The 56302-nt window shown below is 71.6% G+C and carries 53 protein-coding genes and 2 pseudogenes (2 of these 55 running past the window's edge); 30 read left to right on the forward strand and 25 right to left on the reverse strand.

Annotated features, from left to right (window positions below):
* A protein-coding gene (locus LWP59_RS20605) for an NAD-dependent epimerase/dehydratase family protein (protein WP_222425659.1) crosses the window boundary here: on the forward strand, nucleotides 1-567 show its final stretch. It extends 783 nt beyond the left edge of the window; 567 of the gene's 1350 nt are visible here — the last part of the coding sequence; its start codon lies off the left edge, out of view; its stop codon occupies nucleotides 565-567.
* On the opposite strand, the gene LWP59_RS20610 is transcribed toward LWP59_RS20605, so the two are convergent.
* Nucleotides 557-1180: a winged helix-turn-helix transcriptional regulator gene (locus tag LWP59_RS20610; RefSeq protein ID WP_144642743.1), complete on the reverse strand. Its 624-nt coding sequence runs from the start codon at nucleotides 1178-1180 to the stop codon at nucleotides 557-559. The genes LWP59_RS20605 and LWP59_RS20610 overlap by 11 nt on opposite strands.
* A gap of 76 nt (nucleotides 1181-1256) precedes the next feature.
* Between LWP59_RS20610 and LWP59_RS20615 the strand changes: the two genes are divergently transcribed.
* Nucleotides 1257-1628 carry a VOC family protein gene (locus LWP59_RS20615; protein ID WP_144642744.1) on the forward strand — a complete coding sequence of 124 codons (372 nt, stop codon included), beginning with the start codon at nucleotides 1257-1259 and terminating at the stop codon, nucleotides 1626-1628.
* Between the two features lie 30 nt (nucleotides 1629-1658).
* Here LWP59_RS20615 and LWP59_RS20620 read toward each other — a convergent pair whose 3' ends face one another.
* Nucleotides 1659-2792, reverse strand: a complete 1134-nt coding sequence (locus tag LWP59_RS20620; RefSeq protein WP_144642745.1) for a PucR family transcriptional regulator — start codon at nucleotides 2790-2792, stop codon at nucleotides 1659-1661.
* A 211-nt stretch (nucleotides 2793-3003) separates the two neighbouring features.
* On the opposite strand from LWP59_RS20620, the gene LWP59_RS20625 reads away from it, so the two are divergent.
* From LWP59_RS20625 to LWP59_RS20635, 3 genes are all read left to right on the forward strand, one after another.
* Nucleotides 3004-3435, forward strand: coding sequence for an NfeD family protein (locus tag LWP59_RS20625; protein ID WP_144642746.1), 432 nt, complete (start codon nucleotides 3004-3006; stop codon nucleotides 3433-3435).
* Nucleotides 3436-3437: 2 nt separating this feature from the next.
* Nucleotides 3438-4475 carry an SPFH domain-containing protein gene (locus LWP59_RS20630; RefSeq protein ID WP_144642747.1) on the forward strand — a complete coding sequence of 346 codons (1038 nt, stop codon included), beginning with the start codon at nucleotides 3438-3440 and terminating at the stop codon, nucleotides 4473-4475.
* A gap of 82 nt (nucleotides 4476-4557) precedes the next feature.
* Complete coding sequence (locus tag LWP59_RS20635; RefSeq protein ID WP_144642748.1) at nucleotides 4558-5115, forward strand: dihydrofolate reductase family protein; 558 nt, start codon at nucleotides 4558-4560, stop codon at nucleotides 5113-5115.
* 10 nt (nucleotides 5116-5125) lie between these two features.
* On the opposite strand, the gene LWP59_RS20640 is transcribed toward LWP59_RS20635, so the two are convergent.
* From LWP59_RS20640 to LWP59_RS20665, 6 genes are all read right to left on the reverse strand, one after another.
* A complete protein-coding gene (locus LWP59_RS20640; RefSeq protein ID WP_144642749.1) occupies nucleotides 5126-6331 on the reverse strand; it encodes a xanthine dehydrogenase family Fe-S subunit in 1206 nt (401 codons plus the stop codon).
* The gene (locus tag LWP59_RS20645) at nucleotides 6328-7212 is read right to left on the reverse strand and encodes an FAD binding domain-containing protein (RefSeq protein WP_144642750.1); all 885 of its coding nucleotides are present in this window, start codon (nucleotides 7210-7212) and stop codon (nucleotides 6328-6330) included. The genes LWP59_RS20640 and LWP59_RS20645 overlap by 4 nt, the downstream gene beginning before the upstream one ends.
* A 9-nt stretch (nucleotides 7213-7221) precedes the next feature.
* Entirely contained in the window at nucleotides 7222-8001 is a 780-nt protein-coding gene (locus LWP59_RS20650; protein WP_144642751.1) for an enoyl-CoA hydratase/isomerase family protein, read from the reverse strand.
* 3 nt (nucleotides 8002-8004) lie between these two features.
* Entirely contained in the window at nucleotides 8005-10437 is a 2433-nt protein-coding gene (locus LWP59_RS20655; protein ID WP_144642752.1) for a xanthine dehydrogenase family protein molybdopterin-binding subunit, read from the reverse strand.
* A 5-nt stretch (nucleotides 10438-10442) separates the two neighbouring features.
* Nucleotides 10443-11993, reverse strand: a complete 1551-nt coding sequence (locus tag LWP59_RS20660) for a class I adenylate-forming enzyme family protein (protein WP_144642753.1) — start codon at nucleotides 11991-11993, stop codon at nucleotides 10443-10445.
* A gap of 155 nt (nucleotides 11994-12148) precedes the next feature.
* Nucleotides 12149-12679 (reverse strand): PadR family transcriptional regulator, encoded by a 531-nt coding sequence (locus LWP59_RS20665; RefSeq protein ID WP_144642754.1) that lies wholly within the window; start codon nucleotides 12677-12679, stop codon nucleotides 12149-12151.
* A 176-nt stretch (nucleotides 12680-12855) separates the two neighbouring features.
* On the opposite strand from LWP59_RS20665, the gene LWP59_RS20670 reads away from it, so the two are divergent.
* Nucleotides 12856-13236, forward strand: coding sequence for a hypothetical protein (locus LWP59_RS20670; protein WP_144642755.1), 381 nt, complete (start codon nucleotides 12856-12858; stop codon nucleotides 13234-13236).
* 26 nt (nucleotides 13237-13262) lie between these two features.
* On the opposite strand, the gene LWP59_RS20675 is transcribed toward LWP59_RS20670, so the two are convergent.
* Complete coding sequence (locus tag LWP59_RS20675; RefSeq protein ID WP_144642756.1) at nucleotides 13263-14006, reverse strand: GAF and ANTAR domain-containing protein; 744 nt, start codon at nucleotides 14004-14006, stop codon at nucleotides 13263-13265.
* A gap of 382 nt (nucleotides 14007-14388) precedes the next feature.
* On the opposite strand from LWP59_RS20675, the gene LWP59_RS20680 reads away from it, so the two are divergent.
* Both LWP59_RS20680 and LWP59_RS20685 read left to right on the forward strand, forming a co-directional pair.
* Nucleotides 14389-14991, forward strand: a complete 603-nt coding sequence (locus tag LWP59_RS20680) for a hypothetical protein (protein ID WP_144642757.1) — start codon at nucleotides 14389-14391, stop codon at nucleotides 14989-14991.
* A gap of 300 nt (nucleotides 14992-15291) precedes the next feature.
* Nucleotides 15292-15453 (forward strand): annotated as a pseudogene (locus LWP59_RS20685) (CPBP family glutamic-type intramembrane protease); the annotation flags it as partial.
* 135 nt (nucleotides 15454-15588) lie between these two features.
* On the opposite strand, the gene LWP59_RS20690 reads toward LWP59_RS20685, so the two are convergent.
* Nucleotides 15589-15981 (reverse strand): DUF5313 family protein, encoded by a 393-nt coding sequence (locus LWP59_RS20690; protein ID WP_144642758.1) that lies wholly within the window; start codon nucleotides 15979-15981, stop codon nucleotides 15589-15591.
* 53 nt (nucleotides 15982-16034) lie between these two features.
* On the opposite strand from LWP59_RS20690, the gene LWP59_RS20695 reads away from it, so the two are divergent.
* Complete coding sequence (locus LWP59_RS20695; RefSeq protein WP_144642771.1) at nucleotides 16035-16487, forward strand: MarR family winged helix-turn-helix transcriptional regulator; 453 nt, start codon at nucleotides 16035-16037, stop codon at nucleotides 16485-16487.
* A 3-nt stretch (nucleotides 16488-16490) separates the two neighbouring features.
* Here the strand turns inward: LWP59_RS20695 and LWP59_RS20700 are convergent, their stop codons facing one another.
* Nucleotides 16491-17474 carry an aldo/keto reductase gene (locus LWP59_RS20700; RefSeq protein WP_144642759.1) on the reverse strand — a complete coding sequence of 328 codons (984 nt, stop codon included), beginning with the start codon at nucleotides 17472-17474 and terminating at the stop codon, nucleotides 16491-16493.
* A gap of 37 nt (nucleotides 17475-17511) precedes the next feature.
* Here LWP59_RS20700 and LWP59_RS20705 point away from each other — a divergent pair, with 37 nt between their 5' ends.
* From LWP59_RS20705 to LWP59_RS20735, 7 genes are all read left to right on the forward strand, one after another.
* Nucleotides 17512-18162: a DUF998 domain-containing protein gene (locus tag LWP59_RS20705; protein ID WP_144642760.1), complete on the forward strand. Its 651-nt coding sequence runs from the start codon at nucleotides 17512-17514 to the stop codon at nucleotides 18160-18162.
* A 93-nt stretch (nucleotides 18163-18255) separates the two neighbouring features.
* Complete coding sequence (gene fabG / locus LWP59_RS20710) at nucleotides 18256-19017, forward strand: 3-oxoacyl-ACP reductase FabG (protein ID WP_144642761.1); 762 nt, start codon at nucleotides 18256-18258, stop codon at nucleotides 19015-19017.
* 2 nt (nucleotides 19018-19019) lie between these two features.
* Nucleotides 19020-19472 carry a MaoC family dehydratase gene (locus LWP59_RS20715; protein WP_144642762.1) on the forward strand — a complete coding sequence of 151 codons (453 nt, stop codon included), beginning with the start codon at nucleotides 19020-19022 and terminating at the stop codon, nucleotides 19470-19472.
* Nucleotides 19473-19551: 79 nt separating this feature from the next.
* Nucleotides 19552-20571, forward strand: coding sequence for a phosphotransferase family protein (locus tag LWP59_RS20720; protein ID WP_144642763.1), 1020 nt, complete (start codon nucleotides 19552-19554; stop codon nucleotides 20569-20571).
* 2 nt (nucleotides 20572-20573) lie between these two features.
* A complete protein-coding gene (locus tag LWP59_RS20725; RefSeq protein ID WP_144642764.1) occupies nucleotides 20574-21821 on the forward strand; it encodes an acyl-CoA dehydrogenase family protein in 1248 nt (415 codons plus the stop codon).
* The gene (locus LWP59_RS20730) at nucleotides 21818-23011 is read left to right on the forward strand and encodes an acyl-CoA dehydrogenase family protein (RefSeq protein ID WP_186383417.1); all 1194 of its coding nucleotides are present in this window, start codon (nucleotides 21818-21820) and stop codon (nucleotides 23009-23011) included. The genes LWP59_RS20725 and LWP59_RS20730 overlap by 4 nt, the downstream gene beginning before the upstream one ends.
* A complete protein-coding gene (locus LWP59_RS20735) occupies nucleotides 23008-24105 on the forward strand; it encodes an acyl-CoA dehydrogenase family protein (protein ID WP_144642765.1) in 1098 nt (365 codons plus the stop codon). Before LWP59_RS20730 ends, LWP59_RS20735 begins: the two co-directional genes overlap by 4 nt.
* A gap of 5 nt (nucleotides 24106-24110) precedes the next feature.
* Here the strand turns inward: LWP59_RS20735 and LWP59_RS20740 are convergent, their stop codons facing one another.
* The 3 genes from LWP59_RS20740 to acs form a co-directional block, all read right to left on the reverse strand.
* Nucleotides 24111-24686 (reverse strand): TetR/AcrR family transcriptional regulator, encoded by a 576-nt coding sequence (locus LWP59_RS20740; RefSeq protein ID WP_144642766.1) that lies wholly within the window; start codon nucleotides 24684-24686, stop codon nucleotides 24111-24113.
* Between the two features lie 98 nt (nucleotides 24687-24784).
* Nucleotides 24785-25417, reverse strand: coding sequence for an acetate uptake transporter (locus LWP59_RS20745; protein WP_144642767.1), 633 nt, complete (start codon nucleotides 25415-25417; stop codon nucleotides 24785-24787).
* Between the two features lie 16 nt (nucleotides 25418-25433).
* Nucleotides 25434-27398: an acetate--CoA ligase gene (gene acs, locus LWP59_RS20750; RefSeq protein ID WP_233921919.1), complete on the reverse strand. Its 1965-nt coding sequence runs from the start codon at nucleotides 27396-27398 to the stop codon at nucleotides 25434-25436.
* Between the two features lie 163 nt (nucleotides 27399-27561).
* On the opposite strand from acs, the gene LWP59_RS20755 reads away from it, so the two are divergent.
* Genes LWP59_RS20755 through LWP59_RS20770 form a run of 4 tightly spaced genes read left to right on the forward strand, consistent with a single transcriptional unit; the run spans nucleotide 27562 to nucleotide 31506 of the window.
* Nucleotides 27562-28590: a sensor histidine kinase gene (locus LWP59_RS20755; RefSeq protein ID WP_144643107.1), complete on the forward strand. Its 1029-nt coding sequence runs from the start codon at nucleotides 27562-27564 to the stop codon at nucleotides 28588-28590.
* On the forward strand, nucleotides 28587-29342 hold the full coding sequence (locus LWP59_RS20760; protein WP_144643108.1) for a LytR/AlgR family response regulator transcription factor: 756 nt from the start codon (nucleotides 28587-28589) through the stop codon (nucleotides 29340-29342). The genes LWP59_RS20755 and LWP59_RS20760 overlap by 4 nt, the downstream gene beginning before the upstream one ends.
* Nucleotides 29339-29689, forward strand: a complete 351-nt coding sequence (locus tag LWP59_RS20765) for a hypothetical protein (protein WP_144643109.1) — start codon at nucleotides 29339-29341, stop codon at nucleotides 29687-29689. Before LWP59_RS20760 ends, LWP59_RS20765 begins: the two co-directional genes overlap by 4 nt.
* Nucleotides 29686-31506 (forward strand): sodium/solute symporter, encoded by a 1821-nt coding sequence (locus LWP59_RS20770; protein WP_229857240.1) that lies wholly within the window; start codon nucleotides 29686-29688, stop codon nucleotides 31504-31506. Before LWP59_RS20765 ends, LWP59_RS20770 begins: the two co-directional genes overlap by 4 nt.
* Nucleotides 31507-31537: 31 nt before the next feature.
* Here the strand turns inward: LWP59_RS20770 and LWP59_RS20775 are convergent.
* Nucleotides 31538-32143 (reverse strand): annotated as a pseudogene (locus tag LWP59_RS20775) (SDR family oxidoreductase); the annotation flags it as partial.
* A complete protein-coding gene (locus tag LWP59_RS20780) occupies nucleotides 32140-32892 on the reverse strand; it encodes an SDR family oxidoreductase (RefSeq protein ID WP_144643111.1) in 753 nt (250 codons plus the stop codon). The gene LWP59_RS20780 and the pseudogene LWP59_RS20775, both read right to left, overlap by 4 nt.
* A 101-nt stretch (nucleotides 32893-32993) precedes the next feature.
* On the opposite strand from LWP59_RS20780, the gene LWP59_RS20785 reads away from it, so the two are divergent.
* The 5 genes from LWP59_RS20785 to LWP59_RS20805 all read left to right on the forward strand — a co-directional run bounded on the left by LWP59_RS20785 (nucleotide 32994) and on the right by LWP59_RS20805 (nucleotide 37645).
* Nucleotides 32994-33605, forward strand: coding sequence for a TetR/AcrR family transcriptional regulator (locus LWP59_RS20785; protein WP_144643112.1), 612 nt, complete (start codon nucleotides 32994-32996; stop codon nucleotides 33603-33605).
* Nucleotides 33606-33704: 99 nt separating this feature from the next.
* On the forward strand, nucleotides 33705-34787 hold the full coding sequence (locus LWP59_RS20790) for an epoxide hydrolase family protein (protein ID WP_144643113.1): 1083 nt from the start codon (nucleotides 33705-33707) through the stop codon (nucleotides 34785-34787).
* Nucleotides 34788-34796: 9 nt separating this feature from the next.
* Nucleotides 34797-35249 (forward strand): nucleoside deaminase, encoded by a 453-nt coding sequence (locus tag LWP59_RS20795; protein ID WP_144643114.1) that lies wholly within the window; start codon nucleotides 34797-34799, stop codon nucleotides 35247-35249.
* A 10-nt stretch (nucleotides 35250-35259) separates the two neighbouring features.
* Nucleotides 35260-36219: an isopenicillin N synthase family dioxygenase gene (locus LWP59_RS20800; protein ID WP_144643115.1), complete on the forward strand. Its 960-nt coding sequence runs from the start codon at nucleotides 35260-35262 to the stop codon at nucleotides 36217-36219.
* Between the two features lie 40 nt (nucleotides 36220-36259).
* Nucleotides 36260-37645, forward strand: coding sequence for a purine-cytosine permease family protein (locus LWP59_RS20805; protein WP_144643116.1), 1386 nt, complete (start codon nucleotides 36260-36262; stop codon nucleotides 37643-37645).
* Here the strand turns inward: LWP59_RS20805 and LWP59_RS20810 are convergent.
* The 9 genes from LWP59_RS20810 to LWP59_RS20850 all read right to left on the reverse strand — a co-directional run bounded on the left by LWP59_RS20810 (nucleotide 37629) and on the right by LWP59_RS20850 (nucleotide 47649).
* On the reverse strand, nucleotides 37629-37838 hold the full coding sequence (locus tag LWP59_RS20810; protein ID WP_144643117.1) for a hypothetical protein: 210 nt from the start codon (nucleotides 37836-37838) through the stop codon (nucleotides 37629-37631). The two genes, LWP59_RS20805 and LWP59_RS20810, sit on opposite strands and share 17 nt — an antisense overlap.
* Before the next feature lie 89 nt (nucleotides 37839-37927).
* On the reverse strand, nucleotides 37928-38584 hold the full coding sequence (locus LWP59_RS20815; protein WP_144643135.1) for a TetR/AcrR family transcriptional regulator: 657 nt from the start codon (nucleotides 38582-38584) through the stop codon (nucleotides 37928-37930).
* Nucleotides 38581-39411 carry an SDR family oxidoreductase gene (locus tag LWP59_RS20820; protein ID WP_144643118.1) on the reverse strand — a complete coding sequence of 277 codons (831 nt, stop codon included), beginning with the start codon at nucleotides 39409-39411 and terminating at the stop codon, nucleotides 38581-38583. The genes LWP59_RS20815 and LWP59_RS20820 overlap by 4 nt, the downstream gene beginning before the upstream one ends.
* 11 nt (nucleotides 39412-39422) lie before the next feature.
* The gene (locus tag LWP59_RS20825; RefSeq protein ID WP_144643119.1) at nucleotides 39423-40580 is read right to left on the reverse strand and encodes an acyl-CoA dehydrogenase family protein; all 1158 of its coding nucleotides are present in this window, start codon (nucleotides 40578-40580) and stop codon (nucleotides 39423-39425) included.
* Complete coding sequence (locus tag LWP59_RS20830) at nucleotides 40577-42457, reverse strand: acetyl/propionyl/methylcrotonyl-CoA carboxylase subunit alpha (protein WP_144643120.1); 1881 nt, start codon at nucleotides 42455-42457, stop codon at nucleotides 40577-40579. The genes LWP59_RS20825 and LWP59_RS20830 overlap by 4 nt, the downstream gene beginning before the upstream one ends.
* 8 nt (nucleotides 42458-42465) lie before the next feature.
* Nucleotides 42466-44064, reverse strand: a complete 1599-nt coding sequence (locus LWP59_RS20835; protein WP_186383450.1) for an acyl-CoA carboxylase subunit beta — start codon at nucleotides 44062-44064, stop codon at nucleotides 42466-42468.
* Nucleotides 44061-45182, reverse strand: coding sequence for an acyl-CoA dehydrogenase family protein (locus LWP59_RS20840; RefSeq protein ID WP_144643121.1), 1122 nt, complete (start codon nucleotides 45180-45182; stop codon nucleotides 44061-44063). The genes LWP59_RS20835 and LWP59_RS20840 overlap by 4 nt, the downstream gene beginning before the upstream one ends.
* Nucleotides 45179-46864, reverse strand: coding sequence for an acyclic terpene utilization AtuA family protein (locus tag LWP59_RS20845; protein WP_144643122.1), 1686 nt, complete (start codon nucleotides 46862-46864; stop codon nucleotides 45179-45181). The genes LWP59_RS20840 and LWP59_RS20845 overlap by 4 nt, the downstream gene beginning before the upstream one ends.
* Nucleotides 46861-47649, reverse strand: a complete 789-nt coding sequence (locus LWP59_RS20850) for a TIGR03084 family metal-binding protein (RefSeq protein WP_144643123.1) — start codon at nucleotides 47647-47649, stop codon at nucleotides 46861-46863. Before LWP59_RS20850 ends, LWP59_RS20845 begins: the two co-directional genes overlap by 4 nt.
* Nucleotides 47650-47743: 94 nt before the next feature.
* Between LWP59_RS20850 and LWP59_RS20855 the strand changes: the two genes are divergently transcribed.
* The 5 genes from LWP59_RS20855 to LWP59_RS20875 all read left to right on the forward strand — a co-directional run.
* Nucleotides 47744-48568 (forward strand): enoyl-CoA hydratase-related protein, encoded by an 825-nt coding sequence (locus LWP59_RS20855; RefSeq protein ID WP_144643124.1) that lies wholly within the window; start codon nucleotides 47744-47746, stop codon nucleotides 48566-48568.
* 181 nt (nucleotides 48569-48749) lie between these two features.
* On the forward strand, nucleotides 48750-52646 hold the full coding sequence (locus tag LWP59_RS20860) for a ribonucleoside-diphosphate reductase subunit alpha (RefSeq protein WP_144643125.1): 3897 nt from the start codon (nucleotides 48750-48752) through the stop codon (nucleotides 52644-52646).
* On the forward strand, nucleotides 52643-53671 hold the full coding sequence (locus LWP59_RS20865; RefSeq protein ID WP_267903813.1) for a ribonucleotide-diphosphate reductase subunit beta: 1029 nt from the start codon (nucleotides 52643-52645) through the stop codon (nucleotides 53669-53671). The genes LWP59_RS20860 and LWP59_RS20865 overlap by 4 nt, the downstream gene beginning before the upstream one ends.
* 161 nt (nucleotides 53672-53832) lie before the next feature.
* Nucleotides 53833-55263 (forward strand): cytochrome P450, encoded by a 1431-nt coding sequence (locus tag LWP59_RS20870; RefSeq protein WP_144643126.1) that lies wholly within the window; start codon nucleotides 53833-53835, stop codon nucleotides 55261-55263.
* A 218-nt stretch (nucleotides 55264-55481) separates the two neighbouring features.
* On the forward strand, nucleotides 55482-56302 hold the 5' portion of the coding sequence (locus LWP59_RS20875) for a diguanylate cyclase domain-containing protein (RefSeq protein WP_229857239.1). The gene runs 1033 nt beyond the window's last position; only the first 821 of its 1854 coding nucleotides appear in the window; its start codon is at nucleotides 55482-55484; its stop codon lies beyond the right edge, outside the window.

Consider the following 56302-nt stretch of genomic DNA (forward strand, 5'->3'; position numbering starts at 1 on the left):
CGGCGGGACACCTTCGACGGCGCCCTCGCCCGGGCCGTCCGCGGCGCGCCCCCGTCGGTCCGGCTGGCGGGCAGGGTCCCGCCGTGGCTGGTCAAGCACCTCGTGGTCAAGCCGCTCACCCGCCACCCGCGCGGCACGATGGCGTGGCTGCGCGACAACGACGAGGAGCGCATCCGCGCCTACTTCGGCTCCCGCGAGGAGTGGGCGCGCATCGGCACCTGGGCGGACTTCGAGGAACCACGGCCCGCACGCACCCCCACCTTCCTCGACCACGGCTACGACGAGGACCGGGACCCGGCGCGGTGGACGGCGCGGGACCTCGCCGGGGCCGCCGCCTTCCGCGGCGGCGAGCTGCTGTCGGAGCCGGTCACCGGCCGGCCCCGCAGGCCCCTGCGGTGGCGGTGCGGCCTCGGGCACGTCTTCACCGGCAGCCCGTACCTGATCCTCGCGGCCGGGCACTGGTGCCCGGAGTGCGTCCGCGACACCGCCGGGTACCGGCGTCAGGCCGGGCACAACCGCTTCCTCGCCCAGCTGCTCGACGACGAGTCCAGCTCGGTCAGGGCGTGACCGCGGACCGTACGAGGCGACGGAAGGCCGGCAGGCTGCCGGTGACGACCACGCGCCCGTCCGACACCGCGGTGTCGAGGGTCGCGGCGTCGGAGAGCAGCTCGTTCAAGGTCGCCGGATCGGTGCGGATCGAGGCGTCGGCCTCGGCCGGTTCGCCGGCCGCCACGGACACTTCGCCGCCGCCGGTGCGGACCGTCCACACGCGACCGTCGAGCTCGATGCGGTAGGACGCCTCAGGCCCCGGGCGCACGACGCCCCGCAGGAAGATCATGACCGAGGTGGCGTTGAGCGCCGGCCCGGGCGGCAGCGGGACGCGCAGGCCCCAGCCGCCGAGCGCCAGCAGGATCGGCTCCAGCCGCCGTCCCCATTCGGTCAGCTCGTAGACCCAGGCACCGTCCACGCGGCGCCGGTGCAGCACCCCGTTGCCCTCGAGCTCGCGCAGCCGGTCGGTCAGCAGGTTCGTGCTCGCGGCCGGAAGCGCCTTGCGCAGCACCGAAAACCGCTGCGGCCCGAACAGCAGCTCGCGCACGACGAGCAGCGCCCAGCGCTCCCCCACGACGTCGAGGGCGCGCGCGATTCCGCACGCCTCCTGGTAGCTCCGGCTCGTCGGCATGCCCGCATCCTAGAGATAAGCGATTGTTTTTAACAAGTCACGCTGCTAGCGTGAGCCACCCCGAAGGGAGCACGTCATGCCACAACCCGTTGTCCACTTCGAGATCATCGGTACCGACCCGGCCGCTCTGCGCGGCTACTACGGCCGGCTGTTCGGGTGGGAGTTCGACACGTCCGGGCAGGTCGCCGAGGAGGTGTCCGAGGCCGGGAACTACGGGTTCACCGAGACCGGCGAAGGCATCGCTGGCGGGGTCGGCGGTGGCGCCGGGCGCGAGCGCCGCGTCCTGTTCTACGTCGGCGTCCCGGACGTGGAGGCCGCGCTGCACAAGGCCGAAAACCTCGGCGGGACACGGAAGATGGGGCCGTCGCGGGCGCCGGGCCGCGATCTCGTCGTCGGACACTTCACCGATCCCGAAGGCCACCTGATCGGCCTCGCCGGCCCGGCCTGACGCCACGCCGCTCGGCACGATCAGCGGAACTCAGGGACCCGCCGGCCAGCCGAGCAGCCGCGCGCCCAGCACGGCGGCCTCCAGCGTGAAGCGCTGCGACGGCTCGCGCGGGTCGTAGCCCGTGAGGTGGCGGACGCGGTCGAGCCGGTAGGTCACGGCCCGCACGCTGAGGAACAGCTGCCGCGCCGTCTCCGCCGCCACCCCGCCGGTCGCGAAGTACGCCGAGAGGGTGTCGAGCAGTGGACGGGCACCGCCGCGGGTGCCCTCCAGCGGGCTGAGCACCGTCTCGACCAGGTCGACGATCGCGGCCCGGTCGCGGTAGAGCACCTGGAAGACCAGCAGCTCGGCGGCGTCGAGCACGTGGGCGGTGAGGCCGAGTGAACCCGCGAGCTCCAGCGCGGTGCGGGCCTCCTCGTAGGACCGCAGGATGCCGCCCGGGCCGGGGTGCGGTCGCCCGACGCCGATCTGCCAGTCCCGCTCGCCGGTCAGCAGCAGCTCGACCTGGCGGGCGAACTCGGCGGGCACGTCGGCCGCCGTGCCCGGGGCGATGCACAGCAGCAGCCCGTCCTTGGCGGTGATCAGCACGTCGCGGATGTCGAACCGGCCGAGCAGGGCGGACTCGACCCGCCGGGTGGTGGCGTCGCCGTCGGTGAACGGGTTGCCGGCGCGGGCCGCCGCAACGAGGTAGCTGCCCGCGAGGCGCAGCCCGAAATGCTCGGCGCGCTCGGCGAGGCGCCCCAGGTCGCCACGCCCGTAGAGCAGGTCGTCGATGAACTCGCGCCGTTCGGCCTCCTCCTGGCGCACCTGCAGGCGCTGCGCCTGGTCGTAGCCGTCGGCGAGCGCGACGACGACGTCGTCGGTGGCCCGCAGCACCGCTTCGGCCACCCCGCGCAGCTGCTCCGCCCCGGCCGCGATCGCCACCGCCGGCAACGCGCCCCAGCACAGCCAGTTCGCGCTCAGGTACAGGTCGACGAGCGCGCGCAGCGGCACGCCCTGCTCCGCGGCGGCGGCGCCGAGGGCGCGGCGGGAGTCCAGCTCGTCGCGGGCGACGCGCCGGCCGGTCCTGCTCACCCGGTCGAGCATCTCCAGGTATCCCTCCAGCAGGGCCGGGGAGACTCCGCCCGCGTCCCGGCTGGCTCGCGCCGCCACCTCGGCGATGTTCATGATCCCTCCATCCCCGGTTGCCGGAGCCCGGCAGCTCCTGATGACGAGCCTAGCCGCAAGCGCCCGGTCAGCTCGGAAGTCTCGTTGCCGGGCGCCGGCAACAAAGAGACCGTCAGCGTGGCCGGTCGCCCGCCTTGTCGGTGATGTGCCGGGGCGAACACGATGGGTTGTACGGGAAAGGTCCGCACTGCTCGACAGGCAGGGGGTCGCCATGCAGCTCTGGGTCATCTGGCTGATCGCGGCGGTCGTGCTGGGCGGTGTCGAGATCTTCACCCTGACCGCCGCGCTGGGCATGCTCGGCGCGGCGGCGCTGATCACGGCCGGGTTCGCCGCCGCCGGGATCCCGCCGCTCGCACAGGCGCTCGTCTTCGCCGCCGGTGCGGCCGCCGGGCTCGTCCTGGTCCGGCCGGTCGCGCTGCGCCACCTGGCGGTCCCGCCCCGCGAACGCTTCGGCGTGGACGCGCTGATCGGCAAACGCGCGTACGTCCTGCAGCAGGTCGACGGGTTCGGCGGGCGGGTCCGGATCGACGGCGAGGAATGGACCGCCCGCGCCTACGACGAGACCCTGGTGATCCCCGCCGGGGCGGCCGTCGACGTGATGGAGATCAGTGGCAGCACCGCGCTCGTCTACCCGAGGGAGTAGTCATGGAAGTGTCCATCCTGTTGGTCGTCGGGATACTCGTCGCCCTGTTCGTCGTCATCACCGTGCTGCGCGCCCTGCGCGTCGTGCCGCAGGCCCGTGCGCGCAACGTCGAACGGCTCGGCCGGTACCACCGGACCCTGCAACCCGGGCTCAACTTCGTCATCCCCTACATCGACCGCGTCTACGCGCCGCTGGACCTGCGCGAGCAGGTGGTGTCGTTCCGGCCGCAGCCGGTCATCACCGAGGACAACCTGGTGGTGGAGATCGACACGGTGCTCTACTTCCAGATCACCGACCCGCGTGCCGCCGCCTACGAGATCGCCAGCTACCTGCAGGCGGTCGAACAGCTGACCGTCACGACCCTGCGCAACGTCGTCGGTTCGATGGACCTCGAGAGCACGCTGACCTCCCGCGACACCATCAACAGCCAGCTGCGCGGGGTGCTCGACGAGGCCACCGGCAAATGGGGCATCCGGGTCAACCGGGTGGAGATCAAGGCGATCGACCCGCCGCAGACCATCAAGCAGGCCATGGAGAAGCAGATGCGCGCCGAGCGGGACAAGCGCGCGGCGATCCTCGGCGCCGAGGGGCAGCGCCAGTCCCAGATCCTGACCGCCGAAGGCGACAAGCAGGCCGCGGTGCTGCGGGCGGAGGGCAACCGGGCGGCGGAGATCCTCAAGGCGGAGGGCCAGGCGCGCGCGATCGACCAGGTCTTCCAGGCCGTGCACCGCAACGACCCCGACCCGAAGCTGCTGGCCTACCAGTACCTGCAGGTGCTGCCGCAGCTCGCGCAGGGCGAGGGCAACACGTTCTGGGTCATTCCGAGCGAGGTCACCTCCGCGCTGCAGGGCGTCTCCCGCGCGTTCACCGAGGCCCTGCCCGCGACCCCGGCCGCCCGGGAGGCGACCGCGACGGACAGCGTCGCGGCGCGGGCCGCCGACGAGGCCGCGCACGCCGCGGAAGCGGCGGCGGACGCGGTCGCCGACGCCGCGCAGGTCAACGGGCTCGCCCCGGCCGCCGCTCAGGGCGACCAGGGCTGACGAAGGAAGCGGCTTCGCCCCGGATCGGGGGGCCGGGGCGAGGCCGCGATTCCTTTCGGCCCGCGCGCGAGTCGGAACCCGTATGACGCAACAGAACTCCCGCCGGCTGGTGCAGGCGGTGCTGGTTTCGCTGAACGGTGTGACGAGCGAGCCGCTGCGGTGGGCCGGCCCCTACTTCGGCGAGGGCAGCGCGGCACGCTCCCGCACGGTGCTCGAGGACAGCGGGGCGATGCTGATGGGCAGGCACACGTACGAGGTCTTCTCCCGCCAGTGGCCGTCGGTTCCGGGCCCGTACGCCGACCGGCTCAACGCGATGCCCAAGTACGTGTTCTCCGCGACCCTCGACCGTCCCGAGTGGACGAACACCACCGTGGTGCGCGGTGCCGTCGTCGAGGCGGTCTCGGCGCTGAAACACCAGCACGGCAAGGATCTCGTCGTGTACGGGCACGGCCGGTTCGGCCAGACCCTGTGCGACGCGGGCCTGGTGGACGAGCTGACGCTCACCGTCGTGCCGGTGTTCGTCGCGGACGGCGAGACGCTCTACCGGCCGGGCGGATCCGCGCGGACGTGGGAGCTCGTCGGCGCCGGGCCGGGCAGCGATCCCGGCCTCGCCTCGCTCACCTACCGGCCGCGGGCCTGACGGGATCGGCTCACCGGGAGCGGCGCCGGAGCCTGCCGAGCAGGGACCGCAGCAGCAGCCGGAAGGCGCCGGGCGCCTTGACCCTGCCCTGCGGCGCGTCGCCGGTCGTCGCGGTCTCGCTCACGGCGGCGGCGAACTGCTCGAACATGTGCCGGCTCACGTCTCCCGCCAGTGCCCGGCCGAACTGCGCGATCCGGCCGGTCAGGTACACCTTCGCCTCGGCGTGCAGGCGGGTGCCGCCCTCGGCGGCGGGTTCGGTGCGCAGCAGGATGTCCGCCTGTGTCTGGGCGCCGCCGGTGTCCCGGCCCTGGGCGAGCACCCGCATCCGCCGCGCCGCCCGGTCGTGCTCGGCGATGTGCGCGACGCCCTTGAAGGCCAGCTTGATCGGACCGACGGAGACCCGCGCGCGCCCGGCGTAGTAGTCCTCGCCCAGCTCCTCGGTGAGCTCGGCGCCGGGCAGGCAGCGCGCGAGCCGGTGCACGTCGTCGAAGACCGCCCACACCTGGTCCTGCCCGACGCCGACCTCGGTCGCGACGTCCACGGCGATGGTGGGTTCCCCTTCGGGGAGCACGATCTCCGCCTTCGCGGCGCTCTGTTCGGCGGGGGCGCCGGTCGGTTCCTCATCCACAACGGACCGGCCGGTGCCGCGGCCCGCGAGTGCCCGCCGCGCGCAGTTCCCCGGGGCGGGGATGCCGCCGGGATGGGCCTGCTGGGCCTCGCGCACCGCGGTCACGATGTTGCGGTAGCCGGTGCAGCGGCAGATCACCCCGGACAGCTCCTGCGGCAGGTCCTGCTCGCGCACGCCGGGCTGGTGGGTCAGCAGGTCGTAGGAGCTCATCAGGAACCCCGGGGTGCAGAACCCGCACTGCAGCGCGTGGTTGCGGCCGAACGACTCCTGCAGCGGGTGCAGCTCGTCCGGGCGGCCCAGCCCCTCGACGGTGACGACCTCGGCCTGGTCGAGCTGCACGGCGAACAGCAGGCAAGCCCGGGCGGCCTCGCCGTCGACCAGCACGGTGCACATCCCGCACACCCCGTGCTCGCAGCCCACGTGCGTGCCGGTGAGACCCAGCTGGTCCCGCAGCACGTCCGCGAGCGTGACGCGGGCCGGCACGTGCACCGTCACCGGCGTGCCGTTCACCGTCATCCGCACCTCGACCGGTTCCCCGGCGCCCGCCCGCACCGGCCTCGGCCGGTTCGGCGCTTCGCTGCTCGTCATGCCTTCTCCTCGTGTGCACGGTGGTACGCCTTGGCGAGCTCGCGGCCCGCCAGCACCCGGAACAGCCGGCGGCGGTAGTCGCCCGACGCGTGCGCGTCGCCCTCGGTGTCCACCAGCTCGTCGGCCACGGGCGCGAGCCGCTCGCCCAGCTCCTCGGCGAGGCGGCCGCGGTCACCGCACGCCGCCCGCACCGCCTCGTCCAGCACGCCGGAGACGTCCGTGGTCACCGGGCGGTCCGACACCCCGAAGCCGGTGAGCACGGCTTCGCCGCCGACCCGCACGGCCACGACCACGCCGGCGAGCGCGAAGTCGCCGTGGCGGCGTGCGATCTCGGCGAAGCCGAAGCCCTCGCCGGCACGCGCGACCGGCAGCCGGACCGCGGTGAGGATCTCGTCGGGCTCGAGCGCTGTGGTCATCGCGCCGGAGAAGAACTCCCGCGCCGGGATCCGTCGCTGCCCGCCCGGCCCGGTCGCCACGATCTCCGCGGCCAGGCAGCACGCCACGGCCGGGAGCTCGGCAGCCGGGTCGGCGTGGGCGAGGCTGCCGCAGACGGTGCCGCGGCTACGCAGCTCCCGGTGCCCGACCCACGGCAGGGCCATCCCGAGCAACGGGACCGCGGCGCTCGCCGGGTCGTGCTCGACGCGGCGCTGCCGCACGGTGGCGCCGATCTCGAGGAAGCCGTCACGACGGGCGAACCGGTCGAGCCCGTCGACCGCGTTGATGTCGATCAGGGTGTCGGGCCGGGCGAGACGCATGGCCAGCACGGGGGTCAGCGACTGCCCGCCCGCGATGACCTTGCCGCCCCCGCCCGTGCCGCCGAGCTCGGCCACCGCCTCGGGCAGCGACGACGGCCGGACGTAGGCGAAGGGTGCGGCTTTCATGGCTTCGGCTCACCGCCCCTGGAACTTCGGGGCCCGCTTCTCGCCGAACGCGGCGACGCCTTCGGCGAAGTCCTTGCTCGACCGCAGCATCGCGTAGGCCTTGCGCTCCAGCTCGATGCCCGAGTACAGCGGCGCGTCGACGCCCTTGTCGAGCACCTCCTTCGCGGTGCGGGCGGCCAGCGGCGAGTAGCCGAGCAGCACGCCCACGATGCGTTCGACCTCGGCCTCCAGGGCGGCCCGGTCCGGCACCACGTTGGCCACGAGGCCCCAGTCCCCGGCCTGCCGAGCCTTGATCCGGGACGCGGTCATGATGTGGTACTTGGCGCGGGAGAGCCCGATGAGCCGGGCGAGCCGCTGCGTGCCGCCCGAGCCCGGGATCATGCCCAGGCGCATCTCCGGCAGCGCGAACTCGCTGCGCTCGGTGCAGACCCGGATGTCGGTGGACAGCGCCAGTTCCAGCCCGACGCCGAAGCAGTAGCCGTCCACGGCCGCGATCACCGGCTTCGGGCTGCGGGCCGCTGCGGTCACGTTGTGGCCGAGGTCGGTGAAGTCGACCGGATCGACCTCCATGAAGCCCGCGATGTCCCCGCCCGAGGAGAAGTGCTCCCCCTCGGCCCGCACGACCACCACCTGGATGTCGTCGTCCGCGTCGATCTCGGCGAACCGGTCGGCCATCACCTGCCGGGTCTCCCAGGTGATGATGTTGTACCTGCCGTGGCTCAGGGTCAGGTAGGCGACACGGCCGTCGTGCCCGCGGTCCAGCTTGATCTCGCCTCCGGTGAGTGGCATCGCTCAGCGTTTCCTTTCGTGGTCGCTGCCAGCGGGGCCGCTGAGCAGCTCGTGGAGCACGTTCCCGTGCAGGGGCAGGCTGGTGATCCGCACGCCGGCGGGCGAGAGCGCGTCGGCGACCGCGTTCGCGATCGCGACGGGCAGGCTCATGCTGCTGCCCTCGCCGCAGCCCTTCGCGCCCAGCCGGGTCAGCGGCGACGGGGTGACCAGGTGGTCGCTGTCGAGCTCGTAGGTCGTCTCGGCGCTCGTCGGGCAGAGGTAGTCCATGAACGTGGCGGTGGGCTGGCCCGCGTCGGTGTAGCGCATCTCCTCGTACATCGCGCCGCCGAGGGCCTGCGCGAGCGCGCCGTGCACCTGCCCTTCCAGCAGCGTCGGGTTGAGGATCGTGCCGGCGTCGTGCACGGTCACGACCTTCTCGAGGGTGAGCTGCCGGGTGGCGGGCTCGATCCGCACGACGGCCAGTTCCGCGACGAACCCGTAGCAGAGGCTGGAGTTGATCTGGTCGCTGCGGCTCGCGGCCTTGGACTGCGGTGGCGTGAACGCCGCTTCCTCGTACAGCCGCGCGGAAACGCCCTCGGGCAGCGAGCCCGGGTCCCAGTGGACCAGACCGGCAGCGTGCCGGAAGGCCACCGACCGGGTGGGGTCCGCGACGACGCGCACCGTTCCGTCGGCGAGCTCGACCTCGGCGGGATCGGCCTGCAACAGTGTGGCGCCCGCGACCCTGATCGTCGCGGCCAGCTTCTCGCTCGCCTCGACCAGCGCGCTTGTCAGCAACGGTGCGAAGCGCGAGGAGTAGCTGCCGGTGCTGATCGTCCACGGGGTGGTCGCGGTGTCCATCTGCACCACCGGGCGCACCTGGTCCAGCGGCAGGCCCAGCTGACCGGCGACGACCTCCTGTGCGACCGTCGCGTGGCCCTGTCCCTGCGGCACGGTGCCCAGCAGGACCGACACGATCCCGCCCGGGTCCACGCTGATCCGCACGTGCTCGGTGGAGCCGGACTTCCCCCGCCCCGGCGCCCGCTGCTCGGCGGGGGTGGCGAGGCCGACGTAGCCGATGTTCGTCGCCGAGGGGTCCACGATCGTCGCGACCCCGATGCCGAAGTACTCCCCGCGTTCGCGCGCCTGCCGCTGTCGCTCGCGCAACGCCTGGTAGTCGGCGTTCTTCACGAGCAGGTCCAGCGCGCGGGGGTAGTCGCCCGAGTCGTAGACGCCGCCGGTCGGGGTGGGGTACGGGAAGTCCTCCGGCTGCACGAAGTTGCGCCGCCGCAGCTCGACCGGGTCCAGGCCGCACACCCCGGCGACCTCGTCCATCAGCCGTTCCAGTCCGAAGTAGAGCTGCTGGCCGCCGAAGCCGCGGTTGAGCCCGGTCGGGGTCTTGTTGGTGACCACGGCACGCGAGCGCAGCGCGACCGCGTCGATCCGGTAGGCGCCGGTGATGTTGCCGAAGCAGCGGTAGAGGGTGCTCGGCTCGGGCGGGCGCAGGTAGGCGCCGACGTTGTCGACCAGGTCCGCGCGCAGCCCCCGGACCCGGCCGTCGGCGGACACCGCGGCCTCGAACCACATCGTGCGGTCCGAACCGGCGGAACTGGCCAGCAGGTGCTCGATCCGGTCCTCGGTCCAGCGCACCGGCCGCTCCGCGTGCTTGCTGGCCAGCGCCATCAGCGCCACGTAGGGGTACACGGCGGCCTTGATGCCGAAGCTGCCGCCGTTGTCGGCCGGGACCATCAGCCGGATCCGCGAGGCGGGCACGCCGAAGGCGCCGGCGAGCACCGCGAGCATCGAGAACGGGCCGTGGAAGTTCGTCCACGCCTGGATGGCGGGCCCGTCGGCCTCGTCCTGCCAGTCGGCGATCACCGAGTAGCACTCCATCGGCGTGGAGGAGTAGCGCGGGAACGCGTACTTGCCCCGCACGACGTGGTCGGCGGCGGCGAACACCTCGTCCACGTCGCCGAAGGCGAAGGTCCGGTCGGTCGCGACGTTGCCCCCGGCCTCCTCGTGCAGCACCGGCGCGGCCGGCAGGAGCGCCTTCTCGACGTCGACCACCGGCGCCAGCGGTTCGTAGTCCACCTGCACCAGCTCGGCCGCGTCCTCGGCGACGTAGCGGTCCTCGGCCACCACGACCGCCACGGGCTCCCCGACGAACCGGACCTTGTCCACGGCCGTCGGGTAGTAGGGCATCGGCGTCTTCAGCGCGAGCGGGAACGGCCGCAGCCCGGCGGCGACCTCCTCGGGCCCGATCACCGCGGCGACGCCGGGATGCCGGCGCGCGGCCGCCAGGTCGACCCCCCGGATGCGGGCGTGCGCGTGCGGGCTGCGCACGATCGCCGCGGTGAGCGTCCCGGGCAGCGGGTCGATGTCGTCCATGAACCGGCCGCGGCCGGTGAGCAGCGGCGGATCCTCGATCCGCGCGGTGGTGCGCGATGCGGCGGCGGTCATGCGGTTCACCTGTCTGCTTTCGTGGTGCTGTCGGCCAGTGCCCGGTAGTGACCCGAGGTGAGCTCGCGCCGGAGGATCTTGCCGACGGCCGACTGGGGAAGGGCGTCCACGGCGATCAGCCGTTTCGGCCGTTTGAGCGAGGGCAGCCCGGACTGTTCCCGGGCGAAGAGCTCGAGCACCGCCATCGCGTGCTCGGCGGTCGTGCCCTCCTCGGGCACGAAGAACGCCGTCGCCGCCTGGCCCCACCGGTCGTCGGGCAGCCCCACGACGACGACCGCGCGGACGACCGGACAGCGGATCAGGGCGTCCTCGATCTCGTCCGGATAGATGTTCTCGCCGCCGGAGTTGATCATGTCGTCGACCCGGCCCGCCACCCACAGGTCGCCGTCCTCGTCCTCGACCGCGAGATCGCCGGGGAAGTACCAGCCGCCACGGATCGACCTGCCGTTCGCGTCGGGACGGCGCCAGTACCCACCGAACGCCTCGGGACTGCCCATGGAGACCGCGAGCTGCCCCTGCTGCCCCGGCACCACCACGTCGTCCGGGCCCGCGGCGGGGTCGGGGTCGATCAGCCGGACGCGGGAGAACAGCCCGGCGCGGCCGGCCGACCCCGGTTTGGCCGCGACGTCCGGGCCGATGGTGAAGGTGTAGATCTCGGTGCTGCCGAAGTGGTTCACGAACGACTCCGGCTCCAGCGCGTCGCACAGCTGCTCGGCGAGCGCCGGGGTCATCGAGGCGCCCGCGTAGGCCAGCTTGCGCACCGACTTCGCCTCCGCGAGGCGGCCGGTCCGCACCAGGGACCAGTAGATGGTCGGCACCAGGTAGAGCGACCGGACCCGCTCGGCGACGATCAGCTCCAGCGCCTCCTCGGCGTCGAACCGGACCTGCGGCACCCAGGTGCCGGCGGCGGCGACCGTGGCCACGAGGGTGCGCAGGCCCATGGTGTGGAACATCGGCATGACGCCGAGCGCCGCACCGGCCAGCGGCTGCCCGGTCTGCACCAGGTGGGCGATCGCGGCGGCGTGCTCGGCGCGGTGCGACCGCGGCACGCCCTTGGGCTTCCCGGTCGTGCCCGAGGTGTAGAGCAACACGCTGATGTCCTCTTCGGACACCGTCGCGTCCGGCGCGGTGTCGGGCTCGGCCGGCGCCAGGCGCTCGATGGTGCCCGCCGCCGCGCCCGAGCGGACCCGGGTGAGCGGCGGCAGGTCCGCGAGCGCCTCGTCGGCGACGGCTTCGGTCGACTCGTCCGTGACGAGCATGACCGGGGCGGCGTCGGCGACGCAGTAGGCCAGCTCCGCCGCGCCGAAGCGGAAGGACAGCGGCACCGAGACCGCGCCGAGCTTCTGCAGCGCGAAGTGCAGGCTGGCCAAGGGTTCGCCGCCGGCGAGCGACAGCACGACCCGGTCGCCGCGGCGGACACCGAGCCGCGCCAGCGCCCGCGCCAGGCGGTTGGTGTGGGCGTCCCACTCCGCGTACGACATCGGGTGCGGTCCGCCCACAGCCCGGCGCGCCGGATAGCGCTCGGCGGTCCAGCGCAGCACGGTGCCCAGATCCATGACCGTCCCTCCGTCGCGACAGCAGCTTACGATCTGTTTCAGATGGTCCGTTTCAGACTATTGGAGAGTACGAGAAGGCCCGAGGCCCGTCAAGGCCGGTGGTGTGACGAAGACTCGCCTGGCAGCTCGAAGGCCAGGTCAGCCAGGAAGGACGATCAGTACTCTTCCGCGACGGACTTCCAGAAGCGCAGCGCCGCGTGCTCCATCTCCAGCCCGAGCCGCAGCGTGATCATCCGGCGGGCGACGCGGTCGTCGCCGCCGAAGCGGCGCTGCATCTGCTCGTACACCGAGATCCGCTCTTCGTGCTGCTTGATCTGCTCGCGTGCGAGGCTCGCCACGTTGCCGGGATCGCCCAGCTCGTTGAAGAACAGCTTCAGCTCGGCGATGTCACGCATCTCGAAGTGCTCGTTCGTGGGCGAGCCCAGCCAGTCGCGCAGCGCCTGCCTGCCCTCGGCGGTGATGCGGTAGGTCTTGCGCCGGCGCCCGGTCTCCTCGGTCTCGACCTCGAGCAGGCCCATCTTCTCCAGCCGCTCGGGCTCGGAGTACAGCTGCGCGTGCGGGAAGGACCAGAAGTAGCCCACGGAGTGGCCGACGGCGCGCTTGAGGTCGTACGGCGTCGACGGCCCGCGCAGCCCGATCGTCCCCAGCACGACGTAGGAGGTCGTGCTCAACCGTCGGCTCGACATGGCTTCGCACCCTATCCTACCGTTCCGATGATCTGAACCGGACGATCCCGAACGGATGGTGGCGCTCGCGGTCCCCTCACTCCCGCGTGACGGGGCGAGGGACTAAGTTCCTCGGCCATGGGATGGCCCCATCGCATTGACTATCCTTTATGGACATCAGACCGACGAGGAGTGGTGTGCCGGCGAAAACCCTGTCGCACGTCGAATGCGTGAAGCTGATCCGCTCCCCCGAGCGCTACCGCCCGGTGCTGGTGTCGATCGACGGGCAGCAGCCGGTGACCCTGACGTGCTTCGTCCTCGACGACGGCGACCTGCTCGTGCCGGCGGGCCGCGACCGTGCGCTGGTCCGCCGCGCGGCCGGCCGGACCGCGTCGGTCAACATCACCCAGCGGAGCCTGCACCCGCCCGGCGGCTGGACGGTCACCGGGATCGGGCTGGCGCGCCCGCTCGTCGCCGCCGACCGGCCCGATTCGCTGCCCCGCAACCTCGCTCCCGGCGCCTTCGACGCCGGCATCCGTATCGCGATGGCCCGCCTGACCGGGTGCCGCGAACACTGACCATTCTAGTCCACAATGCACAGTTCTCAGGGTGCGCCGTCCGGCGGGCGGAACCCTTTTCCGTTGTCCGGCAGCCGCAGCCGCCGTTCGACGACCGCGCGGGCCACGTCCGTCAGGGGCCGGTCCTGGCGGTAGGCGTGGGCCCGCAGGCGCACCAGGGCGTCGAGCACCGGCACGCCCAGCTGCACCGAGACCATGCCCGCCGCCTGGTGCACCTCCGCGTTCCAGAGCGCGGGCCGCTGGTCGTCGATGCCGGGCGGGGTCGCGATGCCGCCGCGGTCGTCGAGCACCAGCAGGAGCGCGGTGTCCGCGTACACGACCGCGTCCAGCAGCTCCTCGGTGTCCGGCTCGCCCGGCTCCGCGCGATACAGGTCGAGCACGCCGACCCGCAGCGCCCCCAGCGCGAGCGGGACGCTGTACATGCTCCGCATCCCGCGCTGCACCGCCTCCGCCGCGAACACCGGCCACCGGCGTGCCCCCTCGGGCGCGGCCAGGTCACCGGCCACGACCGGACGGCCCGATTCCACCGCTTCGACCCCCGGCCCCTCCCCCAGGGTCAGCTGCAGCTCGGTCAGCCCGTCCACCCCCGGGCCGGTCACGTACGTGGGCTCCATCGTGCCCACGCCGCTCGCGACGATCAGGCCGGCTCCGTTCAGGGCAAGCGCTTCCACGCAGGCCAGGCACGCGTGGCTGGGGGCCAGCGCCTCGTCCCGCCGCCTGGCGCGGAGCGACACCGCGGCCCAGACCCGCGTCGCGCGATCACGATCCACTCGATCTCCCATTCCGGGTCGCAGCCCGGCGGTGCCGGAGTGCTCTCGGACGGGCGTCCCCCTCGGCCCACACGTCCAGTCCATCCTTCCCGCAATTGGCGACCTGCCGATAGGGGAGAAAGACCCTAGCGGCCGGACACCGGTCCTGTCGAAGTCCATAGTGGACGAGTCGGCGCCCTGGGCCTCGTCGACCGGCTGGGCGCCACTCGCCGACGCCGACCGCGCCCGGGCCGGTCTCGCCGCCGCGACATCCACATCGTCCACAATGGACCCGGCAGGGCACGGTCGAAGTCCCACCGTTCCGGGGACCTTCGACCCTGTCGCCTCTCGCGCGGGGTTCGCCAGGCTCGGTGGCACCGAGATGGAGACGAGGTGGCTTCGAGTGCCCTCCGACGACGTTGCAGGCGGCCGAGAACCGAGCCTGCTGGCGGAGTTCGCCCCCTGCCGCGACTTCGCCCTGACCGAGCACCTGGTGGTCGCGGCCTCGCCAGGGGAGACCTACGCCGTGGTGGCGCAGCTGCGGGGCGCGGACCTGCGCTCCCCCGTGCTGCGGGTGCTCACCTGGGCGCGCGGGCTGCCGGTCCGGTTGCGCCCGGACGAAACGGCCCCGGCGTTCGAGGAGATCCTGCTCGGCGCGCGGTGGGTGCTGCTCGGCGAACGGCCCTGCCAGGAGATCGTGCTCGGCGCGGCGGGCCGGTTCTGGACGCCGCGCATGCGGTGGGACGTCGTCGTGCCGCACGAGTTCGCGCGCTACGACCGCCCCCGGTCCGGCACGATCGCGCTGGCGCTCTCGATCCTGCCGTTCGACCGGGAGCAGACCCTGCTGACCCTCGACACCCGGGTCACGGTGCACGACCCGGTCGCCCGGCGCTGGGCGGAGCTGTACTGGCAGGCCATCAAGCCCACGGCGCGGCTCGTCGCCCGGCAGGTGCTGCACGCGGTCAACGACGAGGCCACCGGCAGGCACCGCTCCGCCCGCAACTGACTGCGCGTTCCCTTCCCGGGACGCACAACCCAAGCACGATGAGCACTGTGACCACCCACGCGCGACGGCCGGGAGCCCGCACGTCACGCCGTCGTCACGCTGCCGTGGCCTGCGCGGTGCCGATCCTCGCCGAACCGGGTGCTGCCCGGCCGGGCGTATCCGGTGTGCGGGGCACTCACCGCGCTCGTGCTGGTCCTGCCCGGCCGCCTCGCCGGGCTGTCGTTCGCCGAGCTCGGGCTGGCCGGCTTCGGGCAGCTGCTCCTGCTGGCCCTGGTGCGCATCCCGCTGGGCACGGTGCTGGTGGAGGAGGTCGCCTTCCGCGGCGTGCTGCCGGCGTTGCTGGGCGCCGGGGACCGCTGGCGCTGGGACCCGGTGCTCGGGGCCGCGGCGCTGTTCGGGCTCTGGCACCTGCTGCCGTCGCCGGCGCTGGAGCAGAACGCGGCGGCCGGGGTGTTCCTCTACTGGTGGCACACCGGTCGCGGCCTGCTCGCGTACGGGCTGGTGCACTTCGCGACCAACTCGGGCGGCCTCGCGCTGGCCTGGCTCGTGGCGGTGCGCCAGCGGGTCACGCTCCGGCGACCACCGTCGGAAACAGCCCTACTCATGAGGTGTCCGGTACCGGGCGATGTAGCGCTGCCGGGCCTCCTCGTCCTCCTCGGCGTGCGCCTCCGCGCGGACGCGCTTGCCGGTGCCGCGCGGGTAGCCGTGCTTGGCCAGCCGGTTCTCGGCCGCTTCCTCCATGTAGACGAAGGAGTAGAAGTAGCCGACCAGCGCGGCCATCAGCACCAGTGCCAGCCGCAGCCCGATCGGCGCCGGCAGCAGCAGCCACACCAGCATCAGCGGTCCGACCAGCACGGTGCTGCGCGCGGCGTGGCGCCAGACCCAGGTGCTCGACGTCGTGTCGTGCAGAACCCATTCGCGGCACCGGTCGGGCAGCCGGCCGCCGAGGGCGTACCAGGTCCATTGCAGCGGGTTCGGTCGTTGTCTCACACCTACAGAGTAGACTAATAATTAGCGTACTAATCAATGGAGCGGGAGTGACGATGGCGACGGTCGACCTGGGCGCGGACCCCCTTGCGCTGGACCGGCAGGTCTGCTTCGCGCTGTCGGTGGCCTCGCGCAGCGTCATCGCGATCTACCGGCCGCTGCTCAAGCCGTACGGGCTGACGCATCCGCAGTACCTGGTGCTGCTGGCGTTGTGGGACAAGGCGCCGCGCACGGTGAAGGACCTGTGCGACACGCTGCGCGCCGAGCCCGCGACCCTCTCACCGCTGCTCAAACGCCTCGAAGCGCTCGGCTACGTGACGCGTGAACGCAACCGCTCCGACGAGCGCGCGCTGACGGTCGAGCTGACCGGCGCGGGCCGCGCCTTCCGCAAGGATGCCGAGAAGATCCCGTACCAGGTGGTGCAGGAGCTGGGCATGGACCTCGCCGAGCTCGAACAGCTGCACGCCGCCCTGGGCCGCGTCCTCGCCGCCACCGACCCCCGCGCCTGAGCCCTACCAGCGGTCGTGCACCTGCGCGCGGATGCGGCGGTCGTACAGCGAGCGCACCGCGTCGAGGGTCTCCGGCGGCAACGGCGCCAGGCCGGCCGCCGCCGCGTTGGCCTGCGCCTGCCGCGGCGACCGCGCACCGGGGATCACCGAGGTCACGCCCGGCTGCTGGATGATCCACCGCAGCGCCGTCTGCGCCGGGGTGGCGCCCTCGGGCGCGAGCTCGCCGAACTCGGCCGCCGCCTCGACGCCGGTCGCGAAGTCGACGCCCGAGAAGGTCTCGCCCTGGTCGAACGCCTCGCCGTGCCGGTTGAACGTGCGGTGGTCGTCCGGCGCGAACACGGTCTCCTTCGTGTACCGCCCGGACAACAGGCCCGACGCCAGCGGCACCCGCGCGATGATCCCGACCCCGGCTTCGGCCGCCGCGGGCAGCACCCGCTCGAGCGGCTTGAGCCGGAACGGGTTCAGGATGATCTGCACGCTCGCGGTGCCCGGCCGCGCGATCGCGGTCAGCGCCTCGTCGCAGGTCTCCACGCTCACGCCGTAAGCGGCGATCCGCTTCTGCGCCACGAGGGTGTCGAGCGCGTCGTACACCGCGTCGGCGGAGTAGACCGGCGTGGGCGGGCAGTGCAGCTGGACGAGGTCGAGGGTGTCCACCCCTAGGTTCGCCCGCGACCGGTCGGTCCACGCGCGGAAGTTCTCCAGCGTGTAGTTCGCCGGGTCGAGGCTCGCGCGCCGCCCCATCTTCGTGGCGACGAAGACGTCCGCGCCGCCCCGGCCACGCAGGTACTCGCCGATGACCTGCTCGCTGCGGCCGTCGCCGTAGACGTCGGCGGTGTCGAAGAAGGTCACGCCCGCTGCCACGGCCGCGTCGAGCACCGCCTTGGCGTCCCCGGCGCTCACCTCGCCCCAGTCCGCGCCCAGCTGCCACGTCCCCAGCCCGACCACCGACACGCTCCGGCCGGTCCGCCCCAGCACCCGCTGCTCCATACGGGAATCCTATCGCCGGCGTTCGTACCATCGGATCATGAGCGTGCCGACGGTCCAGCCCAGCCGCGTCCCCGGGCTCATCGGCGCCGGCGGGGTGATCGCGATCGCCGCCGGCGCACTGCTCGTACTGCTGCTGCAGTTCCTGCCCCCCACGAACACGATCAGCCCGCTGCGCCGCACGATCAGCGAGTACGGCCTGAGCACCAACAAGTGGATCTTCAACCTCGCACTGGTCCTCATCGCGCTCGGTTCCGCGGTGCTGTTCGCCGTGCACGCCCTGCGGCACACGCTGCCCCCGGCGGCGCTGTTCGCCGGCGCGGTGTGGACGGCGAGCCTGCTCGTGATCGTCGCCTTCCCCAAGACCGACTGGGCCGTCGGGCCGAGTGCGGGCGGCACCGTGCACCGCATCGCGAGCGTGATCGGGTTCGTCGTGCTGCCGGTCGGGCTGCTGATCGCCGCCGGCCGCGCGTTCCCCGCCGACACCCCGTGGCGGTGGGTGGCCCGGATCCTGAGCATCACCTCGCTCGGCTGGTTCGCGCTGATCCTCACGGGCGTGGTCGTGATGCTCGCCGGCGGCGGTCCGTGGTGGACGTTCGTGCCGCTGGGCCTGGTACAACGGCTCATGGCGCTCAACGAACTGTTCGCGGTCGCCACCCTGGCCGTCCCGCTACTACGCTCGACCGGATAACCCACAGTGACATGGGTTACACCCCTGTCCCGCACGGGCCGATACCGGTAGCTTTCTAAGCGCTCGCTTAGCTCAACGTCGAGGAGGAAACACGTGACCGAGTCCCACTCCCGCGTCGCGATAGTCACCGGCGCCGGCCGGGGTATCGGTGCCGCCGTCGCCCAGCGGCTCGCCGCCGACGGGTTCGCCGTGGGCCTGCTGGACCTGGACGAGGCCGCTGTCAAGCAGGGCGCGGAGGACATCGTCGCCGGCGGCGGCAAGGCCACCGGAGTCGCACTGGACGTCAGCAACGCCGAGCAGGTCGAGGCCGCCGTCTCGAAGGTCGCCGACGAGCTCGGGCCGCCCACAGTGCTGATCAACAACGCCGGCATCACCCGCGACAACCTGATCTTCAAGATGACCGAGCAGGACTGGGACTCGGTGCTGGGCGTGCACCTGCGCGGCTCGTTCCTGATGACGCGCGCGGTGCAGAAGCACATGACCGCCCAGAAGTGGGGCCGGATCGTCAACCTGTCCAGCACCTCGGCGCTGGGCAACCGCGGCCAGGTCAACTACTCCGCCGCCAAGGCCGGCATGCAGGGCTTCACCAAGACCCTCGCGATCGAGCTCGGCAAGTTCAACGTGACCGCCAACGCGATCGCCCCGGGCTTCATCGCCACCGACATGACGGCGGCGACCGCGGAGCGGCTCGGCGTCTCGTTCGAGGACTTCAAGGCCGGTGCGGCCCAGCAGATCCCGGTCCAGCGCGTCGGCACGCCCGACGACATCGCGCACACCGTCTCGTTCCTGGTGAGCGAGGGCGCCGGGTTCGTCTCCGGCCAGGTCATCTACGTCGCCGGCGGACCGAAGGACTGAGCATGCGCGTCTTTGCGAGCCTGGACGAGTTCGCCGCCGCGGCCGGTGAGCAGCTGGGCACCAGCGAGTGGCACACCGTCACCCAGGAGCAGGTCGACACCTTCGCCGAGGCGACCGGGGACCACCAGTGGATCCACGTGGACGTCGAGAAGGCGAAGCAGGGCCCCTTCGGTGGCCCGATCGCGCACGGGTTCCTCACCCTGTCGCTGCTGCCGCGGCTGAGCGCCGCGACCTACCGCGTCGACGGGCTCAAGATGGGCATCAACTACGGCCTGAACAAGGTGCGGTTCCCGATGCCGGTCAAGGTGGGCGCGAAGGTGCGCGGCACCGCCGAGCTCGCCGAGATCACCGACGTGCCGGGCGGCAAGCAGGCCGTGGTGCGCTGGACCGTCGAGATCGACGGCGAGCAGAAGCCCGCCTGCATCGCCGAGTTCGTCGTCCGCCTGCTCGCCTGACGCGAGCCCGGCGGGCGGCGGACCGCCGCTACCGTGGGGACATACCGACTGGTCGGTACCGGAGGCAAGGAGGCCACCCGTGACCCAGCAGGACCCGCCGGGCCTGGACCTGGCCCGGCTGCGCGCCCATCTCGACGAGCAGGCGCCCGGCCTGGTCAAGGGCGAGCTGACCGGCGAGGTCGTGGAAGGCGGCCGGTCGAACCTCACCTACGTCGTGAGCGACGGCGCGTCCCGCTGGGTGGTCCGCCGCCCACCGCTGGGGCACGTGCTGCCGACCGCGCACGACATGGCCCGCGAGCACAAGGTGATCAGCGGCCTGCGCACCACGAAGGTGCCGGTGCCCGCGACGGTCACGCTGTGCCAGGACACCGCCGTGATCGGCGCCCCGTTCTACGTCATGGAGTTCGTCGAGGGCACGCCGTACCGGTCGCGGGCCGAGCTCGAAGCGCTCGGCCCGCAGCGCACAGCGGCCATCGCGGACTCGCTGGTCGACACGCTCGTCGACCTGCACGCGGTGGTCCCCGAGGAGGTCGGGCTCGGGGACTTCGGCCGCCCGGAGGGCTTTCTCGAGCGCCAGCTGCGGCGGTGGAAGAAGCAGCTGGACTCCTCGCGCAGCCGGGACATCGAGGGCATCGACCAGCTGCACGACCGGCTGGCGAAGCACCTGCCGGCCTCGGGCGCGCCGGCGATCGTGCACGGCGACTACCGGCTCGACAACGTCCTCGTCGACGGCACCGACAAGATCACCGCGGTGCTGGACTGGGAGATGTCCACCCTCGGCGACCCGCTGACCGACCTCGCGCTGCTGGTCGCCTACGCCGAACGCGGCAAGGTCAACCTCGAGGTGGTCTCGAACGTCAGCACCGCCCCCGGCTATCCCGGCGTCGACGAGGTCGTCGCGCGCTACACACAGCGCTCGGGTCGCGACATCTCCGCGCTCAACTGGTATGTGGGCTTCGCGTTCTTCAAGCTCGCCGTGATCCTCGAAGGGATCTTCTACCGCTTCAGCAAGGGCCAGACCGTCGGCGCCGGCTTCGACAAGATCGGCGAGGCGGTCGCCCCGCTCGTCGCGCTCGGCAACGAGACACTCAAGGACTGACGATGGACTTCGCATTCGATGCGCGCACCGAGGAGCTTCGCGCGCAGCTCCTCGAATTCATGGACTCCCACATCTACCCCGCCGAGCACGTGTTCGAGGAACAGCTGGCCGAGCGGGAGAACCCGTGGTCGGCCCCACCGGTCGTGGAGGACCTGAAGGCCGAGGCGCGCAGGCGCGGCCTGTGGAACCTCTTCCTGCCCGGCGGTGCCGGTGCCTCCGACGCCGGCGGGCACGGCTACGGCGCCGGGCTGACCAACCTGCAGTACGCGCCGCTGGCCGAGATCACCGGCCGCAGCCCGCACCTGGCCCCCATCGCGCTCAACTGCGCGGCCCCGGACACCGGGAACATGGAGGTGCTGGCGATGTTCGGCACCGAGCAGCAGCGCAAGCAGTGGCTGCAGCCGCTGCTGGACGGGGAGATCCGCTCCGCGTTCGCGATGACCGAGCCCGAGGTGGCCTCCTCCGACGCGCGCAACATCTCCACGAGCATCATCCGCGACGGCGACGAGTACGTGATCAACGGCCGCAAGTGGTACATCACCGGCGCGATGAACCCGAACTGCAGGATCTTCATCGTGATGGGCAAGACCGACCCATCGGCCGAGCCGCACCGGCAGCAGAGCCAGGTCCTGGTCCCGCGCGACACCCCGGGCCTGACCGTCAAGCGCGGCATGAAGGTGTTCGGCTACGACGACAGCTCGCACGGCGGGCACGCCGAGGTGGTCTTCGACGACGTGCGGGTGCCCGCGGAGAACCTGCTCGTCGAGGAGGGCGCCGGTTTCGCCATCGCGCAGGCCCGGCTCGGCCCCGGCCGGATCCACCACTGCATGCGCTCGATCGGCATCGCCGAGCGGGCGATCGAGCTGATGTGCCGCCGGACCCTGGCGCGCACCGCCTTCGGCAGGCCGATCGCCGAGCAGGGCGTCGTGCAGGACTGGATCGCCGAGTCGCGGGTGCGGATCGAGCAGCTGCGGACGCTGGTGCTCAAGACCGCGTGGCTGATGGACACCGTCGGCAACCGGGGTGCGCACACCGAGATCCAGGCGATCAAGATCGCGACGCCGGCCACCGTGGAGTGGATCGTGGACAAGGCCATCCAGGCGCACGGCGCCGGCGGGCTGTCGCAGGACTTCCCGCTGGCGGAGATGTGGGCCGGGATCCGGACCCTGCGCTTCGCCGACGGGCCCGACGAGGTGCACAAGCGCTCGCTCGCGCACCGTGAGCTCAAGAAGTACCGGGAGGCTCGGTGAACAACACTGTGACCACCGCGGAAGACCTGCGGGAGCGGGTCGGCGACTTCCTGGCCGGACACGACCCGGCGAGCACCGGCCGGCTCGAGTTCCTGCGGGCCCGGTTCGACGCCGGGCTGGCGTGGGTGCACTACCCCGCCGGGCTGGGCGGGCTGGACGCGCCGCGCGCGCTGCAGTCCGTTGTGGACAGCGCGTTCGCGAAGGCCGGCGCGCCGGACAACAACCCGCGCCGCATCGGCATCGGGCTCGGCATGGCGGCGCCGACGATCCTGCGGTTCGGCACCGAGGAGCAGAAGAAGCGCTACCTTCGTCCACTGTGGACCGGCGAGGAGGTGTGGTGCCAGCTGTTCTCCGAGCCCGGCGCCGGCTCGGACCTCGCCGCGCTGGGCACCCGCGCGGTGCGCGACGGGGACGACTGGGTGATCAACGGGCAGAAGGTGTGGACCTCGGTCGCGCACATCGCCCGGTTCGCCATCCTGGTCACCCGCACCGACCCGGACGTGCCCAAGCACCAGGGCATGACCTACTTCGTGTGCGACATGACCGACCCGGGCGTGGACGTGCGGCCGCTGCGGCAGCTGACCGGCGAGGCCGAGTTCAACGAGGTGTTCCTGTCGAACGTGCGGCTGCCAGACGCCAACCGGCTCGGCGCGGTCGGCGAGGGCTGGAAGGTCGCGCAGACCACGCTGATGAACGAGCGCGTCGCGATCGGCGGCAACGCGATGCCGCGCGAGGGCGGGCTGCTGGGCATGGTCGCGAAGACCTGGCGCGAGCACCCCGAGCTGCGCACCCCGGATCTGCACGAGCGGCTGCTGCGGCTGTGGGTCGACGCGGAGACCGCCCGCCTGGCGGGCTCGCGGCTGCGCCAGCAGCTCGCCGTGGGCGCGCCGGGCCCGGAGGGCTCGGCGATGAAGCTGGCGTTCGCGAAGCTGCAGCAGGCGCTGACCGGGCTCGAGGTGGAGCTCGCCGGTGCGGACGGTCTGCGCTACGACGAATGGACGTTGCGGCGGCCGGAGAAGGTGGACATGGTCGGCCGCGAGCCCGGCTACCGTTACCTGCGGGCCAAGGGCAACTCGATCGAGGGCGGCACCTCCGAGGTGCTGCGCAACATCATCGCCGAGCGCGTGCTCGGCCTGCCCTCGGAACCCCGCGTCGACAAGGACGTCGCCTGGAAGGACCTGCCGCGGTGAGTGATCTGCTGTACTCCGAGGTCGAAGAGGACCTCCGGGCGAGTGTCCGCGACCTGTTCGCCGACAAGGCGGCCGCCGCCTCGGTGCTGGCCAGGACCGAGAGCGCCGAACCGTACGACCTGAAGCTGTGGCGCACCCTCGCGGCGGAGCTGGGCACCGCGGGCCTGCACGTGCCCGAGGAGCTCGGCGGCCAGGGCGCGTCCACCCGCGAGCTCGCGGTGGTACTGGAGGAGCTGGGCCGGGCCGTGGTGCCGGTGCCGTTCCTCGGCAGCGCGGTGCTGGCGACCTCGGCGCTGCTGGCGTGCGACTCGGACGAGTCCGGGCAGCTGCTGCGCAGGCTCGCCGCGGGCGAGGCGATCGGGGCGCTGGCGGTCACGCTGAGCACGTGGCCCGGCGCGGAGTTCCCCACCGCCGCGCGGGCCGACGCGGACGGTGTCCTCAGTGGACGGATCGGCCTGGTCGCGGACGCGTCCGTCGCCGATGTGCTGGTGGTGCCCGCGCTCGGACCGGACGGGCCGGGGTTGTACGCGGTCGAGGGCGCGACGGTCACCGAGGCGACCTCGCTCGACCTGACGCGCCGCCTCGCGGACGTCACCGTGGACGGTGCCGCCGGGCGGCTGCTCGCCGGACCGGACCGCGCCGCGGAAGCGCTGCAGCACGCGCTGCTCGTGGGCGCCGGGCTGCTCGCGTCCGAACAGCTCGGGGTGGCGCAGTGGTGTCTCGACGAGACTGTCGGCTACGTCAAGCAGCGCTACCAGTTCGGCCGCCCGGTCGGCTCGTTCCAGGCGCTCAAGCACCGCCTCGCCGACCTGTACCTGGAGCTCGTCACCGCCCGCGCGGCGGCCCGCAACGCCGCGGACGCGCTGGCCGACGGCCGGGACGTCGCCATCGCGGTCGCGGTGGCACAGTCGGCGTGCGCGTCGGTCGCGGTGCACGCCGCCGAGGAGGCCATCCAGCTGCACGGCGGGATCGGGATGACCTGGGAGCACCCGGCGCACCTCTACCTCAAGCGTGCCAAGAGCGACGAGCTGGCGCTGGGCACGCCGGGACGGCACCGGGCGGCACTGGCGAAGCTGGTGGACCTGCCGGCCTGAGGAGGTCAGGGACGCAACGCGCCCAGGAGCAACCCGGCGTAGTGCTCCCCCACCTGGTGCGCGGAGAGCTTGCCGCTGGTGCGGTACCACGCGCCCAGGTGGTGCACCGACCCGAAGAAGAAGTCGACGACGATGTCGGCCGGCTTGTCGGCGCGGAACACCCCGGCCCGCTGGCCCTCCTCGATCAGTGAGCGGAAGCGCTCGTGATAGCGGCGCCGCTCGGCCCGGACGGCCCTGCTCCTGTCCGGACTGAGCTGGTGCACCGACTGCAGGAAGATCTTGGTGTCGTCGAGGTTCTCGATGGTGCTGACGACGACGTCGAGCGCCGCACGGCGCAGCCGTTCCGGTACCGGCGCCTCGGTGGCGGCGACCTTCTCCAGCTGTTCGGTCTGCAGGCGCAGCACCCGGCCGTAGATCTCCGACAGCAGGTCGTCCTTCGAGCCGAAGTAGTGGTACATCGCGCCCTTGGTGACCCCGGCGGCCGCCACGATCTCCTGCACGGACGTGCGGTCGAACCCCTTCTGCGCGAAGAGCTTCGTCGCCGCCGAGAGCAGGCGGCCGGGCACCCCGTCACCGACCATGGTCCGAGCATACCGACCGGCTGGTTTGTGCACCGGCCCGCCGTACACCGAAGGACCCGGCGGGCACCGCCGGGTCCTTCGGAGCTTTCCCTGTGGGATCAGTTCGGCGCGAGCGGCACCACCGGCAGCACGGTCCGCTTGAACGTGCTGTTCAGCACGACGGCGAACGACGTGTACCAGGCGAGCACAGCGGTCACCAGGCCCAGCCAGCCGCCGAGCTTCCCGATGCCGTCGGAGCCGGAGAACTCCCCGATCGTCAGGAACAGGAAGGTCAGGAACAGCAGCGTCACCACGGCCACGAGCGCCACGCTGGTGCGCAGGGACGCGACGGCCATGTAGGCGGTGAAGATGGTGAACACCAGCAGGAACATGCCGGTCGCGGTCGCCGCGTCGGAGGCGGGGATCTTGCCCGCGAACTGCCAGACGTAGAAGGCGAACGAGAGCCAGAACGCGCCGTAGGTGGCGAACGCGGTGGCACCGAACGTGTTGTTCTTGCGGAACTCCCACATCCCGGCCAGCAGCTGCGCGAGGCCACCGTAGAACAGGGCCAGCGGCAGCACGACCGGCTCGACCGACTTCGGCACCAGCCCCGCGTTCACGGCGCTCAGCACAAAGGTGGTCGCGGCGAAGCCGGCCAGCCCGAGCGGGCCCGGGTCGGCGATGTGCTTCGTCGGGTCTACCGGCCCGACCGGTGCCGGCACGGTCGAGTGGTCTTCTTCTGTCGTGCTCATCGAGAGAACTCCCTTGTCATTCTTCGTTCTTGCCGGATTGCAGGCCGCTGGAGATGAGGTCCATGACGCTGGAGTCGGCGAGGGTGGTGACGTCGCCGATCTGGCGGTTTTCGGCGACGTCGCGCAGGAGGCGGCGCATGATTTTGCCGGAGCGGGTTTTGGGTAGTTCGGGCACGACCATGATCTGGCGGGGTTTGGCGATGGGCCCGATTTCCTTGGCGACGTGGTTGCGCAGTTCCTGCACGGCTTCCTCACCGCCGTCGACGGCGTTGCCGCGCAGGATGACGAACGCGACGATGCCCTGGCCGGTGGTGTCGTCGGAGGCACCGACCACGGCGGCTTCGGCGACGGTGGGGTGTGACACCAGCGCGGACTCGACCTCGGTGGTGGAGATGCGGTGCCCGGACACGTTCATCACGTCATCCACCCGCCCGAGCAGCCAGATGTCGCCGTCGTTGTCGTATTTCGCGCCGTCCCCGGCGAAGTAGTAGCCCGCCTCGGCGAAACGCGACCAGTAGGTTTCCTTGAACCGTTCCTCATCGCCCCAGATCCCGCGCAGCATCGAGGGCCACGGCTTGTCCAGCACCAGATAGCCGCCCCCGCCCGGGGGCACCTCCTTCCCGGCGTCGTCGACCACGATCGCGGAGATCCCCGGCAACGCGGTCTGCGCCGAGCCCGGTTTGGTCGCGGTCACCCCGGGCAGCGGGGAGATCATGATCGCCCCGGTCTCGGTCTGCCACCAGGTGTCCACGACCGGGGCCTTGCCCGCGCCGATGTGTTCGCGGTACCACATCCACGCCTCGGGGTTGATCGGCTCCCCGACGCTGCCCAGCACCCGCAGGCTGGAGAGGTCGTACTTGGCGGGGATGTCATCGCCCCACTTCATGAACGTGCGGATCAGGGTGGGGGCGGTGTAGTAGATCGACACCTTGTAGTTCTGGATGATCTCCCAGTGCCGCCCCTCGTGCGGGGTGTTCGGGGTGCCCTCGTACACCACCTGCGTCACCCGGTTGGCCAACGGCCCGTACACGATGTAGGAATGCCCCGTCACCCACCCGATATCCGCGGTGCACCAGTACACGTCCTGACCCGGCTTGTGATCGAACACCACGTGATGGGTATAGGCCGTCTGGGTCAGATAACCACCCGAGGTGTGCAGGATCCCCTTCGGTTTCCCGGTGGTACCACTGGTGTAGAGGATGAACAACGGGTGCTCCGCGTCGAACGCCTCCGGCGTGTGCTCACTCGAGGCCGCCCCCACCAGCTCGTGCCACCACACATCCCGGCCCTCGGCCATCGGCACCTCCTGGCCGGTGCGGCGCACCACCACCACCTTCTGCACCGACGCCGCCCCCTCCAGGGCCTCATCGACGTTGGCCTTCATCGGGGCGGCCTTCCCCCGCCGGTACTGCCCATCCGAGGTGATCACCACCTTCGCCTCGGCGTCATCCACCCGCGAACGCAACGCCGTCGGGGAAAACCCGCCGAACACCACCGAATGCAACGCACCGATCCGGGCACACGCCAACATCGCGATGATCGCCTCCGGGATCATCTGCAACTGGATCGCCACCCGATCCCCCGCACCCACCCCCAACGACAACAACGCATTCGCCGCCCGGGACACCTCGTCCTTCAACTCGCCATAGGTGATATCGCGGGTATCCCCGGGCTCACCCACCCAATGGATCGCGACCTGCTCCCCGTGCCCGGCCTCCACATGCCGATCCACACAGTTATAAGCCACATTCAACTTGCCACCCACGAACCACTTCGCGAACGGCGCCCCCGACCAATCCACCACCCGCGACCACTTCGTATCCCACGACAACCGCTCCGCCTGCTCCGCCCAAAACGCCTCACGATCGGAGTCAGCCCGCAGGTACGACTCGGCCTTTTCGTTGGCGTTGGCGGTAAAGTCCTCCGATGGTGGAAATGTCCTGCTTTCGGTCAGCAGGTTCGACAACGCCTCGTTGCTCATGTGCCGGCTCCCGTTTCTCCGCTCGTCGCGGGTCGCGACGATAGAGGCGCGCTGCGCCTGTGGTCACGGGGTCCACGACGGACGGTAGCCATCCCGGGACGAACGGTGGACGAGCGTCGGCCTACAATCGGCCACCGACCGTCGGCGGTGATGGGGTGGTGCGATGCTTCAGACGAGGCCGGATCCCGCGGCCACGCTCGCGGCGGCGCGGCGGATCAACCATGAGATCCAGGGTGGCCCCGGCGCTCCCCGGGCCCGCCGGGCGCTGCGCCGGCTCCGGCAGCTGATCGGTGCCGACGCGGCCGGTCTCAGCGATCTGTCCGGTACGACTGTTTGGTCGGGTGAGTCGCCGCCGTCCGGAACCGTCGCCGAGCTGGTCCGCGACGCGCTGCATCACGAGGCGGTGCAAGGAAAGTCGCCACTGGTCGCGGTCCCGTTACACGTGCACGACGAGCCGGGCGGGGTGCTGCTCGTGGCCGGGACGGTGCCCGCCGCCACGGTCCGCGAGGCCGCGGCGCTCGTGGAACACGCGCTGGAGCGCGGCAAGCTCGAGGCCTCGGCCGACCAGGCGGCGCAGGCGGAGCTGCGGGCGCTCAGCGCCGAGATCTCCCCGCACTTCGTCTACAACGCACTGACGGTGATCGCGTCGCTGGTGAGCTCCGAACCGGACCGCGCCCGGGAGCTGATGCTCGACTTCGCCGACTACACCCGTTACAGCCTGGCGAAACACAACGAGTACACCGTGCTCGCCGAGGAGTTCCACGCCATCGAGACATACCTGGCGCTGCAGAAGGCGGTGCTGGGCGACCGGCTGCACGTGCAGGTCCGGGTCGCGCCCGAGGTGCTCCCGGTCGCGATCCCCTACCTGGTGCTCGAACCGCTGGTGGAGAACGCGATCCGGCACGGCATCGAGCCGCGCGCGGGTACCGGTACGGTGCAGGTCCGCGGCGAGGCGGAGGGAAACGACTGCGTGATCAGCGTCGAGGACGACGGCGTGGGCATGGAGCCCGAGCTGGCCAGGGAGATCCTCGCGGGGAAGGGCAGCCCCGGCAGCGTGGGACTGGCCAATGTGGACAGACGACTGCGCACGGTGTACGGGCCGTGGTTCGGCCTGGTGGTCCACACGGCGCCGGGAGCAGGCACCAAGGTGCTGGTCCGGGTGCCGCGGTTCCAGCCGGGGGTGCTGCCGTGACCGGACTGCGCGTGCTCGCGGTCGACGACCTGCGCCCGGCCCTCGACGAGCTGGCCCGGATGCTGCACGACTGCCCGGAGGTCGGCGAGGTGACCGCCGTCGCCGACCCGCTGAGCGCGGTCAGGAGCATCCAGGCCGGCGGGTTCGACGCGGCGTTCCTCGACATCGCGATGCCCGGGATGGACGGGCTCGAGCTCGCCTCGCTGCTGTCCAAGCTGAACACTCCCCCGGTGCTCGTCTTCGTCACCGCCCACGACAAGCACGCGCTGACCGCGTTCGGGGTGGGCGCGGTCGACTACGTGCTCAAGCCGATCCGCGCGGAGCGGCTGTCGGCGGCCCTGACGAAGGTCAACCGGATGGTGCACGCGCTGCGCTCGCCGGTCCCGCCGGCGCCGGAGACGTTGCCCGCGCTCGCCGTGGAGGCCCAGGGGCGCACGCGGTACGTCCACCGGGACGACGTCCACTTCGTCGAGGCCCACGGGGACCACGTCCGCCTGCACACCGGCGCCGGGGTGCACGAGGTGCGGATGCCGATGGCGCGGCTGGAGGAGTACTGGGAGTCCAGCGGGTTCGCCCGCGTCCACCGCGGCTACCTCGTCGCCCTGCGGGCGGTGCGCGAGCTGCGCAGCGACTCCGTCGGCGGGCTCCTCGCGCACACCGGCGCCGGGGACGTCCCGGTGAGCCGGCGGCACTCCCGCGAGCTGAGAGAGCGCTTGCTGGAGGCCGCGCGGCAGGGCGAGCTGAGCCGGTGAGCCGCACCAGGCGCGTCGCGGTCACCAGCCCGCAGACCAGGCTGGCGCACGCCCACCGCCGGGCGAGCGGCCCGTGGCGGACGCCGCGCCTCGACGCCGCCGAGTCCGCCCGTGCCCTGTCGCTCTACCGCAGGCAGCGGCGGCCGGCCCTGCTCACCCTGGCCGGGCTGCTGACCCTCCTGTGTGGACTGCCGGTGGTGTTCACCCTGCTGCCCGGCCTCGACCAGGTGCGGGTCGGCGGGATCCCGCTGTCCTGGCTGATGCTCGGGGTGCTGCCGTTCCCGGTGATGGTGCTGCTCGCGGCGTGGCAGCTGCGCCGCGCGGAGGAGATCGAGGACGACCGGTGATCGCCGCGGTCGCCGTGCTGCCGGTCGTGCTCCTCACGCTGCTGATCGGCGTGCGCGGGGTCGCCGCGATGCGCACGACCTCGGACTTCCTGGTCGCCTCGCGGCGGATCTCGCCGGTGCTGAACTCCGCGGCCGTCTCCGGTGAGTACCTGTCCGCCGCCTCGTTCCTCGGCGTCGCCGGCATGCTCGTCAAGGACGGTGTCGGCGCGCTCTGGTACACCGTCGGCTTCACCGCGGGCTACCTCGCGATGCTCTCGCTCGTCGCCGCGCCGATGCGCCGGTCCGGCGCGCTCACCGTGCCCGGTTTCGCCGAGGCACGCCTGGCCTCCCCCGCACTGCGGCGGCTGACCGCGGTCACCGTGCTGGTGATCGGCGTGCTGTACCTGATCCCGCAGTTCCGCACGGCCGGTCTCGTGCTCAGCGTCGTCAGCGGGACCCCGTACTGGGTCGGCGTGGTGATCGCGGGCGCGGCGGTCAGCGTCACGCTCGCCCTCGGCGGGATGCGCGCGGCGACCTACGTGCAGGCGTTCCAGTTCGTGCTGAAGCTGGTGCTGCTGGTGGTCCCCGCGCTGTGGCTGGTGCTCACCGTCGGTCCCGCCGTGCGCTACGAGGCCGTGCACCCGGTGCAGTTCACCCAGTTCGCCAAGGACACCGCGGTGACCTTCGAGGTGGACGTGACCCTGCGGCTCGACCGGCCCACCCCGGTCCGCGGGCCGGACGGGGTCCTGCACGTGTACCCCCCGGGCGAGCTGTCGATGGGTTCGGGCGAGCACGTGGTGTTCCCCGCCGGGGCGCCGGTCCCGCACGCCGGTGGCGGGCGGCTGCCGGGCGCGCCGGGCTGGGAGCGGCCGCTGCTCGACCTCGGCGGCGACGGGCACCCGCTGCTGGGCACGCTCGCCGTGCTCGCCGCGACCGTGCTCGGCACGATGGGCCTGCCGCACGTGATCATGCGGTTCCACACCAGCCCCGACGGCCGCGCCGCCCGCCGCACGGCGGCGATCACCATCGGCCTGCTCAGCGTCTTCTACCTGATCCCCGGCGTGTACGGCACGCTCGGAAAGGTCCTGGTGCCGCAGTTGTACCTCTCCGGCGCGACGGACACGGCGGTCGTCGCGCTGCCCAGCCAGGTCGACACCGGCTGGGCGGGCACCACGTTCACCGCGCTGCTCACGGCCGGCGCGTTCGCCGCGTTCCTCGCGACCTCGCTCGGGCTGCTGCTCGTCGTGTCCGGGGCCACGGCGCACGACCTGATGTCCGGCGGCCTGCGCACACTGCGCGGCACCGTGCTGGTGACGGCGGCCGTCGTCGTGCTGCTCGCGCTGCCTGCCGCCCCCATCGACGCGGACGTGCTGGTGACCTGGGCGTTCACCGTCGCCGCGGCCACCTTCTGCCCGCTGCTGGTGCTGGGCATCTGGTGGCCACGGCTGACCGCCCCCGGTGCGATCGCGGGCGTGCTGACCGGCCTGCTGACCGTCTCCGCCTCGATCCTGCTCGCGCTGTCCGGGCCGCGTCTGGACGGCTGGGTCGCCGTGCTGGTCGCGCGGCCCGCCCCGTGGGCGGTGCCGCTGGCGTTCGCGGTGATGATCGTGGTCTCGCTGCGGGGGCGCCCGCCGTCCTGGTCCCGAGCCGCGATGCTGCGGCTGCACCTGGGCGAGCGCGCCCCGCTCAGCCCTGACCGGTCGCCTGCTCGATCTTCCGCTGCAGCTTGTTCATCCCGCCCAGCCAGCGATCGGTCTCGGTGGCACGGCGGGCGTAGTAGTCCGCCACCTCCGGATGCGGCAGCACCAGGAACCGCCCGTCCGAGAACGCTTCCATGACCGTGTCGGCGACCTTCTCCGGCGCGATCGCGGAGGCGCCCATGATCATCTCGCCACCCGTGCCGGTGCCCGCGAGCATGTTCGTGCGCACGCCCTGCGGGCAGATCGCCTGCACCGTGATGCCGCGGTGCCGGTAGGTCGCGCTCAGCCATTCGGCGAAGGCGAGCGCGCCGTGCTTGGTCACCGCATACGGCGCCGAGCCGAGGATGGTCAGCAGCCCGGCGGCCGACACGGTCGCGAGGAAGTGCCCCTTCCCGCGCTCGAGCCAGTCCGGCAGCAGCAGCTTCGCGGCCCGGATGTGCGCCATCACGTTCACGTCCCAGGCCCGCGCCCAGACGTCCTCCGGGCTGGCCTCGGTGCCGTGCGGCGCGATGCCCGCGTTGGCGCAGAACAGGTCGATGGTGCCCAGCTCGCCCTTCGCGGCGGTGATGAGCTGCTCGACCCCGGGCTCCGACGCGGCGTCCACGGCGAGCCAGCTGCCGTTCACCTCGTCGGCGACCCGGGCGGCGGCATCCCCGTCCAGGTCGGCGACCACGACCCGCGCGCCTTCCGCGGCGAACCGGCGGGCCAGCGCGCCGCCGATCCCGCCGCCACCGCCGGTGATGACGACGCCGGCGCCCTTCAGCTCCGTGATCACAGCCCACCGCCGAGCGCGCTGCCGCCGTCGAGCACGATCGTCTGCCCGGTCATCCAGCCCGCCTCGTCCGAGAGCAGGAAAGCGACCGCGGCGGCGACGTCCTCCGGCACGCCCAGGCGCTTGAGCGGGTAGTGCGACGCCACCTCTTCCTCGCGGCCCTCGTACAGCGCGGTCGCGAACTTGGTCTTGACCACGGCCGGGGCGACGGCGTTGACGCGGATCTTCGGGCCCAGCTCCACGCCGAGCTCCACGGTCAGCCGGATCAGCGCGGCCTTGCTCACCCCGTACATGCCGATGCCGGGCGAGGCCCGCAGGCCGGCGATCGAGGCGACGTTGACGACCGAGCCGCCGTGCTCACCCATCCACGCATCCCGGGCGAGCTTGATCCACGACAGCGGGGCCAGCACGTTCACCCCGAGGATCTTCGCCGCGGCCGCCGGGTCGATGTCGGTGACCGGGCCGTAGGCCGGGTTGATCCCGGTGTTGTTGACGAGCATGTCCAGCCTGCCGAAGGTCTCGATCGTCTTCGCGACCGCCTCCTGCTGGTGATCGGTGTCGTCCGCCTTGCCGGGCACGGCGATGGCGACGTCCGGGCCGCCGAGCTCGTTGACCGCCTCGGCCAGCGGCTCGGGCTTGCGGGCGGTGACGCACACCTTCGCGCCGCGCTGGACCAGCTCGCGGGCGACGCCGAGCCCGATGCCCCGGCTCGCCCCGGTCACGATCGCGACGCGGTCCTTGAGGGAGTTCACTGACCTTCTCCTGTCCACTCCGGGGCCTGGCTAAGCGCCCGCTTACACTGTGCGGAGCCGGACCTGTGTGTCAAGTCCGCCCCCACTGAGAGGATTCGGGGATGACTGTCTCGCTGTCCGCCGAACTGTGGCCCGACGTGCAGCCCGACGCTGCCCGCAGGCTGATGCTCGCCGCGGTCGAGTCCTTCGCCGAACGCGGCTACCACGCGACCACCACACGCGACATCGCCGCGGCCGCCGGCATGAGCCCGGCCGCGCTCTACGTGCACTTCCCGTCCAAGGCCGCGCTGCTGTTCGCGATCAGCCAGAGCGGGCACGAGCAGACCCTCACGCTCGTCGAGAGCGTCGCCGGGCGCGCGGAGAGCCCGCGGGAGCGGATGCGCAAGATCGTCGAGGACTTCGTGGCGTGGCACGCGCGGCGGCACACGGTGGCGCGCGTGGTGCAGTACGAGCTGCAGGCGCTGCCGGCGCAGGAGTACGCCGTGGTCGCCGACTTGCGGCGGCGCATCGAGCACCTGGTTCGCGAGGTGATCGCCGAGGGTGTCGAGAAGGGCGAGTTCAGCGTGGGCGACCTGCGGACGGCGGCGCGCGCCGTGCTCTCGCTCGGGGTGGACGTGGCCCGCTGGTACAGCGATCGGATGGGCAAGACCCCCAAGGCGCTGGGCCGGGAGTACGGCGAGCTGGTGCTGCGCATGCTCGGCGCCCCTGCCTGAGCACCGGGAAAGCCTCCTCGCCACGGGCATGACGGTACCGTACATACTAAGCGGTCGGTAACCTCCCGGCGGGCGCGTGATCCGCCCTACGGTGGGCTCATGCACCCTTTCCGCATCGACATCCCGCAGGCCCGGCTCGACGACCTGCACGCGCGGCTGGACCTGACCCGCTGGCCCGACGAGCTGCCCGGCGTCGGGTGGGACCACGGCGTCCCGCTCGACTACCTGAAGGACCTCGCCCGGCACTGGCGCCACGAGTACGACTGGCGCGCCCAGGAGCGCCGGCTCAACGAGTTCCCGCAGTTCCGCACCGAGATCGACGGCCAGCAGGTGCACTTCCTGCACGTGCGCGCCCCGCGCGAGGACGCCCTGCCGCTGATCGTCACGCACGGCTGGCCCGGTTCCGTGGCGGAGTTCCTGCAGATCCTGGAACCTCTGTCGCAGGACTTCCACCTCGTCGTGCCGTCGATCCCCGGCTACGGCTTCTCCGGGCCCACCACGGAAGCGGGCTGGGATGTCTTCCGCGTCGCGCGGGCCTGGGCGGAGCTCATGCACCGCCTCGGCTACGACCGCTACGCCGCGCACGGCGGGGACTGGGGTTCGCAGATCTCCCGCGAGCTGGGCCGGCTGGACGCCGAGCACGTCACGGCGGTGCACGTGACGATGATCGGCGGCCTCCGCGACGACGAGGAGCTCAGCGAAGACGAGCAGCGGCGGGCCGCGACCGGGGCCCGGTACCAGCGCGAGCTGTCCGGCTACAGCACGATCCAGTCGCAGCGCCCGCAGACCCTGGCCTACGGCCTGCACGACTCCCCCGTGGGCCAGCTGGCCTGGATCGCCGAGAAGTTCTTCGAGTGGACCGATTCGGCGAGCGCGCCCGAGGACGCCGTCGACCGCGACCAGCTGCTGACCAACGTGATGCTGTACTGGCTGACCGGCACCGCGGGCTCGTCGGCCCGGCTCTACAAGGAGTCGGCGCGGGTCTGGCGGGCCCGGCCGCAGCCCTCGGCCACGCCCACCGGCGTCGCGGTGTTCCCGAAGGACCTCGTCCTCCCGGTCCGCCGGCTGGCGGAGAAGACCAACAACATCGTGCACTGGACCGAGTACGACCGCGGCGGGCACTTCGCGGCGATGGAGCAGCCGGAGCTGCTGGTCGCCGACATCCGGAAGTTTCTCCTCTAGGGTGAGCCCATGGATCTCGACCCGGCCCGGCTGCTCGCCGTCGCCCGCGAAGAAGCCCTGCTCGGCAAGTCCGAGGGCGGGGTCCCGATCGGCGCGGCACTGTTCACTGTGGACGGTGAGCTGCTGGGCCGCGGGCACAACCGCCGGGTCCAGGACGACGACCCGTCGACGCACGCGGAGACCGCCGCGTTCCGCGACGCGGGGCGCCGGGCGCACTACCGCGACACGGTGATGGTGACCACGCTCTCGCCCTGCTGGTATTGCAGCGGGCTGGTGCGGCAGTTCAGCATTCCGCACGTCGTCATCGGCGAGGCGCGGACCTTCTCCGGAGGCCACGACTGGCTCGCCGAACACGGCGTGTCCGTGACCGTCCTCGACGACCCGGCCTGCGTCGCGCTCATGACGGAGTTCATCGCCGAACACCCCGACCTGTGGTTCGAAGACATCGGCACCTCGTCGTAGGAGGCATCCCGTGGGCTCGGTTCCGCTGATCGACCTGGCTCCGTGGTTCGACGGCACCGCACGCGACCGGGCGGACGTGGCGGCCCGGGTCGACCGGGCGCTGCAGGACTCCGGCTTCCTGCTGGTCACCGGGCACGGCGTGCCGGACGAGCTGCGGGCGCGCACGCGCGAGCTGTCCCGCGCGTTCTTCGCACTGCCGCAGGAGGTCAAGGCGCGGTACTCGGTGTCGGTCGGCGGCCGCGGCTGGCTGCCGCCGGGCGTGGAGGCCAACGGCTACGCCGAGGGCACCGAGACCCCGCCGGACCTCAAGGAGTCCTACTCGGCCGGCGCCGAGGCGACCGTCGGCATCCCGGAGGTCGACTCGTTCTGGTTCCAGCCGAACGTCTTCCCCGCCGAGGTGCCGGAACTGGCCGCGACGGCCCGCGAGTACATGACGCGCATGCGCTCGCTGTCGGACGAGCTGCTCACGGTCTTCGCCGCCGCCCTGGACCTGGAGCCCGCGCATTTCACCCGCCACACCGGCCATCCGACGTACACGTTCAACGTCAACTGGTACCCGCCGATGACCCGGGTCGGCACGCCGGAGAGCGGACAGTTCCGCATCGGCCCGCACACCGACTTCGGCACCGTCACGGTGCTGGACCGCGAGGCGGGCGTCGGCGGCCTGCAGGTCTGCACCAGCGACGGCGAGTGGGAGGACGCGCCGTTCGACCCGGCGGCGTTCACGATCAACATCGGCGACCTGATGGCCCGCTGGACCGGCGACCGCTGGCGCTCGACCCGCCACCGCGTGCTGCCCCCGCACGCGAGCGCCCCCGACGAGGACCTGGTGTCGCTGATCTTCTTCTACGAGACCGATCACGACGCCCGCATCGACTCGCTCGCCCCGCCGCGCGGGCGCACGTCCCACCCGCCCGTCGTCGCCTCGGAGTACCTGCGCGGGAAGCTCGACGCGATCACGGTCGGCTGATCGCAACATCGGCGCAACATCGCCCCTTTACGGTGCTCGCATGGCAACCACGGCAGAGGCGCAACCGGGCCGGTACGGCGACAAGGTCGTCGCGGTCGAACCGGGCGGGATCGAGCCGGTGGCCGCGGCCGACAAGCACGGCCGTCCCCGGCAGCTGTTCTGGACCTGGTCCTCGCCGAACCTGGAGTTCGCCACGATCTTCGTCGGGGTGCTCGGGGTGTCGGCGTTCGGGCTGAGCTTCTGGCAGACGCTGCTCGCCGCCGTGCTCGGCAACGCCCTCGGCGCGCTCTCGCACGGCATCCTCTCCGCGCGCGGGCCCAGGCACGGCGTGCCGCAGATGGTGCTCAGCCGCCTCGGCTTCGGCTACTGGGGCAACCTGGTGCCCGCGGCGCTGATGTCGGTGACGGCCGGCATCGGCTGGTTCGCGGTGAACAGCGTGAGCGGCGCGTTCGCGCTCAACACCCTCACCGGGCTGCCCGTGCTGCCCTGCCTGATCATCATCGTGGCGCTGCAGATCGGGATCGCGTTCTTCGGGCACAACCTCGTGCAGGCGTACGAGAAGTACATCTTCGGCGTGCTCGCGGTGATCTTCCTGATCGCGACCGTGTTCACCTTCGCCAAGGCGCATCCCGCCGCGCCGGGCGGGGGCGGCGGCGTCGGCGGGTTCCTGCTGACCACGGGCGCCGCCTTCGGGTACGCGGCCGGCTGGAACCCCTACGCCGCCGACTACACCCGCTACCTCCCGGCGATCGCCCGCGGCCGCGCGGTCGGCTGGTCCGCCGGGCTGGGCCTGTTCGTCTCGTGCACCGTGCTGATGGCGGCGGGCGCGGCCTCGGCCACGATCGGCGGCACCGGTGCGGCGGCGAGCCCGACCGCGGCGTTCACCGGGCACATGCCCGGCTGGCTCTCGGCGATCACGCTGCTGGCGATCGCACTGGGCGCGGTCGCGGCCAACGCGCTGAACGTGTACTCGGGGGCGCTCGCGTTCCTGTGCCTGGGCATCCGGCTGCCGCTGGCCTGGCGCCGGGCGATCGTCGCGCTGGGCTTCGGCGCGATCGGGTTCGTGCTGGCCTGGGCGGGGCTCTCCGACGCGGGCGAGGCGTACGAGAACTTCCTGCTGGTGATCTCGTACTGGATCAGCCCGTGGCTGGCCGTCGTGTTCGCCGACCAGTACCTGCGCCGGGGACGGGCGGCGGACACGCTCCTGGCGGACCGGTCACGGCGGGGCTGGGCGGGGCTGGTCTCGTTCCTCGTGGGCGCGGTGGTGTCGATCGTGTTCTTCGCGAACCAGTCGCTCTACACCGCGCCGGTGCCCAAGGCGGTGCCCGCGATCGGCGACGTCACGTTCTTCGTCGGCTTCGTGCTCGCGGGCGGTCTGTACCTGCTGCTCGGCCCGAGGACGCGAGAGCTCAGGCGGCGAGCGTGAAGGCCGTGAGGGCGCCGCGGCCGGCGGCGGTCAGCTCGGCGGAGCCACCACCGGCGGCCCGGATGTAGCCGCCGTGCGCCAGCGCGTGCGCCGTCATCTGGTCGCAGCACGGCACGCCGTCGATGAACAGGTCCGGTTCGCAGCTGCTCGACATCACCGCGCGTCCATCGGCCACTGCTCGCAGCATGGCCATCGCGCGATGCGATAGGTCGTCGACCACGGGTATCAACCCCCTCGGTTGAAACTGTGTGCACTGGGTCATCGCACACTGCTCCATTAGTGTTAGCGCGCGAGCCCGGTGATTTCCCGCTTTCTGGGACGCTTCGGCGTGTCGCCCGGTTCCGGCAGGCTCGAACCGAGCACCCGCGCCCACTGGTGGATGATCCGCGCGCGGCGACGTTCGTCGTCGGAGAGCAGGTTCGCCAGGCCCAGCCCGCGAGCCAGGTCGAGGGTGGCCTGGACCATCTCCCGCACGCCCGGATGGGCCTCGTCCACGCCCAGCAGCTCCAGCGCCACCCGGTGCGCCTCGCGCCCGACGCGCGCCTCCAAGGGCGCGAGGACCGCCCGCAGCGCGTCGTCGCTCGACGCCGCCACCCACAGGTGCAGGGCGGCGCGGAACATCGCGCCGGTGTAGAGGTTGAGCAGCATGTCGACGACCGGTTCGATGCGCGACTCCCCCGGCGGCAGCTGCTCGGCACGCAAGCGCAGCTGCGCGACCTGCACCTCGCCGAGGTACTCGACGGCCGCGGTCACCAGGTCCTCGCGGGTGCGGAAGTGGTGCTGCGCGGCGCCGCGCGACACCCCGGCCCGCTGCGCGATCTCCGCGACCGTGGTGCCGCTCCAGCCGAGCTCGCCGAGGCATTCGACGGCGGCGTCGATCAGCCGCCGCCGGGTCGTGCGGCTGCGCTCCTGCCGCGGCTCGCGGGCGGGGGTGCTCAGGACCGCTCCACCCAGAAGTCCAGCTGCAGGTCCTCTTCCCGCTCGCACAGCCGGTACTTCGACAGGTCGGTGACGCCTTCGGCGGCGAGCACCTCGTCGTCGAGGTAGAAGTTACCGGTGGCCTCGGTGCTCGGCCGGTTGAGGACGACGTACGCGGCGTCGGCCATGATCTCCGGTGTCCTGGAGTAGTTCGCCAGTGCGGCGCCGACGACGTTGCGGATCGCCGCGGTGTCGATCGTCGTGCGCGGCCACAGCGAGTTCGCCGCGATGCCGTCCGCGCGCAGCTCCGCCGAGAGCCCCACGGTCACCAGGCTCATCGAGTACTTGGCGATGCTGTAGGCCAGGTGCCCGGCCTCGAACCACTTCGGCTCGAGGCGGATCGGCGGGGAGAGGGTGAGGATGTGTGCGTTGGCCGCCCGGCGCAGGTGCGGGATCGCGAGCTTCGACAACAGGAACGAGCCGCGCGCGTTGATGTCCTGCATCAGGTCGTAGCGCTTCATGCCGATCGCTTCGGTCGGGCTCAGGTCGATCGCGCTGGCGTTGTTGACCACGATGTCGATGCCGCCGAACTGCTCGGCGGTCTTCGCCACGGCCGCGGCCACGGCGTCGTCGTCGCGGACGTCGCACACGACGGGCAGCGCGTGGCCGCCCGCGTCCTCGATCGCCTTCGCGGCGGTGTAGATGGTGCCGGGCAGCTTCGGATGGGGCTCGGTGGTCTTGGCCAGCAACGCCACGTTCGCCCCGTCACGGGCCGCCCGCACCGCGATCGCCTCCCCGATCCCCCGGCTCCCGCCGGACATGATCAGCGTCTTCCCCGCCAGCGACATGACAGCTCCTCCTAATAGGACTTGGGCAGGCCGAGGCTGTGCTGGGCGACGAAGTTGAGCACCATCTCGCGGCTGACCGGGGCGATCCGCCCGACGCGGACCGCGCCCAGCAGCGTACCCAGCCCGTACTCCGAGGCCATCCCGTTGCCGCCGTGCACCTGGATCGCCGTGTCGACCGCCTTGATCGCGACCTCCGCGCCCGCGTACTTCGCCATGTTCGCGGCCTCGCCGGCGCCGAAGTCGTCGCCCGAGTCGTAGAGGGCGGCGGCCTTCTGGGTCATCAGCTTGGCCAGCTCCAGCTCGATCTTCGTCTGCGCCAGCGGATGGGCGAGCCCCTGGTGGCTGCCGATCGGCGCGCCCCACACGCTGCGCTGCTTCGCGTACTCCACGCCCTTCTCCAGCGCGTACCGCGCGATGCCGATGGAGAACGACGCGCCCATGATCCGCTCGGGGTTGAGCCCCGCGAACAGCTGGGCGAGCGCGGCGTCCTCCGAACCGACCAGCGCGTCGTGGGGCAGCCGCACGTCGTCGAGGAACAGGCCGAACTGCTTGTCGGCGGAGACGAGGTCCATCTCGATCTGCTTGTACTCGAAGCCGGGCGTGTTCGTGGGCACGATGAACAGCGCGGGCTTGAGCTTGCCGGTCTTCGCGTCCTCGGTGCGGCCGACGACGAGCACGGCCTCGGCCTCGTCGACCCCCGAGATGAACACCTTGCGCCCGTTGAGGATCCAGTCCGCGCCGTCCCGCCGCGCGGTCGTGGTGATCCGGTGCGAGTTCGACCCGGCGTCGGGTTCGGTGATGGCGAACGACATCCGCACCTCGCCGGTGGCGAACCGGGGCAGCCACCGGCGCTTCTGCTCGTCGGTGCCGTAACGGGCGAGGACGGTCGCGCAGATCGCCGGGGAGACCACCATCAGCAGCATCGGCGTGCCGGCGGCGCAGAACTCCTCGCAGACCGCGGCGAGGTCGCCGATCCCCGCGCCCCCGCCGCCGTACTCCTCCGGCACGGCGACGCCGAGGTAGCCCAGCCGGCCGGCCTCGTTCCACAGGTCGCTGGTGTGCCCGCCGCTGCGGGCGAGCTTCGTGTAGTACTCGTGGCCGTAGCTGCGGCCCAGTTCGGCGACGGCCTTGCGCAGCGCCCGGCGCTCTTCGGACTCGGTGAAGCTCACTGCTCCTCCTTCGGACTCACGACGGCGAGCACGGCGCCGACCTCGACCTGGCGCCCCACGGCCACGGGCAGTTCCGCGACCACCCCGTCGGCGGGCGCGCTGATGCGGTGTTCCATCTTCATGGCTTCCAGCCACAGCAACGGGTCTCCGGCGGCAACGGTGTCCCCGGCGGCGACCGCGACCCGCAGCACGGTGCCCGGCATCGGGGCGACCAGCGAGCCCGCGGCCAGCGTGGCGCCCGGCTCGGTGAACCGCGGCACGGGGGTCAGCGCGACCGGCCCGACGCACACCAGCCCGGGGTAGCGGGCCACGTCGAAGCCACGCCGGATCCCGGACACGTCGAGCACGACCCGGTCCGGGGTCGCCGAGACGAGCGTGATGTCCTCGCCCTCGACCTTCCCGTCCCGGTATTCGACCGTGTGCTCGCGCTCACCGGCGGTGTAGCGCTTGCGTTGCGGCGCCGAGGGAACGTTGCGCCAGCCGCCGGGGAACCGGGAACCGGCGCGGTTCGCCGCGGCATCGGCGAACGCCGCCGCGACAGCCGCGAGCCGCTCGTCGCCGAGCGGCGCGGCCAACGTGGCGAGGCCGTGCCGGCCGAAGAACGCCGTATCGATGTTCCCGGCCAGGAACTCCGGATGACGCAGCACGTTGACCAGCAGGTCCCGGTTCGTCCGGACCCCGTGGATCTCGGCGGCCTCCAGCGCGGCCGCGAGCTTGCGCGCGGCCTCCGCCCGGCCGGGCGCCCACGCGATCACCTTCGCGAGCATCGGGTCGTAGTGCACCCCGATCACCGAGCCGTCGGCGACGCCGCTGTCCACGCGCACGTCGCCGGGCACCGCGAACCGGCGCAGCGTGCCGGTCTGCGGCTGCCAGTCCGCCGCCGGGTCCTCGGCGTAGAGCCGCACCTCGATCGCGTGTCCGGTCCACTGTGGAGGATCGGCCGGCAGCCGGTGCCCCTCCGCGATGCGGATCTGCAGCGCCACCAGGTCGAGCCCGGAAACCAGCTCGGTCACCGGATGCTCGACCTGCAGGCGCGTGTTCATCTCCAGGAAGAAGAACTTCCCGTCGTTCGTCGCGAGGAACTCGGCCGTGCCCGCCCCGACGTAGTCGATGGCCTGCGCCGCCTTGCGGGCGGCGTCGAACAGCTCGGCCCGCATCCGGTCGTCGACCAGCGGCGAAGGCGCCTCCTCGACGACCTTCTGGTGACGGCGCTGGATGGAGCACTCCCGTTCGCCGACCGCCCACACCGTGCCGTGCGTGTCGGCGAGCACCTGCACCTCGATGTGCCGCCCGGTCTCGAGGTAGCGCTCGCAGAACACCGCCGGGTCGCCGAACGCCGACGCCGCCTCGGCGCGCGCGCTTTCCACCGCGCCGGCCAGCTCGCCCAGCTCCCGCACGACCCGCATGCCACGGCCGCCGCCCCCGGCGGAAGCCTTGACCAGCACGGGCAGCTCATCCTCGGTGACCGTCGCGGGGTCCAGCTCGGCCAGCACCGGCACCCCGGCGGCGGCCATGATCCGCTTGGCCTCGACCTTCGACCCCATCAGCCCGATCGCGGCCGGCGGCGGGCCGACCCAGGTGAGCCCGGCGTCGAGCACGGCCTGGGCGAAGCCCGCGTTCTCGGAAAGGAATCCGTAACCGGGGTGGACGGCGTCCGCCCCCGTCGCCTTGGCCGCCGCGACCAGCAGGTCGGCGCGCAGGTAGGTGTCGGCGGGGGCCTCGCCCGGCAGCCGGACCGCCGTGTCGGCCTCGGCGACGTGCGGGGAGTCCGCGTCGGCGTCGGAGAACACCGCCGCGCGGGCGATGCCCAGCTCGGCGCAGGTGCGGAACACCCGGCGGGCGATCTCGCCCCGGTTCGCGACCAGCAGGTTGCGCATCCTCGCCCTCACATCCGGAAGACGCCGAAGCCCTCGGCGCCCCTGATCGGCCCGTTGTGGATCGCGGACAGGCTCATCCCGAGCACGGTCCGCGTGTCGCGCGGGTCGATGATGCCGTCGTCGTAGAGCATCCCGGACAGGAACATCGGCATCGACTCGGCCTCGATCTGCTGCTCCACCATCGCGCGCATCGCCTTGTCGGCGTCCTCGTCGTAGGCCTGCCCGCGGTTGGCGGCCGAGGCCCGCGCGACGATCGAGAGCACGCCGGCCAGCTGTTGCGGCCCCATCACCGCGGACTTCGCACTCGGCCAGGCGTAGAGGAACCGCGGCCCGTACGCCCGCCCGCACATGCCGTAGTGCCCGGCGCCGTAGGAGGCGCCCATGAGCACCGAGAGGTGCGGCACCTTCGAGTTGGACACCGCGTTGATCATCATCGCGCCGTGCTTGATGATGCCGGCCTGCTCGTACTCCTTGCCGACCATGTAGCCGGTGGTGTTGTGCAGGAAGATCAGCGGGGTGTCGGACTGGTTGGCCAGCTGGATGAACTGGGTGGCCTTCTGCGACTCCTGGCTGAACAGCACGCCCTGTGCGTTGGCGAGGATGCCGACCGGGTAGCCGTGCAGGTCGGCCCACCCGGTCACCAGGCTGGTGCCGTACAGCGGCTTGAACTCGTCGAAGTCCGAGCCGTCGACGATCCTGGCGATCACCTCGCGCGGGTCGAACGGCACCTTCAGGTCCCCGGGCACGATGCCGGCGAGCTCCCCGGGGTCGTAACGCGGCTCGGCGTAGCCGGGTTTCGGGGCGGGGCCCTGCTTGTGCCAGTTGAGCCGCTTGACGATGCTGCGCCCGATGCGGATCGCGTCCTGCTCGTCGAGCGCGAGGTAGTCGGCGAGGCCGGAGGTGCGCGCGTGCATCTCGGCGCCGCCGAGCGACTCGTCGTCGGACTCCTCGCCGGTCGCCATCTTCACCAGCGGTGGCCCGCCGAGGAACACCTTCGCCCGTTCCTTGACCATCACCACGTAGTCGGACATGCCGGGCAGGTACGCGCCGCCCGCGGTCGAGTTGCCGAACACGAGGGCGACGGTGGGGATGCGCTCGGCCGAGGCGTTGGTGAGGTTGCGGAAGGTGCGCCCGCCCGGGATGAAGATCTCCTTCTGGGTGGGCAGGTCCGCGCCGCCGGACTCGACGAGGTTGATCGTCGGAAGCCGGTTCTCGGCCGCGATCTCCGCCGCCCGCAGCCCCTTCTTGAGGCTGGCGGGGTTGCTCGCGCCGCCCTTCACCGTGGGGTCGTTGGCGACGATCACGCACTCGACGCCCTCGACCGTGCCGATGCCGGTCACCACGCTGCCGCCGACGTGGTAGTCGGTGCCCCAGGCGGCGAGCGGGGACAGCTCCAGGAACGGCGAGTCCTCGTCCAGCAGCAGCTCGACGCGTTCGCGGGCCGGCAGCTTCCCGCGCCTGCGGTGCCGCTCGACGTACTTCTCCCCGCCCCCGGCGATCGCCTTGGCGTGCTCGGCCGTCAGCTCGGCGAGCTTGGCCAGCATCGCCTCGCGGTTCGCCGCGAACACCTCGCCCGCGGGGTCCACTGTGGATCGGATGACGCTCAAGCGGTGTACCCCAATCGTTTCGCGGCCAGTCCGGTGAGGATCTCGCTCGTGCCGCCGCCGATGCCGAGGATGCGCACGTCCCGGTAGTGCCGCTCCACCTCGGACTCGCGCATGTAGCCGAGTCCGCCGTGCAGCTGCACCGCCTCGTTCACCACCCACTCGGCCGCCTCGACGGCGCTGTTCTTGGCGAAGCAGGCTTCCGCGATGACGTCCTCCCCCGCCACGTAGCGCTCCGCGACGTGGCGCGTGTAGACACGGGCGAGGTCGACCCGGCGGGCCATCTCGGTCAGCTTGTGCTGCACGACCTGACGCGAGATGAGCGGCCGCCCGAAGGTCTCCCGCAGCCGGCACCAGTCCAGGGTGAGGTCCAGCGCGCGCTGCGCCGTCGCGTAGGCCTGCACCGCGAGCGAGACGCGCTCGGTGACGAACTGCGTCGCGATCTGCACGAACCCGCTGTTCTCCGGGCCGACGAGGTTTTCCACCGGCACGTGCACATCCGCATAGGACAGCTCGGCGGTGTCCGAGCAGTGCCAGCCCATCTTCTCCAGCTTGCGGCTCACCGTGAATCCCGGCCTGCCGCGCTCGACGACGAGCAGTGAGATGCCGTGCGCCCCCGGCCCGCCCGTGCGCACGGCGGTCGTCACGAAGTCGGCACGGCAGCCGGAGGTGATGAACGTCTTGGCGCCGTTGACGACGTAGTGGTCGCCCTCGCGGCGCGCGGTGGTGCGGATGCCGGCGACGTCGGAGCCACCGCCGGGTTCGGTGATGGCGAGCGAGCCGATCAGCTCGCCCTCGAGCGTCGGGCGCACCCAGCGCTCGATCTGCCCCGGATCCCCGGCCGCCGCGATGTGCGGCACCGCGATCCCGTTGGTCAGCAGGGACGCGATCAGGCCGCCCGAGCCACCGGCGTGGAGCATCTCCTCGGCCACCGTCATCGCGTCGAGGTAGGTCCCGCCGCCGCCACCGACGCTCTCCGGGAACGACACCCCGAGCAGCCCGATCGCACCGGCCTTGCGATGCAACTCGCGGGGCAGCTCCCCGGCCCGCTCCCAGTCGTCGAGGTGGGGCAGCACCTCGTTCTCGACGAAGCGCCGCACCAGTTTCCGCAGCTCGTTCACAGCAGCACCTCGGGAACATCCACGTGGCGGGACCGCAGCCACTCGCCGAGCGCCTTGGCCTGCGGGTCGAAGCGCGCCTGCGCGGCGACTCCCTCGCCGAGCAGGCCGGTCACCACGAAGTTCAGCGCCCGCAGGTTCGGCAGCAGATGCCGGCGCACCGGCAGCGAGGCCGTCTCGGGCAGCAGGCGCTGGAACTCTTCCACGGTGAGGGCGTTCGCGAGCCAGCGCCACGCCTCGTCGGAGCGCACCCACACGCCGAGGTTCGCGTCGCCGCCCTTGTCCCCGCTCCGGGCGCCGACGATCGTGCCCAGCGCCACCCGCCGGGTGCTCCCACCCAGGGGCGCCGGCAGCTCAGGTTCGTCCACATCGGACAACGGCAGCGTCTCGGCCGCCGGGTCGATGTCGGCGCGGGTACCGTCCGGCAGGACCGCGACGTGCGGCACGGTGCCGGCATCCACATAGGACGCGGTGTAGACGCCGTACGGCGAGGCGTCCGACGGCGGCGCGGTGACGTGGAAGCCCGGGTAGCTGGCCAGCGCCAGCTCGATGGCCGCACCGCTGAACGCGCGGCCGGCGACCTTCGGGTCCGCGTCCTTGACCGCACAGTGCAGCAGGGCGCTCGCCCGCTGCTCGGTGTCGGCGTCCTCGTGGTCGGTGCGGGCCAGCGTCCAGCGGATCTCGGCCGGCGGGTTGTCCGTGAGCGAGCTCTCCAGCTGCTCCCGCACGAGCGCGGCCTTCGCCTCGATGTCGAGGCCGGTCAGCACGAACGTGGTCTCGTTGCGGAACCCGCCGAGGCGGTTGAGCGCGACCTTGAGCGTCGTCGGCGGCGGCTCGCCCTTCGCGCCGCTGATCCGGACCCGGTCCGGGCCTTCCTGGTCGAGCGCGAGGGTGTCGAACCTGGTGGTCACGTCGGGCCCGGCGTAGCGGGCACCGGTGATCTCGTACAGCAGCTGGGCGGTGACCGTGCCGACGGTGACCACTCCCCCGCTGCCCTCGTGCTTGGTGATGACGCTCGCGCCGTCGGCCTCGATCTCGGCGATCGGGAACCCGGGCGTGCCCAGGTCGTGCTCGGTGAAGAACGCGTAGTTCCCGCCCGTGGCCTGCGCCCCGCACTCGATGACGTGCCCGGCCGCCACCGCCCCGGCGAGCGCGTCGTAGTCCTGCCGGCCCCAGCCGTAGTGCGCGGCGGCCGGTCCGACGACCACGGAGGCGTCCGTCACGCGACCGGTCACGACCACCTCGGCACCCGCGTTCAGGCATTCGGCGATGCCCCATGCCCCGAGATAGGCGTTGGCCGTGAGCGGCTCCCCGAGCCCCAGCTCCCCGGCACCGCCCACCAGGTCGTCGCCCTCGACGTGCGCCACGGCCACTTCGAGCCCCAGCTTCGCCGCCAGCTCGCGGATCGCGTCCGCGAGCCCCGCCGGGTTGAGCCCGCCCGCGTTCGTGACGATCTTGACGCCCTTTTCCTTGGCCAGCCCGAGGTTCTCCTCCAGCTGGCGCAGAAAGGTCCTGGCGTAGCCGCGGCCGGGGTCCTTGAGCCGGTCCCGCCCGAGGATGAGCATGGTCAGCTCGGCGAGGTAGTCACCGGTGAGCACGTCGAGCGGGCCGCCGGTGAGCAGCTCGCGGACGGCGGAGAAGCGGTCGCCGTAGAACCCGGAGGCGTTGCCGATGCGCAGGGTCACCCGAACTGCCCCGCCTTCCGGCCGCGGCCGGGCGGGCCGGCGAACGCCTGCGCGATCTCCAGCCACTTCACCGCGTCCGCGCCTACGGCTTGGAGATCGGTGTCGGCGGGATGCCGCCGCTGCGTGACGACCAGGCAGAAGTCGAGCGCGCTGCCGGTGACGCGCTGCGTGGCGTCCGCCGGCCCGTAGGCCCACAGCTCGCCGTCGGGCGCCCGCAGCTCCACCCGGAACTCCGCGGCGGGCGGCGCCAGCGAGTGCACGGCGAAGGCGAAGTCCCGTGTCCGCACGCCGAACCGCGCGATGTGCCGGAGGCCGCCGCCCGGTTCGCGGCGCAGGCCGAGCGCGTCGTACACGTCCTGTGCGTGGGCCCAGGTCTCCATCAGCCGGGCGGTCGTCATCGACGCGGCGCTCATCGGCGGCCCGTACCAGGGGAACTTGCTGCCCGGCGGCGCCGCCGGCAACGCCGCGGCGAGCGCTTCTCGCCCCGCACGCCACCGCGCCAGCAGCTCCTCGCGCGGCTTCTTCGCCTCCTCGGCAATCCCTTCGCCGACGTAGCCGGGACCGGCGGCGAGCGCACGCTTGATCTCTTCCGGGAAGTCCCCCGGGGTGCGGACGGCGATCAGCGCCTTGGCGTCCGTCCAGGCCAGGTGCGCGATCTGATGGCCGATCGTCCAGCCCTCGGCCGGCGTCGGCGTCGCCCAGTCGGTGCCCGGCCCGGCCACGACGTCGTCCAGCGACTGGCTTTCGGCCGCCAGATCGCCCAGGATCGGTCCCAGATCCACCACCGCACCCGCCTCCTCGCGCCTGCAGCGAGCGTGGCATCGGTGCAGAGAAAAATCAAGCACGCTTGATTGTTTTATCCCCCGAAGGAGACCGCCGATGGAGTACGCCGAGATCGTCTACACCGTGGAGGACCACATCGCCACGGTCAGCCTGAACCGTCCCGAGGCCCGCAACGGCTACACCGTGCGGATGTCCGACGAGCTCGCGGACGCCTTCGACCAGGCGGACTCAGACGAGCGGGTGCGGGTCGTGGTCTTCACCGGTGAGGGCGACGACTTCTGCGTCGGCGCGGACCTGTCGCAGGGCGGGTTCGACTTCGGCCCGGCCGAAGGCCCGTGGCAGGAGCCCGCCGGACGCTGCTCGAAGCGGGTCTACACGATGAACAAGCCGGTGATCGCGGCGATCCGGGGCGCGGCCGTCGGTGCCGGGATCACGATCACGCTGGCGTGCGACTACCGCCTCGCCGCGGCCGACGCCCGCTTCGGCTTCGTGTTCGCGCGCCGTGGCGTGTTCCCCGAGGGCGGGTCGGCGTGGTTCCTCCCCCGGCTCGTCAGCCTGGGCACGGCGCTCGACTGGATGATCAGCGGGCGGGTGTTCGGGGCCGGGGAGGCCAAGGCGGCGGGTCTCGTGCAGCGGGTGCACCAGCCCGGGGAGCTGCTGGACAAGGCGTACGAACTGGCGCGGGAGATCGCGGAGCGGACGGCGCCGGTGTCGGTCGCGGTCACCCGGCAGCTGCTCTACCGGATGTCCGGGGCCGAGACGCCGTTCCCCGCCTTCGAGCTCGAGTCGAAGCTGATCGCCGGGCTCCCGGACCACGCGGACGCGGTCGAGGGCGTGCTGTCGTTCTTCGAGAAGCGGGCGCCCCGGTTCCCCCTCGCGAGCGCCCGCGACCTGCCTCCGTATCTGCCCTGGCTGTCCTAGCAGATCCCGCCGACACGCCCGCATCTTGGGGTACGTGCGCACTCATACCCCAAGATGTAGTCTCTGGCTCACCGGTAGCCCCCAGCGCGGCAGACGCCGGCAGCACCGGTCACGCCTTTCGTCCAGCACGTCGTCGCCCCGTCGGCGTGCCGATCCCACGCGCCCTTTCTTGGAGTGATGCATGTCTGTGGAGACCACCTCACGGCCGGTGCGCAGCGCCGTGCAGGTCATCCGGCGCGACGGCAGCGTGTCCCCGTTCGACGCGAACAAGATCTCGGTCGCCCTGACCAAGGCCTTCCTCGCCGTCGAAGGGGACGCCGCCGCCGCGTCCTCGCGCGTCCACCACGTCGTCGGCGAGCTGACCACGCAGGTCGAGACCTCCCTGCTGCGCCACGCGAACGCCGAGACGTCGCTTCACATCGAGCAGATCCAGGACCTCGTCGAACTCGCGCTCATGCGCGGCGGTCACCACAAGGTGGCCCGCGCGTACGTCCTCTACCGCGAGGAGCACGCGAAGGCGCGCGAGAAGCCCGTCGAACCCGGCTCGCCCGCGCACGTCGACTGGGCGCGCGTCGAGCACGTCGTCGCGGAGGCCGTCGCCGGGCTCGACGACGTGTCGGCGGAGCCGGTGCTGGCCGAGACCAGGCGCAACCTCTACGAGGGCATCACGCCCGGTGAGCTGGGCACGGCGCTGATCATGGCCGCCCGCACGCTCGTCGAGAAGGAGCCCGGCTACTCCTACGTCACCGCGCGCCTGCTGCTGGACAAGCTGCGCGGCGAGGCACTGACGTATCTCGCGGGGCAACCGCGCCAGGCCGGCCACGACGAGATGAACTACCCCGGCTACTTCCGCGACTACCTCGCACGTGCGATCGAGCTGGAGCTGGCCGACGAGGAGCTGGCCGCCTTCAACCTGAAGAAGATCACCGCGGCGATCCGCCCGGAGCGCGACCTCGACTTCGGCTTCCTCGGCCTGCAGACCCTCTACGACCGGTACTTCCTGCACCACGACGGCACCCGGTTCGAGCTGCCGCAGGCGTTCTTCATGCGTGTCGCGATGGGCCTGGCGCTGCGGGAGGACGAAAGGGAATCTCGTGCAGTGGAGTTCTACGAGCTGCTCTCGACGTTCCGCTTCATGGCCTCGACGCCGACGCTGTTCAACTCCGGCACCACCCGGCCGCAGCTGTCCTCGTGCTTCCTGACCACTGTGGACGACGAGCTCGACTCGATCTTCCAGTCCTACAAGAACAACGCGCTGCTGGCCAAGTACTCCGGCGGCCTCGGCAACGACTGGACCCCCGTCCGCGGCCTCGGCGCGCACATCAAGGGCACCAACGGCGAGTCCCAGGGCGTGGTGCCGTTCCTCAAGATCGCCAACGACACCGCGGTCGCCGTGAACCAGTGTTTCGCGCCCGAGACCGGCATCTACACCGCCGACGGCGTCAAGGAGATCCAGAACATCCACCAGGGAGATCTGGTCCTCGGTTCGAGCGGCAGCTACCGCGAGGTGACCGACGTCCTCGCCTATGACCAGAGCGACCCGATGGTCGAGGTGAACGTCAAACACTCGGTGGAGCCGCTCACCGTCACCGCGGGCCATCCCTTCTTCGCAATTCAGGGCGTACCGCTCGGGCAGGAGAACCGCCGCACGCTCCAGTGGCTCGCCGAGGGCAAAGTACGCCCGGAATGGGTTGAGGCAGGCACTCTCACCAAGGGCGACTACATTGCCCAGGTAGTACCCGGCGAGGTAGTGCCGCTTCCCGGGTTCACCGAAGACGACGCGCGCCTTTACGGCATCCTGCTCGGCGACGGTCATCTGTCGAAGGCCGGGCAACAGTGGGGTGTATCCGGAAACCCAGAGCTGGACACGCATCTGGAGTTCGTTCGCAAGTACCTCAACGAACGCGGCATCCACTTCTGGGAAACCGGGCGCGGCGACAGCTACCTCCAGATCCACTGGGCTGCCGGCCGAGGCGTGCTGCCCGACGCCGCCACGGGCCGGATAACCGGTGCCGGTGTCCCTACCCTGCCCTTCACGGCTCCCGACATCTACGACGACGAGCACAACAAGCACATCGCTCGCAGGCTCTCGCATCTGCCCAAAGCGCAAACGCTCGCACTGTTGCAAGGTCTGCTGGAGACCGACGGCGGCGTGTCCCGCGGAGTGGAGGCCTATTTCACGACGACCTCCCGGCCACTCGCGGCCGGCGTGCGCTATCAGCTACTTCGGTTGGGAGTTCCTTCGGCCGGAGAGTACCGGGAGCGCGAGCAAAGCCATTTCGGACGCCGCTCGGATGGCCCCAGCACCACCTTCTCCGGCACCCTGAAGGCGTTCGATATCCGGGTTCCCGCGGTACCGGAGATCGCGCAGCTGATCGGGTGCCGCCCCCTCGCGAAGCGAAACTGGATCGAGTACCAGGGAATGGTCTTCTCCCGGGTACTCGACGTGCGAAGCGTCGATGTCGTACCGACTGTGTTCGATCTCAAGGTCGACGTGGACGAGTCCTACATGACTGTCGCGGGCCTGGTGCACAACGGCGGCAAACGGAAGGGCGCCGCCTGCGCGTATCTGGAGACGTGGCACGTCGACGTCGAGGAGTTCCTCGACCTGCGCAAGAACACCGGCGACGACCGGCGCCGGACGCATGACATGAACACCGCGAACTGGGTGCCCGACGAGTTCCTGCGCCGCGTCGAGGCCGACGCCGGCTGGACACTCTTCTCCCCCGACGAGACCCCGGACCTGCACGACCTCTACGGAACGGCCTTCGCCACCCGGTACCGCGAGTACGAGGCCGCCGCGGAGCGCGGCGAGATCAAGGTGTTCCGCCGGGTCCGGGCCGTCGACCTGTGGCGGCGGACGCTCACCATGCTCTTCGAGACCGGCCACCCGTGGATCACCTTCAAGGATCCGTGCAACCTGCGCTCGCCGCAGCAACACGCCGGCGTCGTGCACTCGTCGAACCTGTGCACCGAGATCATCCTGAACACCAGCGCCGACGAGGTCGCGGTGTGCAACCTCGGCTCGGTCAACCTGCTCGCGCACGTGAGCGCGGACGGGCTCGACACCGAACGGCTGGCGCGCACCGTCCGGACGGCCGTGCGGATGCTCGACAACGTGGTCGACATCAACTTCTACACGATCCCCGAGGCGCGCCGGTCCAACCTGCGCCACCGCCCGGTCGGGCTCGGCCTGATGGGCTTCCAGGACGCGTTGTTCGAGCTGGGCCTGCCACTGGCCTCGGCCGAGGCCGTCGAGTTCGCCGACCGCAGCATGGAGCACCTCAGCTACCACGCGATCTCGGCGTCGGCGGAACTGGCCGCCGAGCGCGGCCGCTACGAGTCCTTCGACGGATCGCTGTGGAGCAAGGGGATCCTGCCGATCGACTCGCTCCGCCTGCTCGCCGAAGCCCGCGAGGGCGACGACCTGGACGTCGACTACTCGTCCACCTTGGACTGGGACGCCCTGCGCGAGCGGGTGCGCGACACCGGCATGCGCAACTCCAACGTGATGGCGATCGCGCCCACCGCGACGATCTCCAACATCTGCGGGGTCGGGCAGTCGATCGAGCCGCAGTTCCAGAACCTGTTCGTCAAGTCGAACATGTCCGGCGACTTCACCGTGGTCAACCCGCACCTGGTGCGCAGTCTCAAGGAACGCGGCCTGTGGGACGAGGTGATGGTCGCGGACCTGAAGTACTTCGACGGCAGCCTCGGCCGGATCGACCGGGTGCCCGAGGACCTCAAGCGGCTGTACGCGACGGCGTTCGAGATCTCCAGCCGCTGGCTGGTGGACGCGGCCTCGCGACGGCAGAAGTGGATCGACCAGGCCCAGTCGCTCAACCTCTACCTCGACGCGCCCAGCGGCCGCAAGCTCGACGAGCTCTACCGCTACGCCTGGCACAAGGGCCTCAAGACCACGTACTACCTGCGGACACGCTCGGCCACCAGCGTCGAGAAGAGCACGTTGCGCGGCACCGACGGCAAGCTCAACGCTGTCCCGGCCGCTGCCGTCCCAGCCGCGCCCGAACCCGCTGCCTGCCGGATCGACGACCCCGACTGCGAGGCCTGCCAGTGACCACCCTGATCGACAGTGACGCCGGCCGGGTCAGCGTCGAGGACAAGGCGATGCTCAACGCCCGCGCCGACGTCAACCAGCTCCTGCCGCTCAAGTACTCCTGGGCCTGGGAGAAGTACCTCGCGGGGTGCAGCAACCACTGGATGCCGACCGAGGTCTCGATGCAGGCCGACATCGCGCTGTGGAAGTCGCGCGACGGCCTCACCGAGGACGAGCGCGTGCTGCTCAAGCGCAACCTCGGGTTCTTCGCGACCGCGGAGTCCCTGGTGGCCAACAACCTCGTGCTCGCGGTGTACCAGCGGATCACCAATCCCGAGTGCCGCCAGTACCTGCTGCGCCAGGCGTTCGAGGAGGCCGTGCACACCCACACCTTCCAGTACATCTGCGAAAGCCTCGGGCTCGCCGAGGGCGAGCTGTTCAACATGTACCGCGAGGTGCCCTCGATCACCGCGAAGGACGCGTGGGCACTGAAGTACACCCGCGGCCTGGAGGCCGGGGCGCCGCAGGACGACCAGGACTTCCTGCGTGACCTCGTCGCGTTCTACGTGGTCTTCGAGGGGATGTGGTTCTACACGGGGTTCGCGCAGATCCTCTCGCTCGGCAGGCGCAACAAGATGGTCGGCATCGCCGAGCAGTACCAGTACATCCTGCGCGACGAGTCGATCCACCTGAACTTCGGCATCGACTGCATCAACCAGATCAAGATCGAGAACCCGCACCTGTGGACGCCGGGGTTCCAGGCGGAGGTGCGCGGGATGCTGGTCGAGGCGTGCGAGCTGGAGGTGGCCTACGCGCGCGACACCATGCCACGCGGGATGCTCGGGCTGTCGGCGCAGCTGTGCGAGCAGTACATGCACTTCATCACCGACCGGCGCGCCCGGCAGATCGGGCTGGCGCCGGTCTTCGGTGCGGACGAGAACCCGTTCCCGTGGCTGTCGGAGGCCATGGACCTGAAGAAGGAGAAGAACTTCTTCGAGACCCGGGTGACCGAGTACCAGACGGGTGGTTCGCTCGACTGGGACTGACAACGGGGCTTGCCAGTTGAGGTGGGGGGCGGCAACCTGGGGTGAGTGCGGCACGGCAGGGAGGCGGGCCGGAACGGCGGGGCCGCTTGCGGTGGGCAAGCAACTTGCTCCGCCACACGCACCGCCACGCAAGCCACTCTCACCACTCTCGAGGAGGCACTGTGACGATCCGCGACCGGATTCCGCCCCTGACCTCGATCCCCTTGCCCAACGCCGTGGACCGGCGGCTGCTGACCCGGCGGCGGCCGGTCAGCGAGCTCGCCGCCCCGCCGCCGGGCAGCGGTCTCGCGCCGGTGCTCGGCGACGCGGGCGCGCCGGTGATCGGGCACGCCCTCGCGTCGATGCGGTTCGGCATCGACTTCGCCCTGCACCACTACGAGACCTACGGCCCGGTCTCGTGGATGGGCTCGTTCGGGCAGCGGTTCGTGGTGCTCGCCGGACCCGAGGCCACCCAGGTCGCGCTGGTGAACAAGGACAAGGCCTTCTCGCAGGAGGGCTGGAAGTTCTTCATCGAGCGCTTCTTCCACCGCGGGCTGATGCTGCTGGACTTCGAGGAGCACCACCTGCACCGGCGGATCATGCAGGAGGCGTTCACCCGCGACCGCCTCACCGGCTACGCGCGCCAGTTCGGGCCGGTGCTGCGGGACGGCATCGCGAACTGGGGCGAGACGGGACGGCCGCGGCTGTACTGGGCGCTCAAGCGGCTCACCCTCGACGTGGCCACCCGGGTGTTCATGGGCATGCGCTCGGAGTCGGGGCACGCGGCGCGGATCAACCGGGCCTTCGTCGACTCCGTGCGCGCGGCGACGGCGCTGGTGCGGTTCCCGGTGCCGGGCGGGCGCTGGGCCGCGGGCCTGGCCGGGCGGCGGACGCTGGAGGCCTACTTCGCCGAGAACCTGCCCGCGAAGCGGCGCGCCAACGGCGAGGACCTGTTCTCCGCGCTGTGCCACGCGACCGGCGAGGACGGCGAGCAGTTCAGCGACGACGACGTGATCAACCACATGATCTTCCTGATGATGGCCGCGCACGACACGACGACGATCACCAGCACCGCGGCCGCCTACCACCTGGCCAAGCATCCGGAGTGGCAGGAACGCGCCCGCGAGGAGTCCCTGGCGCTCGGCGACGAGCTGCCCGGCCTGGCCGCACTGGACGAGCTGACGACACTGGACCTGGTGATCAAGGAGTCGCTGCGGCTGACCGCGCCGGTGCCGTCGCTGCCCCGCAAGGCGGTCAGGGACGTCGACGTGCTGGGCCACTACGTCCCGGCCGGCTCGTTCGTGAACGTCTCGCCGAACACCAACCACTTCTCGCCCGGCCACTGGACGGACCCGCACGCGTTCGACCCGGAACGGTTCGCCGAGGGACGGCGCGAGGACAAGTCGCACCGCTACGCGTGGATGCCGTTCGGCGGCGGGGCGCACAAGTGCATCGGGCTGCACTTCGGCACGTACGAGGTGAAGGCGGTGCTGCACGAGATGCTGCGCGCGTACCGGTGGTCGGTGCCCGAGGGCTACCGGATGCGCTGGGACTACGTCTCGCTCCCGGTCCCGGTGGACGGGCTCCCCGTTCGCCTGACCCGGGCCGTGTGAACCGGGTGAGCCGCGTCCGATCTCCCTACACCGCGGCGGCCTGAATAATCACGAAAAGTGATCGCATCTACACTGATCACCACTCGTTCAGCCGGTAGACAGTGCCGACCCGAGATGATGGCGTGACATCACTCCGGGCAGGTACCGGACCAGCGGGGGCGCGCGAGCGCTCCTGCTGGGGCTGACCTGGCCTTTGTCCATCCAACAAGAGGTGAAGCGTGCCGGAACCTGGTGGGGCGCCAGGGTTGGCCGAGGTCGTCCGGCGATGGGCGGTCCGACTGGCCGACACGGATGGGGTAGGTCTTTCCGCCGACGCACTGGCGGACGTCCTGCAGGGCGTCGCCCGCGACGTCCTGGCGAAGGTCGACGCGGGCCGCGAGGCCGCCATCCGGCGGTTCAGCGCGCTCTACTCGGCAGCGCCGATGGGCATCGCGCTGGCCGACCCGTCCGGGGAGATCGTCGAGGTCAACGCCGCGCTCGGCACGTTCCTGGGCCAGAAGCCGGAGGACCTGCGCGGCCGGCACATCGCCGACCTGGGCTTCTCCCGCCGCGACGGGGAAAGGCTGCGCGCCGGGCTCGAGGAGCTGGAGGAGACCGACGTCGAGCACTACCGCGAGCGCGTCCGGCTCGCGCACGCCGACGACGCCGGCACCTGGGCCGACATCACCCTCGCGTCCCTGCCCGGCGACCGCTCCGGCTCGGCGTACCCGGTGCTGATGGTGCTGGACGCCAACGAGGTGCACTCGCTGCAGGAGACGCTGCGCCACCAGAGCGTGCACGACGCGCTCACCGGGCTGTCCAACGGCTCGCGCTTCAACACGATGCTCGAGGCCGCGCTCAGCCCGTCCGCTCGCGACCAGATCGCCTTGGTGTACCTGGACATCGACGGGTTCAAGGTCATCAACGACGGGCTCGGCGCCGGGGTCGGCGACCAGGTGCTGCGGGGGATCGCCCGCAAGCTCAAGGACGTCTTCGCCTCGCCCGACACGATCGTCGCCCGGCTCTCCGGCGACGGCTTCGCCATCCTGTTGCGCGGCAA

Source organism: Amycolatopsis acidiphila (assembly GCF_021391495.1).
GTDB classification, from domain to species: domain Bacteria; phylum Actinomycetota; class Actinomycetes; order Mycobacteriales; family Pseudonocardiaceae; genus Amycolatopsis_E; species Amycolatopsis_E acidiphila.

Bases quoted from the DNA above. Each gene is read 5' to 3' on its own strand.
- LWP59_RS20610 (WP_144642743.1), bottom strand. From the start codon at position 1,180: ATGCCGACGAGCCGGAGCTACCAGGAGGCGTGCGGAATCGCGCGCGCC.
- LWP59_RS20615 (WP_144642744.1), top strand. From the start codon at position 1,257: ATGCCACAACCCGTTGTCCACTTCGAGATCATCGGTACCGACCCGGCC.
- LWP59_RS20620 (WP_144642745.1), bottom strand. From the start codon at position 2,792: ATGAACATCGCCGAGGTGGCGGCGCGAGCCAGCCGGGACGCGGGCGGA.
- LWP59_RS20625 (WP_144642746.1), top strand. From the start codon at position 3,004: ATGCAGCTCTGGGTCATCTGGCTGATCGCGGCGGTCGTGCTGGGCGGT.
- LWP59_RS20630 (WP_144642747.1), top strand. From the start codon at position 3,438: ATGGAAGTGTCCATCCTGTTGGTCGTCGGGATACTCGTCGCCCTGTTC.
- LWP59_RS20635 (WP_144642748.1), top strand. From the start codon at position 4,558: ATGACGCAACAGAACTCCCGCCGGCTGGTGCAGGCGGTGCTGGTTTCG.
- LWP59_RS20640 (WP_144642749.1), bottom strand. From the start codon at position 6,331: ATGACGAGCAGCGAAGCGCCGAACCGGCCGAGGCCGGTGCGGGCGGGC.
- LWP59_RS20645 (WP_144642750.1), bottom strand. From the start codon at position 7,212: ATGAAAGCCGCACCCTTCGCCTACGTCCGGCCGTCGTCGCTGCCCGAG.
- LWP59_RS20650 (WP_144642751.1), bottom strand. From the start codon at position 8,001: ATGCCACTCACCGGAGGCGAGATCAAGCTGGACCGCGGGCACGACGGC.
- LWP59_RS20655 (WP_144642752.1), bottom strand. From the start codon at position 10,437: ATGACCGCCGCCGCATCGCGCACCACCGCGCGGATCGAGGATCCGCCG.
- LWP59_RS20660 (WP_144642753.1), bottom strand. From the start codon at position 11,993: ATGGATCTGGGCACCGTGCTGCGCTGGACCGCCGAGCGCTATCCGGCG.
- LWP59_RS20665 (WP_144642754.1), bottom strand. From the start codon at position 12,679: ATGTCGAGCCGACGGTTGAGCACGACCTCCTACGTCGTGCTGGGGACG.
- LWP59_RS20695 (WP_144642771.1), top strand. From the start codon at position 16,035: ATGGCGACGGTCGACCTGGGCGCGGACCCCCTTGCGCTGGACCGGCAG.
- LWP59_RS20700 (WP_144642759.1), bottom strand. From the start codon at position 17,474: ATGGAGCAGCGGGTGCTGGGGCGGACCGGCCGGAGCGTGTCGGTGGTC.
- LWP59_RS20705 (WP_144642760.1), top strand. From the start codon at position 17,512: ATGAGCGTGCCGACGGTCCAGCCCAGCCGCGTCCCCGGGCTCATCGGC.
- LWP59_RS20715 (WP_144642762.1), top strand. From the start codon at position 19,020: ATGCGCGTCTTTGCGAGCCTGGACGAGTTCGCCGCCGCGGCCGGTGAG.
- LWP59_RS20725 (WP_144642764.1), top strand. From the start codon at position 20,574: ATGGACTTCGCATTCGATGCGCGCACCGAGGAGCTTCGCGCGCAGCTC.
- LWP59_RS20740 (WP_144642766.1), bottom strand. From the start codon at position 24,686: ATGGTCGGTGACGGGGTGCCCGGCCGCCTGCTCTCGGCGGCGACGAAG.
- LWP59_RS20745 (WP_144642767.1), bottom strand. From the start codon at position 25,417: ATGAGCACGACAGAAGAAGACCACTCGACCGTGCCGGCACCGGTCGGG.
- acs (WP_233921919.1), bottom strand. From the start codon at position 27,398: ATGAGCAACGAGGCGTTGTCGAACCTGCTGACCGAAAGCAGGACATTT.
- LWP59_RS20755 (WP_144643107.1), top strand. From the start codon at position 27,562: ATGCTTCAGACGAGGCCGGATCCCGCGGCCACGCTCGCGGCGGCGCGG.
- LWP59_RS20785 (WP_144643112.1), top strand. From the start codon at position 32,994: ATGACTGTCTCGCTGTCCGCCGAACTGTGGCCCGACGTGCAGCCCGAC.
- LWP59_RS20790 (WP_144643113.1), top strand. From the start codon at position 33,705: ATGCACCCTTTCCGCATCGACATCCCGCAGGCCCGGCTCGACGACCTG.
- LWP59_RS20795 (WP_144643114.1), top strand. From the start codon at position 34,797: ATGGATCTCGACCCGGCCCGGCTGCTCGCCGTCGCCCGCGAAGAAGCC.
- LWP59_RS20805 (WP_144643116.1), top strand. From the start codon at position 36,260: ATGGCAACCACGGCAGAGGCGCAACCGGGCCGGTACGGCGACAAGGTC.
- LWP59_RS20810 (WP_144643117.1), bottom strand. From the start codon at position 37,838: ATGGCCATGCTGCGAGCAGTGGCCGATGGACGCGCGGTGATGTCGAGC.
- LWP59_RS20820 (WP_144643118.1), bottom strand. From the start codon at position 39,411: ATGTCGCTGGCGGGGAAGACGCTGATCATGTCCGGCGGGAGCCGGGGG.
- LWP59_RS20830 (WP_144643120.1), bottom strand. From the start codon at position 42,457: ATGCGCAACCTGCTGGTCGCGAACCGGGGCGAGATCGCCCGCCGGGTG.
- LWP59_RS20855 (WP_144643124.1), top strand. From the start codon at position 47,744: ATGGAGTACGCCGAGATCGTCTACACCGTGGAGGACCACATCGCCACG.
- LWP59_RS20860 (WP_144643125.1), top strand. From the start codon at position 48,750: ATGTCTGTGGAGACCACCTCACGGCCGGTGCGCAGCGCCGTGCAGGTC.